The sequence below is a fragment of the Glaesserella sp. genome (genome assembly GCF_041817755.1).
Lineage (GTDB): Bacteria > Pseudomonadota > Gammaproteobacteria > Enterobacterales > Pasteurellaceae > Glaesserella.
Map to the genome: position 1 here is coordinate 1 of NZ_JBGYBX010000044.1, position 56,109 is coordinate 56,109.

The window sequence follows — 56,109 nt, forward strand, 5'->3', positions numbered from 1 at the left end:
GAGCTGGCGAAGGTGCTGATTAAATTTATCGAGGCGGGGATTCAAATTAATCTTCTGACCCATTCGCTAGGTGCCCGGGTGGCGCTTTCCGCCTTAAATGTGTTGGGGGATTTTGACGGTGCGTATGATGAGAAAATAGATAACCTGATAATGTGGGAGCCGGCGGTGGCGGATAATGCGTTTACCGATAAATATACCCGAAGTATGAACCCGATAGCGATGGAGATTTTTCCTTAACAGCATGGATATTCTCCGCTCTGAAATTTTCGCCCCAGTTATCCCTGTTGCGACTTTCGATACCGTTGATGAAGTGATTGCATTGGCAAATGACTGTGAATATGGCTTAACCTCTTCCGTTTACACACAAAATATCAACAAAGCGATGAAAGTCGTTTCTCGCTTAAAATTCGGTGAAACCTATGTAAACCGTGAAAACTTTGAGGCGATGCAAGGCTTCCATGCAGGTTGGCGCAAATCGGGTATTGGCGGAGCGGACGGTAAACACGGTTTAGAAGAGTACCTCCAAACGCATGTGGTTTATCTGCAATTTGATGCATAAAAAGGATAAAAAAATGAGCGCTTCTTGCAGTAAAGGAGCGCTCATTTTATTGCATAACTCAGAATGTTTATCGCTTATTCGCTGAAGCGTTCAATGCGAGCGCCCAATTTTTGGAGTTTGGCTTCGATATTTTCATAACCGCGATCGATGTGATAAATTCGATCGACGATCGTTTCACCGTTAGCGATACAACCGGCTAGCACTAGACTGATTGAAGCCCGCAAATCCGTTGCCATGACCTGTGCACCGGATAAGCGCTCTACGCCATGGCAAATTGCGGTATTTCCTTCAATTTCGGCTTTTGCTCCCATACGAATTAATTCAGGGATATGCATGAAGCGGTTTTCAAAGATCGTTTCGGTAATTTTACTAGTACCTTCCGCAACGGCGTTTAGCAAAGTGAATTGGGCTTGCATATCCGTTGGGAATCCCGGGTGGGGCATGGTACGGATATTCACCGCTTTCGGGCGTAAACCGAGAGAATCCAGCGTGATGGTACTATCGGTAACATCGACCTGCATACCTGCTTCACGTAATTTCTCAATCACAGCATCAAGCGTGTCCGCTTTGGTTCCGCGGCAAACGATTCGTCCGCCCGAGACGGCGGCTGCGACTAAAAACGTGCCAGTTTCGATACGATCGGGTACGATATGATGTTGGCATCCGCGTAAACGCTCGACACCGTCGATGGTGATCGTATCGCTACCGGCACCTGAAATATTGGCACCCATTTTATTTAAAAAGATTGCCGTATCGACGATTTCAGGTTCACGGGCGGCATTTTCGATGATGGTTTTTCCTTTGGCAAGCGTTGCAGCCATCATAACGGATAATGTCGCACCGACGCTGACTTTATCCATCAGAATACGAGCGCCTTGCAGGCGATCCACTACATCCGCTTTGACGTAGCCTTCATCAAGAATGATCCGAGCGCCCATTTTTTCTAAGCCGCTAATATGCATGTCAACGGGTCTCGCGCCGATTGTGCATCCTCCCGGCAGAGAAACTTGCCCTTGATGAAAACGGGCAACTAGTGGTGCAAGCGCCCAAATCGAGGCTCGCATGGTTTTAACCAGTTCGTAAGGGGCGATGTAATGATCAATTTTACTTGCATTGATGTGTACCGTTCCGGATGTGTCACGTTCAACGACGACACCTAATTTACGTAAGATTTTGAAGGTAGTATCGACATCTTTAAGGTTCGGAACATTGGTCAACGTAATCGGTTCTTCTGCAAGAATAGAGGCAAAAAGAATAGGTAATGCGGCATTTTTTGCGCCTGAAATATCAACGGTTCCGTTTAAGGTAAACGGACCGTGAACACGAAATTTTTCCATTTTGATTCCTTATAAAATAATGGAAAATTGAATACGGAAAGCCGGTTACAAGCGGTGAGATCTTCATGATTTTTTGCAAATAACGGCTTTCGGTGCTCAATTTTCAATTTTGAATTAACCCGCCATATTTAACAGACGTTCTCTTTTCCACTGTTCGGTGGTAAATGTTTTAATCGTGAGGGCGTGGATCACATTGGTGGCAAAGAGTTCCGTGAGCGGGGCATAAATCATTTGTTGTTGTTTGACTTTAGACAGTGAAGCAAAGGCATCACTGACGGCGATAACGCCGTAATGCGCATTTTCTCCCTGAACATAAACTTCGGTAAGATTAAGTGCATTTTTGAGCAACTCTTCAATTTGTTTTGGTTCCATATTATTTTTTATTCTCGCGTAAGAAAGTCGCAAACCATTCGGCTAAATCAAACAATTCCGCTAATTTTCGGATTGCTTCGGATACGTTGATTAGATGGTTGCTGTGTGTTTGTTGGTAATGATGAAGTAATTCGGCAAGTAGGGTAAAACCTGCAGAATCTATTCTTTCCAGTTCTTTTAAATCCCAGTAAATTTGTTGTTTGGCTTTTGGTGATAAAAAAGAAGCACGTTGCTTCCATAACGGAAGCAACGTGTCTCGTGTGAGTTCACCAAAAAGTTTTACAATCAGACTTTCATGGTTTTCCTGAATGTGCCATTGTAGTGAATTTTGGATTTGCATAAAGAATTATTTACTTAAAGTGATCGGTTGTTTCGCGGATTGGGATACTTGCGCCGTGAGAGCATCGATACCTTGTTGACGTAAAATTCCGCTCCATTCGTTTTGCTTTGTCGCAACCATACTCACGCCTTCAGCCGCCATATCGTAAGCTTGCCATTCACCGGTTTTGCTGTTTTTACGCCATTTGAAATCTAATTTGAGCGGTTGGGCATTTCCTGTTTGTAAGACGTTGACGCGAATGCTGACAATGGATTTATCCCCGACAGGTTTTTCACTCTCGATTTGGACTTGTTGATCGCTGTATTGCGTTAATACTTGTGCATAAGATTGCTCAATAAATTGCCCGAATGCCGTGAAAAATGCTTCGCGTTGCGCATCGCTGGCAGATGATAAGTTTTTACCTAATACCAATTGCCCGGCATATTTCACATGAATATGCGGCATCAGGTCATTGCGTACGATAGTCCGTAAATAATTCGGATCTTTTTTTATTTTGTTTTGATTTGCTTTGATATCACCAAAAAGTTTATCCGCCGTTTGTTGCATTAATACGTAAGGGCTGGTAGATGCCAATGCGGTGGTTGATAGAAACGTCGTAAATGCAACCATACCGGTGACTAAAATTTTTTTGAGGGTTTTGATCATGATGTTAAAACTCCAACGTTAAAAGCGGGTGATGATCCCACTATACTTAATTTTATGGTAAGCGTTTGCCCACCGTTATTGTTCCGCTTTGGGTTCTGCGGTTTCTTCCGTTTTATCGGATTTTTTATCGCCATATAAGAACTGACCGATTAAATCTTCAAGTACCATGGCTGAATTGGTGTCTGTAAAGGTTGCTCCTTCTTTTAACATATCGGTTTCACCTTCAATCATAAAACCGATGTTTAATGCGATATATTGTTCACCGAGTAAGCCTGCCGTTTTTATGGAGAGCGAACTGGTATCCGGAATTTGGTTAAATTCTTCGTTTATTGCTAATGTTACTCGAGGTGTATAGGTTTTCGCATCCAGTTGGATATCGGATACTCTGCCGACAACCACACCGCCGACCTTAATCGGCGCACGGACTTTTAGTCCTCCGATATTATCGAAAGTTGCATAAAGCGTATAAGTTTTTTCTGAGCTGAATCCCTGAACATTTGCTACCCGTAAACCCAAAAATACGAGAGCCGCTAAACCGAGCAGAACAAACAAGCCTACCCAAAATTCATATTTAATTGATTGACGCATTTTATTTCCTTTTAAATCATCCGCCGAACATAATGGCGGTTAAAATAAAGTCTAATCCTAATACAACAAGTGACGAATGTACGACGGTTCGTGTTGTTGCTTGACTGATTCCTTCCGATGTCGGGATTGCATCATAGCCGTTAAAAAGTGCAATCCAAACGACGGCAAAAGCAAATGCAATACTTTTAATAAAGCCGTTGAATAAATCACCGACGGTAACGGTATTTTGCATCACTGACCAAAAACTGCCGGCATCTACGCCTTTCCAATCTACGCCGACTAAAGAACCGCCCCATATACCGATTGCGGTAAAAATAACGGCAAGTATCGGCATTGCGATAATACCGGCCCAAAAACGTGGTGCAATTACGCGTCTGAGCGGATCAATCGCCATCATTTCAAGACTGGAAAGTTGTTCCGTTGCTTTCATTAAACCGATTTCCGCAGTTAACGCAGAGCCGGCTCGTCCTGCAAATAATAATGCCGTTACCACCGGACCTAATTCCCTTAATAGTGAGAGTGAAACCAGTTGCCCCAAGCTGGTTTCAGCCGAAAAGTCTACGAGTACAACGTAACCTTGTAAGCCGAGAACCATGCCGATAAACAGTCCGGACAACATGATGATTAACAGTGACTGAACGCCCAATACGTGTAACTGTTTTATCAGCAATGGGGTATGTTTGCGGATTTCGGGTTTACCGATTAACGCCCCCCACAACATGAAACTTGAGCGACCTATAGCTTGGATAAATTTTATTACTGATGCGCCGATTGCAGAGATAAAATCATTCATTAAATAGTTCCTCTGTATATTCTTTAGCCGGATAATGAAATCTGACCGGTCCATCAGCTTTACCGGATAAAAATTGAATGACTTGAGGATCTTGACTTGCCATGAGATTTTCCGGTGTTCCCTCCGCAATAATGCGCTTATCTGCAACAATGTAAGCATAGTCGGCAATACTGAGTACTTCCGTAACATCATGAGAAACCACGATAGAAGTCAAATTAAGCGCTTGATTCAGCTTTTTAATAAGATCAACAATGACCCCCATGCTGATAGGATCTTGTCCGGTAAAAGGCTCATCGTACATAATCAAGTCAGGATCTAAGGCAATTGCGCGAGCCAATGCGGCTCGGCGTGCCATTCCGCCGGAAAGTTCTGACGGCATTAATTGTGCTGCACCTCTAAGACCGACAGCCTCAAGTTTCATTAACACCAGCTTTCGAATTAAACTTTCGGGTAAACGAGTATGCTCTCGGATTGGGAAAGCAACATTATCAAACGTAGATAAATCCGTAAATAATGCTCCGGATTGGAACAGCATTCCCATACGTTGACGGATTTCATAAAGCGTTTTATTGGAAGACTTGCAAACATCCTGTCCGTCAAACAAGATCTCTCCTGATTCCGGAATGAGTTGACCGCCGATAAGACGCAATAATGTCGTTTTACCGATACCGGACGGTCCCATGATGGCCGTTATTTTACCTTTCTGTACGCGTAGATTCAGGTTATCGTAAATGATTCGATCTCCCCGTTTAAACGTGAGGTTTTTGACTTCAACCAAGTTTGTTATATCACGCATTAATATCTTCTTTTTTGTCCAAAATGACCGCGAATAATCTATAAATGTTCACACAATGTCAAATTACTTTAATTAATCCGACAAAAAAATAGGCAACGAAAAAGGCATATTGAATGTTTAGTTTCAATATGCCTTTCGGCAATAAGATGCTATTGAGCATAAGTAATAACTTTGATGACTTTTGTCACACCACTGATATGACGCGCAACCTCAGCCGCCGCATTGGCTTGTGTGGTTGAAAGATTCCCCATCAAAAAGACTTCGCCGTTTTCGGTAATAACTTTAACATCCGTCGCTTTCACTTCGGCATTCACCAGTAGTTTAGACTTGATTTTCGTCGTTATCCAGCTGTCTTGACTGATTTGTCCGACACTGATTTTTTCGCCGATTCGGATTTCATTGTAGACGGTTGATACCCCTTCTACACCGGCGGCAACATTTTTAGCCGCTTCTTTCACTGAGTCATTCGGAGCCTGACCGATAAGAAGCACTTTACCGTTGTATGAAACGACATTAATGCGGGCTTCTTCTTTAATTTGAGCATCTTTATTGAGGTTATATGCTACTTTTTCTTCTAATGTTTCATCATCTAATTGGCGTCCTGCGGTACGGGGATCCGTTGCGACTTTTGTTGCAACGGCAGCACCGCCGACAACGGCAGTAGCAAGACAACCCTGCAATGATGCGAAGGTAAATGCAAACAGGCTTGCAAGACTGATACGTTTAATGATTTTTACCATAATGGGCTCCTTTTATTTTAGTGGGAAGCGGGGTTAAACAATAAGTTATCGACTAATTCACATAGTAGGTTAATACAAAATTGATGTCCTTCAATAATACGCAATTCGTTGATCGAGGGCATTTCAATTTCAAGATCGCCTTCTTCAAGTAAACCTTTAGTGTGATCATTCAGACTACTGGTAAACGCAAAAATTTCCAAATTTTCATTATTAGCACAATGAATTGCATTGAGTACGGCTTCTTCATTACCGATAGGAGAAAAGGCGATAAAAAGATCACCTTCTTTTGCAATAACTTGCAATTGTTTTCTATATATTTGCGAGAGTTCTTTATCTTGATTCAAACAGCCTACAAGCATGCCGTCAAATTGTAGCAAATGCGCGAAAAGACTGGGGCGAGCCAAATCATATCGATGTAACAGGTTGCTGACTAATAACTGTGCATTCGCATAAGAGCGGCCGTATCCGCATACGATAATTTTATTTCCGCGTAATAAGCAGGCGACAATGCGATTAGCCGCTTCATTCAAGACGGAGGGTAATAATTCGGCTGCTGCAATTTGAATTTGAATACTTTCGCTAAATCGATCTTGGATCTTTTCTAACATATTAACCTAAAAAATTTTTTATCCATAAAGGCGGATTATTTCCTTCAAAAGCAACGACATCAAAGCGACAATCAGCGGTATCTAAACTTTTATTTAAACGGGCTAACCATAAATTAGCGGCTTTCAGCCATTTTTGTTGCTTTGAATAATTAATGCTTTCCACAGCAGAACCGAAATCGGCGTTTTTTCGTTGACGGACTTCAATAAAGACGACAGTATCGTTGTGCCGCATGATAAGATCAAGTTCTCCGCATTTAAAAGACTGATTTTGAGCAATAAACGTAAGACCTTGTGTTTCTAAAAATACCCTTGCTTTTTGCTCAAAATCAGCGCCTTGGGAACGCTTATTAATTTGCATTGACAATCGAACCGCCGCGGTATTGTAACCATGTCATTTCGCGCTCAATATTACAATTCGGTCCTGCACTGAGAATACCGGTCAAGCCGTGTACTTTATATCCGGGAATTTGGCGGAACTCGTTAAATTTATTGGCGATTGACCAAGCGTCGGAACCCATCGCATACAGACGCATCATGGAGAAATCACTTTCAGCCAAATTTTCGGCTTTTTTGTATTCTGATGATTCAGGATCGGAGAGAAGCGGAATTTCGCTGAATTTGACGCCTTCCATGGTTAAACGGAACTCCGGTCCGTTATTCGGTGAGTTACTGCGTGAAGACGTATAAATCGGGAATTGATTTGCCAGCGGTGAATTATCGATACCTTGTTTCAATTCGAGTAATTGTTCGGCGCTGCCTAGTGCATAAAGTGCACCGCCTTGAGCCATCCCGTTATTTTGTAATGAGGCGGCAACATCTAAAGGTTGGTAATAATAACGGATATCGGCATCTTTATTGGTAAGTTGACGCCAACGTTGGGCGAAAGCATCGGCGGAGCGTTGACCAAAATCCCCTTGCGGTGTCGCGACAACGGCATGTGAAATTCCGTCATGGTAGAAACGATCGGCGGCTGAACGCGCTTCGGCTTCCGGCGATAAACCGTAGTAGCATACTTTCGCCACAGCTCGGACGTTCGGTGTGGAATTCAACGCCAATACATTGATTTGGTTAATTTCTTTGCTTGCCAACATGTCATCCACACGTGATTTCAATAACGGACCGATGATGGTTTGCGCACCGCCCTGTTTGGCTTGGGTAAGCAATGTTTCAATAGGCGCCGAATCGGTATCGTAAGTTTGAACGGCCATAGAATCGGCACCTTTTGCATCATCAAATCCACGTTTGATGATATCACCTAACGCCTTTGCCTCACCGCTAAGCGGTAAAAGAAGAGCGACGCCGTTTAATTGGGTTTGCTGGAAATTCGTGACATTTTGTAATTCTGTCGGTAATAAGCGGGCGGCACTGTGTGTCGGATACTGTCTTTTCCAATTTTCAATAACAAGCGGTAATTGCGTCGGATCCGACATATTTTGATTATATGCCACGACAAGCATTAACCATCCGGCTAACCCCATTTCACCCGGACCGGCAACGGTTTTTTCCAACATTCCTCGGTTGGCATTACGTAGCATTTCCCAAATTTTATCGTTGTTTTCTTGGCGAATGCGGTTATCCGTAATGTAAGTATCCATGAGTGATCTGACTTTAACCGCTTCAATCACGTCTTTTTGGTTCTCGGCAATACGAGCTTGCGTTTGATACGAACGGAAAATTTGCGTTTGGCTCAGCTGTGACGGCGGTAATTGTTTCAATAAATCTCGGGCAAGTTGATTATTTCCCTGTAATGCAGCTAATTGTGCCGTTAATAAGTGATATTCCGGACGTTGAATATCATTGAGTTTGGCAATCTGAATCTCACTGAGGGTATTTTGTGCTTCCACAATTTTATTTTCCTCAATCAGCTGACGAACAGCTAATAAACGGTAGCTCTGTTGTTCTTCTAAATCCGTGCTTTGATCCGCTTTATTAACATAAAATTCAGAGGTTGCGTAAGCTTCATTTTTCAAAGATTCGGTGACTTGATTTTTGAAAAAACCGGAACCGGTACACGCAGAGAGAAACAGTGCCAGTGCGGTAGGTACGAAGACAGTTTTCATTTTTTGGCTAAAAGTGCGGGTTTGTACTAGAATAGTCAACATTTTTATCGCTCCGTAATGGAAAATTAGAAAATTATCATTATTGGTCTAATGAATACTGAACGGGATCTTACTTATCAAATAAGTGAAAATCAAATGAAAAACGGATATAACGTAAATCAGACGGGCGTATTATATATTGTAGCGACCCCCATCGGAAATTTGGCGGATATTACTCAACGGGCATTAGATACCTTTCGGCAGGTCGACTTGATCGCGGCGGAAGATACCCGACACAGCGGCGTGCTGCTCAATCATTATGGGATTAAAAAGCCCTTTTTTGCGCTACACGATCATAACGAACAACAGCGGGCAAGCGTTTTAGTGGAAAAATTACGCCAAGGCATGAATATAGCCTTGATTTCCGATGCCGGTACACCGCTTATCAGCGATCCCGGATTTCACCTTGTCCGAGATTGCAGACAAGCGGGGATAAAAATTGTGCCGCTTCCGGGGGCATGCGCAGCCGTCACGGCATTATGCAGTTCGGGGATAGCCTCCGATCGATTCTGCTTTGAAGGATTTTTACCGGCAAAAACCAAAGCGCGTGGTGATCGGTTGAGTGAATTGGCGAATGAAAGCCGTACACTGATTTTTTACGAATCGACCCATCGTGTCTTAGAGACCTTACAGGATATGCTACGGATTTTCGGCTGCGATCGCTACATTGTGATGGCAAGGGAGTTGACCAAAACATGGGAAACCATTCACGGTGATCAATTAGCGGACTTAATCGCTTGGTTACAACAAGATCATAACCGGATCAAAGGCGAGATTGTATTAGTTGTTGAGGGAAAACCGCAGCAAGACGAAAGCGCGGAATTTTCACCGCAAGCAATCAAATTATTGGCACTGTTAACCGCCGAGTTACCTTTAAAAAAAGCGTGCAGTATTGTTGCGGAATGCTTCGGGTATAAAAAAAATGCGTTATATCAATACGGTTTATCGCATTTTAAAGGTGAATGAGCCTGTTACGATAGGACAAGCGGTTCGTTTTGTCCGATTTTTTGCAAAATTCACCGATGATTATCGGAACTGTTGATAAAAGAGAATTAATGCGTTCTATTTAATTGTTTCTTTCTATTGGAAGAATAAATTTTATCCATTTCCCCTTGGTGGCTTGTCTGCGCTATATTTTCCCCGAAACGTTTATGTAGAGGAGAAATAACATGACTAACTCAATCGGTTTAAGTGCTGCTTCAGCAGAAAAGCTTGCAAAAGAGCTCAATAACTTACTGGCAACCTACCAAGTGTTTTATACAAACGTACGTGGTTATCACTGGAATATTAAAGGCGTCAGTTTCTTTGAATTACATGCGAAATTTGAAGAAATTTACGATGATTTGGTGGTAAAAGTGGATGAAATTGCAGAACGTATTTTAACCTTGGGTCACACGCCGGCAAATGCATTCAGTCAATATTTGAACGTGTCGTTGATTAAAGAACATATCGGCGTAAGTTCGGCACAAGAATGTTTAACCGGGACGCTGGAAGGTTTCAAAACGTTATTGAAACAACAGCGTGAAATTTTAGCCTTGGCGAATGAGGCGGAAGACGAGGGAACGGCGTCACAAATGAGCGATTACATCAAGGAGCAAGAGAAATTAGTTTGGATGTTCTCTGCCGCCGCTACCTGTGGTGTTTGTCAGCAATAATGATAATAACAACAACAACCTTCCCTTAACCGGGATATTTTCCCTCTGTTTGCTTAGCAAACAGAGGGTTTTTTCTATCGAATCACAAGCGGTCGGTTTAAGAAGACTATTTGCAAATTTGTGGTTACACATTCAAATCGGCTTCATCACCACGATCTTGTAACCACTGTTTACGATCTTCCGCCCGTTTTTTCGCCAGCAACATATCCATTAATTCAAAGGTAGAAACGGTTTCGTCATCGCTATTTTCTTCAAGTGTCAGTTGAACTAAACGGCGGGTATTCGGATCCATGGTGGTTTCACGCAATTGACTCGGATTCATCTCACCCAAGCCTTTAAAACGTTGCACGTTCGGCTTGCCCTTTTTCTTGGCAAGACGCGCTAAAATGGCTTCTTTTTCCGATTCATCCAATGCATAATGGACTTCATCTTTACCGATATCGATACGATAAAGCGGTGGCATAGCCACATAAACATGGCCGTTTTTGACCAATGTCGGGAAGTGGCGTAGGAATAACGCACACAATAAGGTTGCAATATGTAAACCGTCCGAATCCGCATCGGCGAGAATACAAACTTTACCGTAACGCAGTTGGCTTAAATCTTCATTATCGGGGTCAATTCCCAACGCCACGGCAATATCGTGGACTTCCGTTGAAGCCAGTACTTGATCGGGAGAGACTTCCCACGTATTCAGAATCTTACCTCTAAGCGGTAAAATCGCTTGGAATTCTTTGTCTCTCGCTTGTTTTGCCGAGCCGCCCGCAGAGTCGCCTTCGACTAAAAACAGCTCAGTTCGCTTTAAATCTTGTGAAATACAATCCGCTAATTTTCCCGGCAGAGCAGGGCCGCTCACCAATTTTTTTCGTACCACTTTCTTTTCGGCACGCAGGCGGTTTTGTGCCGAACTGATAGCCATTTCCGCCAACTGCTGAGCCACTTGTACATTTTGGTTCAACCACAAACTGAAGGCATCTTTGACACTGTTTTCAACATAACTTGCCGCTTGGCGTGACGATAAACGTTCTTTCGTTTGCCCTGCAAATTGCGGTTCTTGCATTTTGAGTGATAACACGTAGCAGCAGCGTCCCCACACATCGTCAGCCGTGAGTTTCACTCCCTTAGGTAACAAATTTTGGAATTCGCAGAATTCGGTCATGGCTTTAAATAAACCTTGGCGCAAACCGTTTACGTGCGTACCGCCCAGTGCGGTCGGAATTAAGTTGACATAGCTTTCATTGACTTGTTCGCCGCCTTCAGTCAGCCAACTTAACGCCCAGCTGACCGTTTCGGTGTCGCCTTTTACTTCTCCGACAAACAACGGATTCGGCAGGTATTCGTATGCATTTAATGCTTCCGTTAAATAATCACGTAAACCGTCTTCGTAGTACCACGTTTCTTGGGTGTTATTGATATGATCGGTAAAATTGATGGTTAATTTCGGGCAAAGCACCGCTTTGGCACGTAGTAGATGGCGTAAACGGCTGACGGAAAATTTCGGCGAATCGAAATATTTCGGGTTCGGATAGAAACGGACGGTGGTTCCCGTTTGGCGTTTCGGGCATGCGCCGATCACTTTCAGGTCTTCGACTTTAACACCGTTGGCAAACGCAATGGTATAAATTTCACCGTTGCGTTTAATGGTGATCTCAACCCTTTCAGAGAGAGCATTCACGACCGAAATCCCGACCCCGTGTAAGCCGCCCGAGAAGGTGTAGTTTTTATTAGAGAACTTACCGCCGGCGTGCAGTTTTGTCAGGATAAGCTCCACCCCCGAAATTTTTTCCGTCGAGTGAATATCCACCGGCATACCGCGCCCGTTATCAATCACCTCAAGGGAATTGTCGCGATGTAAAATGACATCAATTTGATTTGCAAAGCCTGATAGCGCTTCATCGACACTATTGTCAATCACCTCTTGCCCCAAATGATTCGGACGGGTGGTATCGGTGTACATACCGGGACGGAGTTGTACGGGTTCAAGATCTTTGAGAACGGTAATTTCATCGGCACCGTAGCGTTTTTCAGACATGGTCGGCTCTTATGATAGGTTTAATGTAAATAAAAACAGGGGCGAATTTTAACGAATTCAGCCCCTTGACTCAATCAAAATTACAAGCGGTCGGTTCCGTCGATTTTTTTGTAAAAAATCAGTTGAATCGGACCGCTTGTTGATTACAATCGAAACCATTTTTCAACCAATTCGGCGGTTGTTTCTTTATGTTGCCACATGCTTCCCAGTTCAGGTTCGGGGAACTTGCTGCGGTTATAACCGACGAATTCTCGGAAATCAAAAACGGCGTGAGGGTAGTCGTTCAGCATTAAGAACGCTTTATAGCCTTCTTCATCCCAACAAATTTGGAAGCGGCGCGGTTCTTTTAAGGTATGTTGTTCAATGTTGGCGATGTTATACACGAATAGGCTGTCTACCACCGGTTGGGCGGCTTGGTGTAAATCCATGGCATAGAAATAACCGGTTTCGCCGTCATCTTCAAACATCACCACTAAATGTTCATGTTTAATGGAATGCGCACCGTTGCGATAGGGGGTGCCGAGAGTGATATGATCGTTTAGCACTGAGTAGAGCATTGTTCTTTTTCCATTTACAAATTTTTATCAAAATCTTACCGCTTGTAAGCGGCAATGTATTAACAAAAAAGCCACCTCAATTTCTCAAGGTGGCTGTATTTAATCAATCAACGCAAATTATGCTTGACCTTTCACTTCTTTACGACCGTTGAAAGGCGCCGGTGTACCTGCTGCAGCTAATGCTTCTTCGATACGGATTAATTGGTTGTATTTTGCAACACGGTCTGAACGGCTCATTGAACCCGTTTTGATTTGACCTGCTGCTGTACCCACCGCTAAATCAGCAATTGTTGCATCTTCGGTTTCACCGGAACGGTGTGAAATAACCGCTGTGTAACCTGCATCTTTAGCCATTTTGATTGCTGCCAAAGTTTCAGTTAATGAACCGATTTGGTTGAATTTAATTAAGATGGAGTTCGCAATCCCTTTTTCGATACCGTTTTTGAGGATCTTCGTATTGGTTACGAATAAGTCGTCACCGACCAATTGAACTTTGTCACCCAATACTTTAGTTTGGTATGCGAAACCGTCCCAGTCTGATTCGTCTTGACCATCTTCGATAGACACGATCGGGTACTCTTTGCACAAACCTTCCAAGTAGTGTGTGAACTCTTGAGAAGTGAATGTTTTACCTTCGCCTTTCATGTCATATACGTTACGTTCTTTGTCGTAGAACTCGGAAGACGCACAATCCATAGCTAAAGTTACATCTTTACCTAACACGTAACCCGCTTTTTCTACCGCTTCTTTGATACATGCAAGAGCGTCTGCGTTAGACGCTAAGTTCGGTGCGAAACCGCCTTCGTCACCTACCGCAGTATTTAAGCCTTTTGCTTTTAATACTTTAGCAAGGTTGTGGAATACTTCAGCACCGATACGGAGCGCTTCTTTTAAGGTTGATGCACCGACCGGTTGAATCATGAACTCTTGGATATCAACGTTGTTGTCTGCGTGCTCACCACCGTTGATGATGTTCATCATCGGTAATGGCATGGAGTAGACGCCCGGAGTACCGTTAAGCTCTGCAATGTGAGCGTAAAGCGGTAAACCTTTTGATGCCGCAGCCGCTTTTGCGTTTGCTAAAGAAACCGCTAAAATTGCGTTTGCACCGAATTTAGATTTGTTTTCCGTACCATCCAAGTCGATCATAATTTGGTCGATTTCAGCTTGGTTAGATGCATCTTTACCTAAGATTGCATTAGCAATTTCGTTGTTGACTGCAGAAACGGCTTTTAATACACCTTTACCTAAGAAACGTGCTTTGTCGCCATCACGTAATTCTAATGCTTCACGTGAACCTGTTGATGCACCTGACGGCGCAGCTGCTAAACCAACAAAACCACCTTCAAGATGAACTTCCGCTTCTACGGTTGGATTACCACGTGAGTCAATGATTTCACGACCGATTACTTTAACGATTTTTGCCATTGTTAATATCCTCTTAATTGAGAGTTAATGTGAAAAAAACAGCTATATACTAAATGGATTTTGCGGTTTTGTCTTGTAAAAAAGTGATGTGCGTCACAAAAACTTACGGGATATTTGATCGAAACGGGCGTTTTTAGCGCGAGAACGGAGAAGAAAAAGCGGCATAGCAGATATGCCGCTGAATTTGCAAATTTTAGCTTGGATCAGACCGCTTACTTGATACCTTTTCGGATTAATTCCGTATAGCCACCGTGATTGGTTACTTGGGTATAACCTAGCTTTCTCAGCTCGGTTAATGCCACTTCCGCGCGGCGACCCGAACGGCAATATAAATTGATTGGCTCATCTTTATTCGGGCTGATTTTGGCGATCTGTTCGGCAAGTGCGTCGTACGGAATATTCAATGCTCCGTCGATATGACCGGTTTGATATTCTTCCGCACTGCGTACGTCAATCCAAATACCTTTCGCTTTTTGACTTTGGGTCTGGGCGGTAACGGGTTTCGTCGCATAAGTCGGCTGGATAGCCGCTAAACCGCCCAACGCAATGATCAGCGCACTAAATTTGTTCATGGTGTCGCCTTATTTTTGCTCTTCAATGGCTTCCAACGCTCTTAATGCATAGGTATAGGCAGCCCCGGCGTTTAAGGCAATTGCCGTGGCTAATGCACCGGCAATTTCACTTTCCGTTGCACCGGCTTTCGCCGCTTTTTCGGCATGAACACTGATACAACTTTCACAACGTGTTGTGATCGCGACCGCAATCGCAATCAATTCTCGCGTTTTTTCATCCAATGCTTCCGCGGCAGCCGCTTGATCTAAAGCCGCATAAGCTTGCAACATTTTCGGGTGCTTTTTGCCTAATTCGCCAAATGATTTTTTCACGTGGGCCGTATGTTCAGTCCAATTTTGAAATGACATAATAATTTTCTCCGATTAATAGAAGTAAAAAGAGGATGTAAGTCCGATTTAATTTTACTGTTTTCGGGTGGCATCCGTCACGTTTTTTGTTTAAGATGAAACGTAATAATTTCTTTCAAAAAGTAAAACAGAATGTCTTCAAACGAACTTCTTCGCTGTGAAAATATCAGCAAATTTTATCAAGAGGGCGAAAATGCCACTCAGGTGCTTAACAACGTCTCCTTTTCAATGAATGCAGGTGAGCTTGTGGCGATTGTCGGTAGCTCCGGATCCGGCAAAAGTACCTTATTACACACCCTTGGCGGTTTAGATCAACCGAGTGACGGCGAGGTCTTTATCAAAGGACAATCGTTGCAAAAGCTCAGTAGCAATGCCCTTGCAAAATTACGCAATCAACATCTTGGCTTTGTCTATCAATTTCATCACTTAATGGCGGATTTTTCTGCGTTGGAAAATGTGATGATGCCGATGTTAATCGGAAACCAAAATAAAACGGAAGCGAAAGATCGCGCAGAGAAGATGTTACAAGCGGTCGGATTGGCTCATCGAATTACCCATCGCCCTTCAGCGTTATCGGGCGGTGAACGCCAGCGTGTCGCGATTGCTCGTGCGTTGGTGAATAACCCTGCGTTAGTCCTTGCTGATGAACCGACAGGTAATCTCGATCAAAAAACAACCGAAAGTATTTTTGAACTGATTCAAGGTTTAAATCAAGAACAGCAGATTGCTTTCCTGTTAGTGACTCACGATTTGAATTTAGCCCACAAACTGAACCGCCGTTTGATTATGCAAGACGGCGTATTGCGTGAGGGTAACTGATGAATACCCCATTTTTTATCAGTTGGCGTTATCAGCGTGGCAAACAGAAAAATCGCTTGGTGTCGTTGATTTCCCTATTTTCAAGCGTCGGTATTGCGTTAGGCGTTGCGGTGCTGATTATCGGCTTAAGTGCGATGAACGGGTTTGAACGAGAGTTAAACCAACGGGTGTTGTCGGTCGTACCGCATGCCGAGTTGGTGAGTGGTGATGGAGCGAAATCGGGGGTGATTCGACAAGGCGAACGATTGGAAGCGCTTGCCGGGCAAGTACCGAATGTCATCGCCGCTTCGCCTTTCGTCAGTTTCACGGCATTGATTGAGAACGGTGCACAGTTAAAAATTGCGCAGATTAAAGGCGTTGAACCGACCAAATTGGATAAGGTCAGTTCCTTGGGGCAATTCGTTCCGAAAGAACAATGGGAGGCGTTTTACCGGGAAGGCGGATTGATTCTCGGCGCCGGGATTGCCCGTGATTTGGGGGTGGATGTTGGTGATGATGTGACCGTATTGTTACCGCAACCGACGGAAGACGGTTCGTTGTCGCAACCGCTACGCTTTAGTTTAACGATAACGGGAATTTTACGTTTGGACGGTCAGCTTGATCACAGCTATGCATTGCTCCCGCTGGGTAAAGCGCAAGAGCTGCTTGAATTGGAGGCAGGGCAGTTTTCCGGTGTTGAATTGGCGGTGAGAGAGCCGTTTAATGTCCGTCAAATGAGCTATGCCTCATTGGCGGAATTTCCCCAACGTCTGTATCTACAAACATGGATCGATAAGTTCGGTTATATGTATAACGATATTCAGTTGATTCGTACGGTGATGTATATCGCGATGGTGTTAGTGATCGGGGTGGCGTGTTTTAATATTATTTCAACCTTGATCATGGCGGTAAAAGATAAGCAAGGAGACATAGCCATTCAGCGGACATTGGGCGCCAATAACCGTTTTATTCGGCAGATTTTCCTGTGGTACGGTTTACAATCGGGTATGAAAGGTGCGGTATCCGGTATTATTTTAGGCGTGTTGGTTTCGCTGAATTTGACTGCGATAATTAAATGGATAGAGGGATTACTCGGCGCGAAATTATTATCCGACGGCGTTTATTTTATTGATTTTTTACCAAGTGAAATTCATTGGGGCGATATTGTGTTGGTATTAGTGGCAACGATAGCATTAAGCCTGGTAGCAAGCCTTTATCCGGCAATACGGGCATCCAAGCTGGAACCGGCAAAAGTGTTGAGCGGACATTAACTCACATAAAAAAGGCGGGAATATCCCGCTTTTTTATGTAACATATCGGTCGTTAGAACAATTTTCTTGCCGTTTCAAAAATTTCGCTTTTGAACGGACGACGCATAGTGGTAATCGCTTCAATGATATCGTGATGAACCAATTGTTCTTTCTGGATACCGACACAACGGCCTTTGTGACCTTGAAGCAGTAATTCAACGGCATATACGCCCATACGGGAAGCCAAAATACGGTCGAAGGCACAAGGTGCGCCGCCGCGTTGTGTATGACCTAACACCGTGGCACGGGTTTCATGACCGAAACGCTCTTCAATTTCTTTGGCAAGTTCATGCACGTTAGTCATTAATTCCGTAATCGCAATAATGGCGTGACGTTTACCTTTGGCAAAGCCTTCACCGATATTACGCATGAGGGATTCTTTATCCAATCCTTTTTCCGGAACGATAATGTATTCACAGCCGCCCGCTAATGCCGCACTGATGGTTAAATCACCACAGTGACGCCCCATAATTTCAACGATAGAAATACGTTGGTGGGACGTTGAGGTATCACGTAAACGGTCAATGGCTTCCAATGCCGTTTCCAATGCGGTTTGGTAGCCGATGGTATAATCCGTACCGGCAACGTCGTTATCGATTGTACCCGGTAAACCGATACAGGCAATGCCGTGTTCTTCGGTCAGTAATTTGGCTCCCATATATGAACCGTCACCACCGATAACGACTAAGGCATCGATCTCGTATTTTTTCAGTGTTTCAACGGATTTCGCACGTACCGCCGGATCCCTAAATTCCGGAAAGCGGGCCGACCCCAAGAACGTACCGCCGCGGTTAATGGTTTCCGAAACGGAGCGACGATCCAGCTTAATCACTTTGTCGTGATATAAACCGTAATAACCGTCTTGAATACCATACACCTCTAAACCTTCACTTAACGCGGCACGCACAACGCCGCGGATCGCAGCATTCATGCCCGGTGCGTCACCACCGCTGGTTAATATAGCGACTTTTTTGACCATGATAGTTTCCTATATAATTTAAATTTTGAAATAAATCGAAATGCGCTAAAGATTACCCTATAACCACCTTTCGTTCTAGCAAAAAATGCGAGAAATGTACGATTTTTTGATCTCAATCGTTCAAAATATCGCAACTCAAATCGAGCGCCTTGAAGAAATGCGTTAAATCTTGTTGATTGTTGTAATGTGCAAGGGAAATTCTTAATGTGCCGCGTTGATTTAAGTAGCGCAAATACGGTCGGGCACAATGTTCGCCTGTACGTAATGCAATTTTTTGTTCGGTGAGAATGGCGGCGACATCCGCATGGTGTTTGTCATGAAAGACAAAGCTCATCGTCGGTCTGGGACCGCCGCCGATAATTTGCAAATTATCGATGCTTTCCAACCGCTTGTAAGCCGTGTCGGCAAGTTGGTAAAGCGTGCTATTCAGCGCCTCAACATCCCATTGCGCCAACCATGCCAACACCTGCCCGAATCCGATAATACCGGCAATATTCGGCGTGCCTGCCTCCAATCGATAAGGTAATTCCGCCAAGGTCAGCGACATCGGGGTTATCTGTTGAAGCATTTTTCCGCCGAAAAACAATGGCTGTAACTCGGCAAGTGCGGAGAATTTGCCCGTCAGTACGCCAAGACCGGTCGGTCCGTACATTTTATGAGCGGAGAACGCATAAAAATCGGCATCCAATTTTTGTACGTCAACGCACTCACTACAAACCGCTTGGGCGATATCTAAGACGATTTTAGCCGAGGAATGTCGGCGAATAAGCGGAATCAATTGTTCCGCCGGTTGGCGGATGCCCGTGACGTTTGAGATCAAATTGAACGCGACGACTTTGGTTTTTTCGGAAAGCGCGAGCCGTAAAGTCTGCGGATCGATTTGGTATTGTTCATTGAGCGGAAGCACGATAAGTTTCGCTTCTTTGCGTTCGGCGAGTTGCTGCCACGGGATGAAATTGGCGTGATGTTCTGCCACGGAAATGATGATCTCATCACCTTTTTGAATGCGATGTGCCAAACCATGGGCGACCAAATTCAGTGAATGGGTCGTCCCGCCGGTCCAAATGACGGCTTCTCGGGTTTCGACATGAAAGCGTTGAGCCACAAGATCGCGCGCCGATTCGTAGGCTTCGCTTTGGATAAGATCGTATTGGCTACGGTGTACGGAGCCTGCCGAACAGTAAAAATCATGGGTTGCGTTAAGCAGGCAGGTCGGTTTGAGTGTGGTTGCCGCGGAATCTAAATACGTCCACGGGTTTTCGGTTTGAAAAAAAGGAAAATACGAGCGAAACGGAGTCGTGTTCATCATTGTTGCGCCTTACGATAAAGTTTATTACAAGGAATGCCGTCGCGATTGCCGTCGAGTGCTTTCCAACCGCATTGTTGAAAATAACGCTGCGCCAGTTCAAAACTGCCGATACGACGACAACTGAGTTTAACCGTGCAGTCTATGTTTTCAAGCGGTCTGTTTGTCGGCGTATTTTGCAAAATTCGGGACGGATCTGACCGCTTGTTGAGCCGCCATTGGGCGGGATTAATCGGATTATTGTCGTTCCACAAGCCGATTTTTTTCTGTTGAGCCTGCGTCTGAGCGAGCTGATATTCGGGTAGTGTTTGTTGATACGCCCACGCCATGCCTTGTTGCACTAACTGCAAGTTGATGTTTTTACCGTTGAGCGTATAAACCACCGCCAGCAAACGCTGATATTTATCATAGCCGGAAGCTTCCAGCCGCACATCTTGTTTAAACACAAGTTGTGCTAACGTTTGTTTGGCTCGTCTTCCGTAAGCTTGATTGAGCTCGGGGGCGTCGATGTGTTGTAGACGGACATGAATGGGCTTTCGGTTATGTAGGCAGGTAAGCGAATCGCCGTCACTGATACCGATGACTTTACACGCGATTTTTCGTTGAAGATCGAGCGAAAAGGCAGAATGAGACAGAGAAATATATAAAAAAATGGACGTAAAGCAGAGCGTTATTCTTTTCATATCGATTATTTTAGCAGTTAATGCCGATAATAATATCCGTTGTGGGATATAAGTTTTATTTAATCGGAAAAATTAAAGGTTATTGAATTGTTAATTATTTTATCGCTACAATTCCGACCTCTTGTTTTTTTACTTATTTTTAGGAAATGTTATGTCACAACAACATGAGCCGGTTTCTACCTGGCGTTCAAAACTGGCAGCAATGGGACCGGGTATTTTAATGGCGTCTGCTGCCGTCGGCGGTTCCCATATTGTTGCCTCTACCCAAGCCGGAGCCATTTATGGTTGGCAATTAGCCCTTATCATTATTCTTGCAAATTTATTCAAATATCCTTTTTTCCGTTTCGGGGTGCAATATACCTTAGCCTCAAATAAAACGCTATTGGAAGGTTATAAGGAAAAAGGCGGAATTTATCTGTGGGTGTTCTTTGTGTTGAATGTGTTTGCCGCGATGATTAATACTGCTGGCGTGGGGATTGTAACCGCCGCAATTTTAAGTTTTATTTTGCCGAAAAGTTGGGCGTTAACTATACCTCAATTGAGTACGATGGTGATTGCCGTAACTTGGGGAATGTTGTTGTTGGGTAAATACCGTTTCCTCGATAAATTATCAAAATGGATTATGATTGCCTTAACCGTATCAACTGTCACCGCAGTGATTCTTGCCGCACTTAAAGGCAGTACGATGGTACCTGATTTTGTCGAACCGTCGCCATGGAATTTAGCCTCACTGGCTTTCATTGTCGCATTAATGGGTTGGATGCCGGCACCGATTGAAATTTCGGCGATTAACTCTATGTGGGTAGTGGCGAAAAAACGTTTTTCTCAAGTCAGTTATAAAGACGGCTTATTTGATTTTAACGTCGGTTTTATCGGTACGGCGATTTTAGCGATCGTTTTTCTTGCGTTAGGAGCGATTGTGCAATACGGTTCAGGCGAAGTCGTGGAGCAAGCCGGTGTCAAATATATCGCGCAATTGATTAAAATGTATGCATATGCGATTGGCGATTGGTCGCGCTTATTGATTGCCTTTATTGCTTTTATGTGTATGTTTGGTACAACAATTACCGTGATAGACGGCTATTCGCGTGCGAATGCCGAAGCATTGCGTTTGCTTCTAAATAAAAAGGAGAGTTCGCAATTACAATTAAATATTTGGTTAACCGTCACGTCGGTTATCGGTATTTTAATTATTACTCTATTTATGAGTGATGTGGCGAAAATGTTAACGTTTGCCATGATCTGTTCATTTGTGTCAACACCGGTATTTGCATGGCTAAACCTCTCTTTAGTATTAAAAGGTGAGCATCGAGTGAAAGGCGGATTGCTGTGGTTGTCCATTATCGGATTGATTTACTTAAGCGGCTTCACCTTGCTGTTTGTTCTTCATCAATTCGGCTTTCTCAGCTAGGCTGCATAATCATTGGTAAAAAGCCCTATTTTTCAAATAGGGCTTTTTTAATTTGTCTTATACTTTGGTTAAATCCAAGTTTTTCGTTTCTTTTGAGACGAATAACGCAATCAATGTGAGGAGTGCATTAATGGCAAGATAGACACCAACCCCGAATAAACCGTAAGCGGCATTGATTTTAATCGCAAAGGTCGCCGCAATGGTGGCACCGACAATCGAGGCAAAGTTATAGGCTAACGACGCGCCCGAATAACGCACTTCCGTCGGGAAAAGTTCCGGCAATAGCGCAGCCATCGGACCGAAGGTCATGCCCATAAAGACCATGCCGATCACCAAGAAGATAAAGACGGTTAACGGTGTGCCGTTACCTAGGAAAAACGGCATTAACAGACCGAAAATACCGATGCCGATCGTGACAAAAATTAACCATTTACGGCGACCGATTTTATCCGCATAAATTCCTGAAATACTGACAAAGAAACCGAATACGATAGCACTTAACAATAATAAGCCGGTAAATGTATTGGACGGAATGCCTAATCCCATCGGGTGACCAGCCGGTGAAAGCGTCGGGGCGCTTTTGGAATAAATTTGTGCAAATGCGGTCATGATATAGAACAATACATAGGTCGCCGTCATAATGAACGTACCGATAATTAACGGTTTTAAGTGGTTTTTAAACACTTCGCTGACCGGTGCGGCATGTTTTTTGCCTTTTTCTTCCGCTTCTCTGAATACATGGCTTTCGTGTAGGCTAAGACGGACATATAAACCGACGGCAACGAGTACGATGGAAGAGATAAACGGAATACGCCATGCCCATTCGACAAGGGCTTCCGTACCAAAGAAATAACTCACCAAGAAGAATGAGCTGTTTGCTAAGAATAAACCGATCGGTGCACCCAATTGCGGGAAGGTACCGTACCACGCACGTTTACCGTCGGGAGCGTTTTCCGTGGCGACTAAAGCCGCACCGCCCCATTCGCCGCCTAAGCCGATCCCCTGACCGATACGGCATACGCAAAGTAAAATGGTTGCCCAAATACCGATGCTTTCATAGTTTGGCAGTAAACCGATGGTAACCGTTGAGCCGCCCATTAATAACAATGAAGCAACAAGGGTTTTTTTCCGTCCGATTTTATCGCCGAAATGTCCGAATAGTGCCGAGCCGATTGGACGGGCAAAGAAGGCGAGGGCTAAGGTCGAAAGAGAGAGTAATTCATTGGAAACAGGATCGTCGCTGTTAAAGAATTGGGTGTTGAAAACCAACACGGCCGCGGCGGCATAGATATAGTAGTCAAAAAATTCAATTGCCGTACCGACCATGGCGGCGATTGCCACTTTACGTGGGTTATTTCGTAAACTGTGTTTTGTCATTATAAAAAATCCAAAGGTGTACAAAAAGAGCGCGAACATTAGCATTTTCAAGCAGATAAAACAACTGAATAGGTGCGGGACGGTTTTTGTCTTTTATTATAATGTGCTGAAATTTTGTTTATTTTAGTGAATAACTCTAAATATGTGGGGTGTTATGAATTTTTATCTATTGATGTGATAAAAAAGAAATGATAAAAATTTTTATGATAACGGTATTGCGTTGTCCGAATGACAAGCGGTCGGATCCTGTGCAAATTTTGCAATCGGCGTAATTTCCGCTTGTATGAATGTCATTTGTCCGTATAATACGCACCTTCAGTCACATCCGTTTTTAATCCTTGCTTCCAACGCTGGTGACTGGCAACCTTGGAGGCTGTTAACCCGTAAGGATCGACAATGCGTCACTACGAAATCGTTTTTATGGTTCACCCGGACCAAAGCGAACAAGTACCTGGTATGATTGAGCGTTATACCGCTTCCGTTACAGAAGCAGGCGGTCAAGTTCATCGCTTAGAAGATTGGGGTCGTCGTCAATTAGCCTACCCAATCAACAAACTTCACAAAGCACACTATGTGTTAATGAATGTAGAAGCTCCACAAAACGTAATCGATGAGTTAGAAACTAACTTCCGTTACAACGATGCAGTTCTTCGCAGCTTAGTGTTACACACTAAAGCAGCGGTAACAGAAGCATCACCAATGCTTAAAGCAAAAGATGAGCGTAAAGCTCCGGAAGCTTTAGTAGAAGTTGAAGCTGAGGATGCAGACGAGTAATTCGTCTATTGATAACTGTTTAATCTTAAGTGGCACGATTGCGACAACGATTAAACAAAGCCTAAGCCCGATAGGCATTCCGACGTACTCTTTTTATCTGGAACATCGTTCGGCTCAAAAAGAAGTCAATTTAGAACGCCAAGCGTGGTGCAAAATCCAAGTGATTTTGGCAGGCAATCAATTTAGTTTAATAACCCAACAAATGAAGGTCGGTGGGAAAGTTCGAGTAAAAGGGTTTATCCATACTCACAAAGACTACAATGATTTAAATCAGTTAGTCTTACACACCGAACAAATTGAATTTATAGATTAGGAGAAGCCAAAATGGCACGTTATTTCCGTCGTCGTAAGTTCTGCCGTTTCACAGCGGAAAATGTTGTTGAAATCGATTACAAAGATATCGCTACATTAAAGAACTATATTTCAGAAAGCGGCAAAATTGTTCCAAGCCGTATCACAGGTACTCGTGCGAAGTATCAACGTCAATTAGCTCGTGCAATCAAACGCGCTCGCTACCTTGCGTTACTTCCATACACTGACAACCATCAGTAATAAGAGAGGAAGAGTACAATGCAAGTTATTTTATTAGACAAAGTTGCTCAACTTGGTACTGTTGGTGACCAAGTTACCGTTAAAGCAGGTTTTGCTCGTAACTACTTAATCCCACAAGGTAAAGCGGTTATGGCAACGGCGGCAAACATTGCTCACTTTGAAGCACGTCGTGCAGAATTAGAAGCGAAAGCGGCAGAAGCATTATCTGCAGCACAAGCTCGTGCAGCAGCAATCGCTAACTTAGCGGCAATCGTAATCACTTCTAAAGCAGGTGATGACGGTCGTTTATTCGGTTCTGTCGGTGCGCGTGATATCGCTGAAGCCGTATCTGCAGCAGGCGTAGCAGTGACTAAATCTGAAGTGCGTTTACCGGAAGGGGCATTACGTACTATCGGCGAACACGAAGTGAAATTACACTTACACGCCGAAGTCAATGCCGTGGTAGCTATTAACGTCGTTTCTGAATAATTGAGAAATCAATAAAAAAAACCCGGCATAACCGCCGGGTTTTTTGTAAAAAAAGAATCAAAAATATCCGCTTGTTACGGGTATTGTCAGTCAACATCAGGCTTTTTTCTTCAAAATCGCATACAACTCGTCTTTGAGATGCAATTTTTCTTTTTTCAATACTTCAATTTCGGTATGGGTTGCAAGTTCAATCCCCGCTTCCATATTTTTGATTTTTTGATCCAGTTCGTTATGTTGCTCAAATAAACGGGCAAAATGGGCATCTTCGATTTTCAATTTTGTGATTAAGTCACGAAATTCCGGGAACATAGTAGACTCCTTTTCATGGTTGATGTCGTAATAATAGTAGCATTTTTCGTTTTTAACGTTGTAATTTAATCTGTGTTTTTTGAAGCGGATCACAAAATTTCTACCTGAAAAATCCTTGTTTGCAATGACCTTATTTACGCTATAATGCGAGGGCTGTTTACTATCCAATATGGGAAGATGATGCGTTACACCAAACTGATTATATTATCGATTTTATTTTGTTCCCAAACCGTATCGGCAACATGGCAAAAAATTAGCAGTGCCGATTACATTTGGGGGCCGTTTAAAATTTATACGATTTCCCTTTTTTCGGAGACGGGGAAATACGTGCCGGAATTACGCCCTTTGATGCTCACGTTACAATATGAGAAACCGGTTGACGGACGTGATTTTGCCATTTCGCTTGCCCGTTCATGGTCAAGTCTGGGGATTACGTTACCGGAGCAAGATAAGGTTGTCGATCGTTTAAGAAAAATATTACCGGACATCAAAAAAGACGATTCCCTCAGCTATATCGCATTACCGGACAGAGGGTATTTTGTGCTGAATGATATTGTGATTCCGGAAGAATTTAACAAAGATTTTAACGATGCCGTGTTAGCCGTATGGCTTGATCCTCGGGTTGAAATCGGGCGTAAATTATTAGCGGTTAAGCCGGATCAAACCGCGGAAGAAAAGCATTCGCCGGCGATAACACCGCAAAATGCGGATAACAATTCGGCGACAACGGAAATTGATATATCTCAGGCGCCGATTATTGACGGTGTGTTGGAACAACTTAAACCAAAAACGGAAAATCAATCGAAATCAGAAAATAATCAACCGGAAGCTCCACAACAAGCGGTCAGTTCCGAGCAACATATTGCAAAAACGGCAAACAGCGTAGAGCCACCGAAAACGGAGTCTGTAGAACAGAAAGCAACGGTAGAAGAGTCTAAAGCGGAAAATAATGCGAACGCTCCTGCTCAGCCTGCTGAAGAGACACCGCCACAACCTAAACCGGTTGAAGTCAAAAAAACGGAACCACAAAAACCGGTAGAAAAATCGATGGAAAACGAGCAGTCGGAGCCGGAAATTGAAATTCGTCCTCCGGCGGATCCGCTGCCTGAAGCTACACGTCCGGTGTCGTAGTCTGATGAAATATACAATCAAAGATATTGCCCGCTTATGTGATGTGGGCAAATCCACTGTTTCCCGCGTACTGAATCATGATCCGAAGGTCAGTGACGCTACGCGCCGGAAGGTACAAACGGTCGTCGATGCTTTAGGCTTTAAACCGAACCGTAGTGCACGAGCGATGCGCGGTGCAACCGAGCCCGTCGTGGGGATTATTGTGACCCGTTTGAATTCCCCCGCGGAATCACAAACGTTGAGTGCGATATTGCATGAGTTACATCAACAGGAGATCACTCCGCTCATTGTTGAAAGTCAATTTCAACCGGAGCAGGTAAAACGCCATTTTAAACTGTTTCAACAACGGCAAGTTGACGGTATCGTGTTGTTCGGTTTTTCCCAATTACCGGCGACATTGGTTAAAGAATGGAAGGGGGCGTTGGTAGCGGTTGCCCGTCAATATGAAAATACGGCATCGGTATTTTACGATGATGAAAATGCCGTGAAGATATTAATGGCACAATTGTATGCGCAAGGTCATCGACAGATCGCATATTTGGGGGTCTGCGATCGGGATGAAACCACCGGGAAGCTGCGTAATCAAACCTATGTAAGATTTTGCGAGCAATACGGTTTAGAACCGAATTTGGTTAAAGCGGAATTGGGGGCGGAGAGCGGTTATCAGCACATGCCGATCCTGTTTGAAAAACCGGTTTCCGCCGTACTGTGTGCCAGTAGCAGTCTTGCTATCGGTGCCGTGAAATATTTGCATGAAACGGGGCAAAACCGACCGCTTGCATGCGTCGGGGAAAATGAGTTATTGCAATATGTTGTGCCGGAGTTACTCTGTTTGGATTTCGGTTATCCGCAGGCGGGGAAGTGGGCGGTAGAATTGTTATTAGCGCAATTAAGCGGTGATCGGCGTATCGAACAACGTCGCGTGCCTTGCCGATTAGTATAAAACGAAGCCTTGTCGGAACCCGACAAGGCTTTATTGATATCAGAGAAGCGTGAAGATGCCTTCATAAATTAATTTGGCTCCGAATAGCATAAACACGGCACCGGCAAAATTATCCAAATATCGATTATGTTTGGCATAAAAAGTGCGGATATGTTTGTGTGAAAACAATAACGCAATGAAAATAAAATAGACAAGTGCGCTACCGACTAAAATTAATAGTACCAACAAACTATCTTGTAAACGAGACAAGTTTGATACATAACCTGCCAATACGCTACTGAAGAAAACCACGATTTTAGGATTAGACAGATTGATCATTAAGCCTTTTAAGATCTCTTTCCATGCGGATGTCGGCTTGGGCTGCAGGGCGCGTTCATCCAAGACGGCGCTTTTCGTGATTTGTAGCATTTTAAAACCATTGTAAGCGAGGTAGCTTCCGCCCAATATCATCAAAATATATTGGAATAACGGAATATGTTTGTTTAGAAAAGTCAATCCGAATAAGACGATCAATGACCAAAAAGCCACGCCGATGGTAATCCCGATCGTGCCGAGTACGGCATTACGACGGGTATCGCTCATTGCTTTTCGGCTGACATAAAAGAAGTCGGGCCCGGGGCTGACTAATCCGATTAACTGCACGAAGAAAATTGTCCACATCAGAACCACCAATAAATAACGTGAAGCGTTATAAGCGTATAAATTGCCGCTAAAATATCATCAAACATAATGCCTAGCCCACCGTGTAGGTGTTGATCAAAATAACGGATCGGATAAGGTTTCGTGATATCAAAAAAGCGGAAAATAATAAAAGTGAGTAAATAGTTCAGCCAATTGTGTGCGGGTAAAAAGGTAAAAATCAGAAAAACGGCCACGATTTCATCCCACACGATTCTACCGTCGTCATGTACGTTTAAATCTTGGCTTACTGCTTGGCATATATAACAACCGCCGATAAAAGCAACGAACGTCAATAAGAGAAAAAATAGGGGAGAGGTCGTGATAAACGATAAGAGTATCGATATCACCAGTCCGACCAATGATCCCCACGTACCCGGTGCGGGAGTAATTAAACCCGAACCAAAGCCGAAAGCTAAGCAATGTGTCGGTTTTTTTAAGTTGATATTCATAGATTATTTAAAATGGTCAAACCCGATATGATTGGGAAGTGAAACCGTTTTTCCTCGTTTGATTAACGTAATTTGAGATGCGACGTTATCGGTAATCCAACCAATATGGTGGAAGGGTATACCTAACTCGGTCAGCCTTTTTTCCATTTCGGCACATTGTTGTTCGGGGACGGTAAAACAAAGTTCGTAATCTTCGCCGCCGGTTAAGGCAAACTGTTCCGCGTTTTCCAAAGAATAACAGGCTTGTAAGGCTGCAGATAGCGGCAGTTTATCCAAGTCAATTTCCGCCGAACATTGACTGCGTTCGAGAATGTGCCCTAAGTCTGCCAGTAATCCGTCTGAAATATCAATGGCACAGCAGCTGTAATCCAGCAATTGTTGCCCGAGTTCAACTCGTGGTGTCGGATGCAAATGGCGCTTAACCAAATAGCGTCGAGTATCATCTTGTGCTGTGTGATGAAGGAGTATATCCAATCCTGCCGCACTGTCGCCTAAAAAGCCCGAAACATACAACGCATCACCGACCTTGGCTTGGTGGCGGAACAGACCTTTTGATGCGGGTAATACGCCTTGTGCCGTGAGCGTTATCGATAAGTGACCTTTCGTAGTATCTCCACCAATCAGCGCGACTTGGTATTGATCCAAGATCGAAAAAAGACTCCGGCTGAATGCCGAGAGCCAATCGTGATTAACCTCAGGAAGCGTCAGAGCAAGGGAGACCCACGTCGGTTTCGCCCCCATTGCCGCCAAATCGCTTAAGTTAACGGCAACGGCTTTATAGGCTAAATCGGCAGGAGAAATGTCAGGCAGGAAATGGGTACCGGACACTAACGTATCCGTGGTAATAGCCAAGCGTTGATTTGATTCAATCATCGTCACCGCACAGTCATCGCCGATCGATTGCAAAATATCGTGACGATCCGACCGCTTGTTACGGCTGAAATAGCGTTTAATCAAATCAAACTCGCCCATTGCCGCCTCTATTTACGACCGAGAGTCGGTGCTAATTTGTCAAGAACGCCGTTGATGTATTTATGGCTGTCATCCGCTCCGAAGACTTTGGCGACTTCAATACCTTCGTTGATCGCTACTTTGTACGGAACATCCTGTTCAAACTGCAATTCATAAGCGGATAAACGCAAAATTGTCCGTTCAATCGGATCCAGTTCGGATTCTGTGCGATCCAAATGCGGGCGTAATGATGCGTCAACGGCTTCGATGTGTTCGACGGTTCCCCGTAATAATCGGCGGAAATAAGGCATGTCAACGCCTTTCATATCCTGATCGGTAACAAAAGCAAGTTCAACCTGCTCAATACTATTTTGTGAAATATACCAAGAATAAAGCGCCTGCACTGCACATTCTCTGGCTCGGCGGCGTGGAGAAACTTTCATAAAACCTCAATATTTATCTTAAAAAAGGTAGCGGATTTTATCATATTCCCCTTATTTTTGCTTGGATTTATTCGCAGACTGCCCGTTAATCGGTGTTGAGGGAACAAGGTAAGGCGTGACGAAAATAACCAATTCACGCTTGACGATTTTGTCCCGGCTTTGGCTGAATAAATGTTTTAAAAACGGAACGCTGCCTAACACCGGAACTTTATCTTCCCCTTTTGAGAGCAAATGTTGGAAAATACCGCCCAGTACGATGGTCTCCCCGTGTTTGGCAAAGACTTGCGTGTTAATTTCCTGCTTATCAATCGTAATCAACGCATTGTTACCGCTTTGGTTGTTCGGGGAGTTTTGGCTGATGATTAAATCAAGCAGAATTTGATTATGTTTTGACAGATGTGGGGTAACTTCTAAACCGAGGACGGCTTCCCGAAATTCGATGTCGGTGACTTCATCTTTTTTACTGTAAACGGCATAGGGAATTTCAGTGCCTTGTTTAATACTGGCGCTTTTTTTATTGGTTGTCAGTAAACGCGGGCTGGCAATGATTTCGACGCTGTTTTCACGTTCTAATGCCGTCAATTCTAAATCCAGTACACGGCTGTTGATGGTGGCGACTTGTAATGCCATTGACGCGGCGTTGTTTACCGGGAAGTTAACATTCAAGTTGTTGACTTGTAGCCCGTTGCCTTCTAGATTGCCGGCGAATTTATGGTATCCGTCGGTCGGTGAAAATACCCCCCAGCGTACCCCGAGTTCTTGTAAATGTTCGCTGCTGATAGTGACGATACGGGCTTCGATGGCGATCTGTTCGGTCGGTTTATCGAGAGCGTTAATGAGATCGGCAAAGTGTTTCACGCCTTCTTTACTGTCTTTAATGATTAGGCTGTTGCTACGATCGTCAAAGTGAATATAACCGTTTTCCGACAAAATATTACCATGTCCTTTGGTTAGGGATTCAATCACTTCGGAAGCTTTGGCGTAATGTAACGGAATGGTTTTGGTCACTAATTTCGGCGCCGTTGAAACAGGTGTCGTTGGCAGAGATACGTCGACATTCGGTGTGTCCGCCTTTGTACGGGACGGATTGATATAATAAATGTCCGATTCTTTTTTAACCGATAATTGATTGATTTTGGCAATGCTGTCGAGTATTTCGTCAAAATGGCGGTTCTCAAGGCGAAGCGTTTTGATATCTTTGACTTCATCAAATAAGACGACATTCTTTCCGTTTTCTTCGGCAAGGTAGGCAATAATTTCCGCCGTCGGTGCATTTTTTAAGGCGATAGACATCGTATCGGCAGCGGACGGTAAGGTGAATAATACAAGGCAATAAACGAAATAACGCACAATGTCTCCTATAAAGTTAAGATTACAAGATAAGGGGCATGACACTCATCGGTTTTTTGCCAATCAATGTAATGAAGGCTTTTTAAATCCATCTGTCGGAATTGAATCATGGCAGGTGAAATCAGATCCTGCGGTTTAAAGCGATACAACCGCTTATTTTCATCGATAAATAATGCATGAGATTGTTGATTCAGCCGAGTTAGTCCGATCAATGTCAGTTTTTCGAATTCAATCGGCATATTCAATATGTTGACGTCCTGCTCGGCATAACAAGCGGTCTGTTTGGCGCTATTTTTTGCAATGTCGGTTGACATCGAGGGATGTCGGTTTTGGGTCTCCTCGGCGTAAAACGGATTTGAGTAACCCGTAACGGAATAGAAACACAGTATAAAATAAATGATTTTCGGCATAATATCTCCTTTAAGGTAACACGGATAAAGTTGTATTTAATTGAACCAAGCGATCATGCCCGAGTTTAATTAAGCTGATTTCTTTGAATTTAAGGCTATCCAAGCGATTTAATTGATGAATAATATGAAATATCTTTTCGGTTTGTTGGTTTACGGTTAAATAAACAACTTTTCCGTTATCGAAGCCCCACTGAATATGTTCAATATTCGCTTGGTCATGATCCAAGACGGATTTAATTTGTTGATGAAGAGAAGCGAGATTTCCTTCTTTTTTATTGATATTGATTTGATGGTTTTGCAGACTTTTCAGCAATTCGTTTTCTGTTAATAAGCGTTGCTGCAACATTCGGTGTTGTTGGCGGTTTGTCTCATCGGTATTCGATAAATAAAGATAATAGAGGGCCGGGTAAGTAAGAATGCACAGGACACTCAGGCTACAAAGAGATATAAAACGGGTATGTACTATCGTAAATAATTTATACGGTAAATTTAGTGGTTTAATATATTGACGTAATATCATGTTTTTCATGTTATTTTTCCAATGTAATCATCAGCCCGAACTCAATTTGATGCGTTTCGTTGGTTTTCAAATCGTCGATTTTGTACAAATATTGATGAGCCTGGAGGTATTTTTCCAACGATTCCAATTCTGTTTGATGCGTTAATTTTCCGACGAGTTTGAGTTTTAAACCGTCATTAACGGCAAGTTGCGCCATTTCTAAACTCCCTTTGAGGGATAAATGTTGTAAGAAAACGATGAAATCATCGATTTTTTTCGTATCAATGATGTTTTGAACAGACGGCACAAATTGGTGATGTTGAATTTTCAATACCTGTTCTTGAGCGGTTTGAAGCGTTTGCGTCAGTTGGTCAATTTGCGCAACGGTTTGCTTGTTTTTCTGTTCGAGGTAATCGTTATATTGACTGATTACATAGGCTGCAGAGCACGAAAGCGCAATACAGCCGATTAAGCACAAGAGCTTTCGTAAAACGGCATTTGTCCATTGTTGTGCACGGCGCTCGGAGAGATCTATACCTTGCCATTCCATAAACAGGCTCCCAATGCGGAAATAAATAAAAACGGATCCGGAGTATCGTTGCTTAAAGCAAGATCGGTAAAACGGAATATATCGGCAGCGTCTTCATCTTGAGGTGTTTTTTCCGATACGGTGAGTTTGTCCGATTTAAATTGCACGACGTGTTCTCCGATGAGGTAGCGGTGTTGCCGGATGTCTTCAAACGGTTCGGTATAGAGATGATGAAAGCCGCGTAAAAAGCAGTAATATTCGCAATCTAAAATCGTCGGTGAATGTGTGAGAAGCGGTTCGGCATAGTTTTTTCGAAGGGCGTGAATAGCAACCCGTATTACCGGATTTTCAGGTTGCTTTTCAATAATGTAATCAAAGTAAATCTCTTCGATCGGAATCGGCAATTCCTGCGTGAGACATTGTATCACCTGTTGATAAAGCGTTGGTAACGTATAATGGGCGGGAAAAAACAAATATTTTCGCCAAATATATTGGTAAGGAATCGGGCGAACAACTGTAAATTTAGGCAAAAATCTAACCGCTTGTCGAATGAATAAATTATAGTCGTAAGGTTTTTGTTGCCATAAAGAATGAACTTTATCGTCTTTAATATAAACTAAGCAGAATTGATCGGCATTTTCGCTGATACCAATCTGATGTTTGTTTAAGCGGCTTGCGGTCATCGAATGGAAAATATTCATGCTTTTCTCTATTTTATTTCGTGAAAGATTAATGCGTGTATTTGTTCGTTTTTGGCTTATAATTCATTTTATATTTCGTGTTTGGGCTATATTGGCGCCAAATGTACATTTCGTCATTCAATAAAAGAGAATTTTTCGATGAAGATCGTAAAAATTATATTTAGTGCTTTACTTTCTCTCATAATTGTGGGGGGGATTGCAGCAGGGCTGCTTTATGTTCATTTAAAGAGTGATTTGCCGGATGTCGGCTCTCTTAAAACGGTCGAACTACAACAGCCGATGCAGATTTTTACTTCCGACGGTAAGTTAATCGGCGAGGTCGGTGAACAGCGACGTATCCCGGTTAAACTGGCGGACGTACCTCAGACGTTAATTGATGCCGTTATCGCAACGGAAGATACCCGCTTTTATGATCATAAGGGTATTGATCCTAAAGGAATTTTACGAGCAATTTGGCGTTCCAGCCAAGGTGATACGCAAGGTGCGAGTACCATTACGCAGCAATTGGCGCGTAATTTCTTCCTTTCTCCGGAGCGTAAAATTGAGCGTAAGTTAAAAGAAGCGATTTTGGCGGTAGAAATTGAGCAAAGTTTAAGCAAAGATGAGATTTTAGAACTGTATCTGAATAAAATTTATTTAGGCTACCGTTCATACGGTGTTGCGGCGGCGGCAAAAACGTACTTCGGTAAAAAATTAAACGAATTGACGTTGTCGGAAATCGCCATTATTGCCGGCTTACCGAAGGCACCTTCGACGATGAACCCGCTCTATTCGGTAAAACGTGCCGAGAATCGACGTAATGTTGTGTTAGGGCGGATGCTGGAAGTCGGTAAAATCACGAAAGAGCAGTACGAACAGGCAAAAGCCGAACCGGTTAAAGCAAAATATTACGGGGCGTCTTTAGAATTTCGTGCGGATTATGTGACTGAGATGATTCGCCAAGAGATGGTTAAACGTTATGGCGAAGAAGTGGCTTATACCAAAGGTTTCCAAGTGTTTGCAACCGTGTTGTCGGCGGATCAGCAAGAAGCACAAAATGCATTAAGGGATAATTTGATCGATTATGATCGCCGTCATGGTTGGCGGGGAGCTGAAAAATTATGGCAACCGAAAGACAGCGCATGGGATGAAGAGAAAATCATCGATCATTTAAGTAAACTACCTCATTCTGAGCCGTTTATCGGTGCGGTGGTATTAAGTGTCAGTAAAGATAAAGCGGGCATTATTTTACCGAATGGTGATCGTGCGGAATTAAAATTGGCGAGTATGAAATGGGCGCGCAAATTCATTAATGATTCGGCTCAAGGCAGAACGCCGGTTTCAGTCAAAGACGTGATCGATGTCGGTGAACAAATTTGGGTTCGTCAGGATGGAAAAGGAAATTGGGAATTAGGACAAATTCCGGAAGTGAATTCTGCGTTGGTTTCACTCAACAGCGATAATGGCGCAATTGAGGCGATTGTCGGTGGATTCAGTTTTGAGCAAAGCCGTTTTAATCGTGCAACGCAATCGTTAGTTCAAGTCGGCTCTTCGATTAAACCGTTTATTTATGCTGCCGCATTGAATAAAGGTTTGAGTTTGTCCACCACGCTCAGCGATACACCGATTACGATTAACAAACGCGGTCAAAAACCGTGGACTCCGAAAAACTCACCGAATGTGTATGAAGGCTCGCTTCGTTTACGTGTCGGTTTGGGAAAATCGAAAAACGTGATGATGGTTCGTGCGGTTCAGATGGCGGGCGTCGATTATGTGGCGGAATATTTACAACGTTTCGGATTCCAACGTGAACAGTATCAAGCAACGGAAGCGTTAGCGTTAGGTGCAGCGTCCTTTACGCCGCTTGAAATGGCGCGCGGCTATGCCGTGTTTGATAACGGCGGATATTTGATTGAACCTTATATTATCGATCGTATTTTAGACAGCAACGGTAATGAATTGTTTAAAGCTAACCCGCCGATTGCTTGTATGAGTTGTAACGATATTCCGGTCATTTATCCGGAACCGCAATACTTTGATTTTATTAAAGTGGAAGAAAAGAAAGCGTCTGAACAAGCGGCGGAAGACGTTGTGGAAGCCCCGAAAGATGAAGACAACGATACGATTCCTGAATTGGATATCGAAACCAAAAATCGTGAAACGGCCCCAAGTTTGATGGCGGATTCATTGCAAACGACGAAAGAAGTGCGTTATGCGCCGCGTGTGATTAGCGGTGAAATTGCCTTCTTAATGCGTAGTGCCTTAACGACAGCGATCACGGGAGAGAAAGGGCAAAGTTGGAAAGGTACTAGCTGGCGTGTCGCCAATGACATTAAACGTCGCGATATCGGCGGCAAAACCGGTACGACAAATAATGCGAAAGTCACGTGGTATGCCGGATTCGGCGCAAACATCGTGACGACCGTCTATGTCGGTTTTGATGACAATAAACGTGAATTAGGTCGTGGTGAAGCCGGAGCCCAAACGGCATTACCGGCTTGGATTAAATACATGAAGGTTGCCCTGTCGGATAAACCGGAGCGTGAAGAAACGCTTCCGCCGAATATTGTTGAAGCGAAAATTGATCCGGTCAGCGGCTTTTTAGGTGACGGGTTGACGGAATACTTCATTAAAGGAACCGAGCCGACACGACGCTACATTGTAGAAAAAGCGATTCAAGATCCGAATCCGGCATTAAATCAGCGCTTAGGTTTACCTCCGCCGGGTATACTCAAAATAGATGGCGGAGAATTGTTCTAAATATGCAGGATTATTCTTGTTTAGGTTGAAAAGAGGGGCGATTTATTGAGATAATATCGCCCATCTTTATTTTGGGCGATTTGTGGTGTATTTAACGTATAAGTGTTTTATTTTTTTAATCACTTTTGTAAAATTTAACTTAAAACAGACCGCTTGTATCGTACAAGCGGTCTGTTTTTTCCGAAAATTTACTACAAATCGAATGTTGCTAAATGATATTTATATAGAAAAAGAATGGCAGAAAAACGTAATATTTTCTTAATCGGTCCGATGGGTGCTGGCAAAAGCACGATTGGTCGCCAATTGGCTCAAATGTTGAATATGGATTTTTTAGATTCCGACGCAGTGATTGAAGAGCGTGCCGGCGCGGATATTGATTGGATCTTTGATATTGAAGGTGAAGCGGGCTTTCGCAAACGCGAAGAACGGATCATTAATGAATTGACTCAGGCGCAAGGGCTTGTACTTTCAACCGGCGGCGGCTCGATTTTATCTAAGGACAATCGTAATGTGTTATCCGCACGAGGCATTGTGGTGTATTTGGAAACAACAGTGGACAAACAATTCGAACGTACTCAACGTGATAAAAAACGTCCTTTGTTACAAACGGAAGATCCTTATCAGACATTACAAGCATTAGCCAAAGTTCGTAATCCGCTTTATGAAGAGATTGCGGATATCACCATTCAAACCGATGAGCAGAGCGCAAAAGTGGTTGCGACTCAAATCATTGAAATGATGGATAATTTACAGTAATCAAGGAGTCCGAGATGTTGCAGGTCAATGTGGAGTTAAAAGAGCGTCGTTATCCGATTTCTATCGGAGCCGGTTTGTTAAACCGGGCGGAAAGTTATCATCCGTTAAAATCTGGGGATAAGGTAATGATTGTGTCCAATCCAACGATTGCCCCGCACTATCTTGAAACAGTTAAAAATACGTTGTCGGCACTAGGCTGTCAGGTTGATTCGGTATTGATTCCGGACGGTGAAAAATATAAAACGCTGGATTCATTAAATCTCATTTTTACGGCGCTGTTGGAAAAAAATCATAATCGCGATACCACCTTAATTGCATTAGGCGGCGGTGTGATAGGGGATGTGGCGGGGTATGCGGCGGCATCTTATCAACGCGGTATCCGTTTTATTCAAATTCCGACAACATTGCTGGCGCAAGTGGATTCCTCGGTTGGTGGTAAAACGGCGGTTAATCATCTGCTCGGCAAAAATATGATTGGGGCGTTTTATCAGCCGATTTCCGTGATTGTCGACACAGATACCTTAAAAACACTGGATAAGCGCGAAGTGAGTGCCGGATTGGCGGAAGTCATCAAATACGGTGCGATTTTTGACATTCGGTTTTTTGAGTGGTTAGAACAGCATATCGATGATTTGGTCGCTTTGGAGCAAAGTGCGTTGGAATACTGTATTCAACGTTGTTGCCAATTGAAAGCGGATGTGGTAGTGCGTGATGAAACAGAGAAAGGCGATCGTGCTTTACTTAACTTAGGTCATACGTTCGGACATGCCATTGAAGCGCATTTGGGCTATGGCAATTGGTTACATGGTGAAGCGGTAGCCGTCGGAATGTTGGAAGCGGCGGCGCTATCTCATATTTTAGGGGACTTGACCGAGTATGATGTCGCCCGCTTGGAAAAATTAATTGCACGAGCGAATTTACCGACGGTTTCGCCGGACGGCATGCAACCGGAAGAATATCTGCCGTATATGTGGCGTGATAAAAAAGTATTAAGCGGAAAATTGCGCTTAATTTTATTAAAAGCATTGGGTGTGTCTTATGTCACATCTCAAGCGACGGAACAACAAGTTTTAGACGCCATCACGCGTTTCACACAACAATAATTTCATGACAACAAAACAGCGGGCCTTTTTAAAATGGGCGGGCGGAAAGTATCGCCTGACAGATGAAATTTATCGTCATTTGCCAAAAAAGGCTTGTTTGGTTGAGCCTTTCGTCGGAGCCGGCTCCGTCTTTCTAAACACCCGATTCGAACGTTATCTGTTAGCGGATATCAATCCTGATTTGATTAACCTGTTTAATATTATTAAGCAGGATGTTGAAACTTATATTCAGCATACAAAAGCCTTGTTCGAGCAGGAGCAGGCGAATACCGCCGTATTTTATTACGAACGCCGCAAAGAATTTAATCAGTCGACGGATGTTTTTCGCAGGGCGGTACTTTTTCTCTATTTGAATCGGTTTGGTTTTAACGGTCTGTGTCGTTATAACAAAAAAAATGAATATAACGTCCCTTTCGGCGAATATAAAACCCATTATTTTCCTGAAAAAGAATTACGTTTTTTTGCGGAAAAAGCACAACATGCGACATTTATTTGTGCGGATTTTCATCAAACTTTCCGTTATTTAACGGATAATCCTGATGACTACGTTGTTTATTGCGATCCGCCGTATGCGCCGCTTGAACAAGAAAGTAACTTTACCGCTTATGCCGGCGGCGGTTTTAGTTTGGAACAGCAGATCGCCTTGGCAGAATATGCAAGAAAAGCGCAGCAGGCAAATATTCCGGTGCTGATTTCTAATCATGATACGGATTTTACCCGTAAAATCTATCATGGCGCGGACATTAAGCACTTCAAAGTACAACGCCAAATCAGCCAAAGTATCCATTCCCGCGTGAAAGTGAGTGAGCTTTTCGCACTCTTTTTATAATCTCCCACTGTGTAATAGTTTTTGGATTAAAGTAGATTAGCCCTAAATTTTGTCGCTTTAATATACTTAAAACGACAATCTTTCCTTCTGCCCTTAGCGTTTTTTTAACATATTAAGCAAATCAGACCGCTTGTAACGGCAGTTGCCAGTTAATTTCCGTTAAGCCTTGCTGCCGTAAATAATCATTCGCCTTAGAAAAATGGCGGCATCCCAAAAAACCACGGTGTGCCGATAGCGGTGACGGGTGAGGGGCGGTTAATACACAGTGGCGGCGTCGGTCAATAAATTGTCCTTTTTTTTGGGCATGGCTACCCCATAATAAAAAAACAAGATGATCACGCTGTTGGTTTAATTGGTGAATCACTTTATCCGTAAACGTTTCCCAACCGATATTCGCATGAGAATGCGCTTTACCCTGTTCAACGGTCAGCACCGTATTGAGCAACAATACGCCTTGTTTTGCCCATTCAACCAAATAACCGTGCTGCGGAATTTGAAAACCGACATCTTGTGCCAGTTCTTTGTACATATTCAATAGTGACGGTGGCGGTACAACACCCGGCTTGACCGAAAATGATAACCCGTGCGCTTGATTTGGTCCGTGGTAAGGATCTTGTCCTAAAATTACCACTTTTACATCCGAGAATTCCGTCAAAGCAAAGGCACTGAATACTTCATGCGAAGGCGGATAAATCACTTTACCGTTTAAGCGCTCTTGCTGGACAAACTGTAATATTTGTTGAAAATAAGGCTGTGATTTTTCATCACCAATGGCTTCTTTCCATGTATTCATTTTAAAACCCTTGTTAATATATAGTTAATGATAAGAATTTATTGTTAAAAATAGATTGTTATTTATACAACTTTCAACTTTTTTTAGAAAAATACTGAAATTTTTCTCGCTTTTTAATGTGGAGAGGTTAGAATACTCAAAATTTTTTGAAAAAATCAAATTTTTTGATAATCCTTTCCCCAACACACAGGAGCATTAAACATGATTAAAGGTGTACAAATTACCGAATCCGCAAACAAAAATCTATTAAACTCTTTCTGGTTGTTAGATGAAGAAAAAAACGAAGCGCGTTGCTTAGTTGCTAAAGGTGATTTCCAAGAAGACCAAGTCGTTGCAATCAGCGAATTAGGTCAAATCGCATATCGCGAAGTACCGGTAAACGTCGCACCGACCATTAAAGTTGAAGGCGGTCAGCACTTAAACGTAAACGTGTTACGTCGCGAAACATTGGAAGATGCGGTGAAAAACCCTGAAAAATATCCTCAATTAACTATCCGCGTATCCGGTTATGCCGTGCGTTTCAACTCACTTACGCCGGAACAACAACGTGATGTAATCACCCGTACATTCACTGAAAGCTTATAATTTTTCGGTTTTATGATAGGCAAAGGATGCCTTTAGCCCGATTAATATATTGTACGACGTAGTAAAGCTCCCGCAAGGGAGCTTTTTTGTTCTCGTGAAAATATTCTCAGTGAATCATCCGCTTAAATCATATCACATGAATTAACGAGTATGTTTTTGTCGTACCGTTTTTCTTGATGGATTTCTCGCTTACAACCTGCCGTAAACCTGATAAAATCCGTCTAATTTTTTGCAATCAAAAACACATTCTATGGCTTTAATTAACCTTTCTAACGCCTATTTAGGCTTTGGCGATCATCCACTACTTGATCACACCGAATTACACATTGAACAGGGCGAACGTGTCTGTCTTGTCGGACGAAACGGGGCAGGCAAATCGACCCTAATGAAAGTGCTGGCTGGCGAAGTTCAGCTAGACGATGGCAAATTGATTTTTGAAAAAGATATTGTTGTCACTCGTTTAGAACAAGATCCGCCCCGACATATTGAAGATACTGTGTTTGATTATGTCGCAGAAGGGATTGCACATTTAGCCGATCTTTTAAAGCAATATCACCACATTTCGCAACAAATGCTGACAGATTACAGCGATACGCTGATGTCGCAACTTTCGCAAGTTCAGGCTCAACTGGAACACGCTAACGGTTGGCAGTTTGAAAACCGTATTCAAGATACGTTGAAGCTGTTAGAGCTTGACCCAGAAAAACGTTTGTGCGAGCTGTCGGGCGGTTGGGTTCGCCGTGCGGCGTTGGCGCGTGCGTTGGTGGCGGATCCAGATGTGTTACTGTTGGACGAACCGACCAACCATTTAGATGTGGATACGATTGCTTGGTTAGAAAATCTGTTGTTAGAGTTTAAAGGCAGTATTATTTTCATCTCTCACGACCGTGCTTTTATTCGCAAAATGGCAACTCGCATTGTCGATTTAGATCGGGGCAAACTGGTTTCCTATCCTAGTAATTACGATGTTTACCTTGAAACTAAAGCCGAAGATCTGCGTGTAGAAGCCTTACAAAATGAGCTGTTTGATAAAAAATTAGCCCAAGAAGAAGTTTGGATCCGCCAAGGAATTAAAGCTCGTCGCACTCGTAATGAAGGGCGTGTGCGAGCCTTGAAAGCCTTGCGAGAAGAGCGTAAAGCACGCCGAGAAGTACAAGGCACGGTAAAAATTCAGCTCGATCAAACCGCTCGTTCAGGCAAAATTGTGTTTGAAGTGGAAAATGCCAGCTACGAAGTGGCAGGTAAAACCTTGCTGAAAAACTTCAGCACCACGATTTTGCGTGGCGATAAAATTGCTTTTATCGGGGCAAACGGAATTGGCAAAACGACCTTAATTAAACTGTTGCTTGGCGAAATTCAGCCGACAGCAGGGACGGTACGTTGTGGCACTAAGCTAGAAGTCGCGTATTTCGATCAATACCGTGCAGAGCTAGATCCTGAAAAAACGGTAATGGATAACGTGGCGGACGGCAAACAAGATATTGAAGTCAATGGGGTAAAACGCCACGTACTTGGTTATTTGCAAGACTTCCTATTTCCGCCGAAACGGGCGATGACCCCAGTCAAAGCCTTATCGGGCGGTGAACGTAACCGCTTGTTATTAGCTAAATTATTGCTAAAACCAAATAACTTACTGATTTTGGACGAACCTACCAACGACCTTGATGTAGAAACCTTAGAGCTACTGGAAGAGATGTTGGCGGATTATCAAGGCACTTTGATTATAGTCAGCCACGACCGTCAATTTATCGACAATACCGCAACGGAATGCTACATCTTTGAAGGCGAAGGGGTAGTGAATAAATATATCGGCGGCTACCATGATGCGAAGCAACAGCAGGCGAATTATTTTGCAACATTAGAAGCAAACAAGCGGTCAGATTCAGCGAAAAATGTGCAAAAAATGGAAGAGAAAGCACCGCTTGTTGAACCTGAAAAGCCAAGACAAGATATGGCTAAAAAAGTCAAACTTTCTTATAAAGAGCAACGAGAGTTAGAAGCCCTGCCTGAAAAAATGGAACAGCTTGAAGCAGAAATTGAAGCCTTACAAGCCGAAGTGAATAGTGCGGATTTCTTTGCTAAAGATCCGAGCTATACTCAAGCTCAGTTACAAAAATTAGCGGATACGGAAATGGCGTTAGAGCAAGCGTTTGAACGTTGGGAAGCGCTTGAGAATATTAAGAATGGTGTAGTTTAATATTCGTGAATACAGTTATCCAAAATTTTAGGATAACTGCCGATGTTATTATCATTATAATTTATCCGCAATAATTGCTATGGGGTAGATAATGAAACATGAAATTCAAGATAAATTAAAGCATATCAGCCAAGAAGAGCATATTAATTTCCTATTAGCTGTGGAAAGCGGTAGTCGGGCGTGGGGATTTCCTTCTCCAGATAGTGATTACGATGTGCGGGCGGTTTTTATTCGTCCGCAACAAGCTTATTTATCTATTGAAGAACCGAAATCGACGTTTGAATATATTGAAAATCAATGGTTTGATGTTGGCGGATGGGATCTACGCAAGGTATTACAATTATTACGTAAATCCAATGCCGTATTATTAGAATGGTTTAATTCGCCTATTGTTTATCAACAGCAAGAGGTATTTGTCAAAGATATTTCTCCGCTTTTAAATGAATATTTTCAAGTGGCTCCCATAGTGCATCATTATCGTGGTATCGCAAAAAACGCATTATCGCAATTAGATTTAAATCACGAAATAAAATTGAAAAAATGGTTTTATGTATTGCGCCCGTTATTAGCAGCCGATTGGGCAGCAAAGAAAAAAACAATTCCGCCAATGAATATTTTTCAACTTTATCTAGATTTGTCGAATACTTTAAAAGCGGAAATTGACGAATTAATCAATTTAAAAGCAACACAACCTGAGAGCTATTTACATCAATTATCTTCAACATTAATTCGATTTACTCACGATATATATAACGAAATTGATAATTTGCAAATTATTCCTGAAAACAGACCGCTTGCAGTAGAACCTTTGAACGAATTATTTATAAAGACATTAAATAGAATAAGATGAACTTAACGATTCAAGATTTAAAAGATCAAAATCTGATTTTATTTGAAGTGATTTCAGGTAGCCGTGCTTATGGGCTTGATTTACCACATTCAGATACGGATATTCGAGGAGTATTTTATTTGCCGGATAATGCGTTATATGGTTTGAATTATATTCCGCAAGTTAATAATGAAACAAATGATGAAGTTTATTTTGAACTTGGGAGATTTGTTGAATTATTACTACAAAATAATCCTAACGTGTTGGAATTGTTAGCTTCACCAGAGCATTGCATATTATATCGACATCCACTTATGGATTTATTAAAGAGTGATTATTTTATTTCTAAGCAATGTCAGCAAAGTTTTGCAGGATATGCCTTTGGACAAATAAAAAAAGCTCGTGGGTTAAATAAAAAAATTGTTAATCCTATTCCTAAAGAGAAAAAAAGCTTATTAGAATTTTGTTTTGTTCTTGAACAAGATAAATCCATTCCATTAAATAAGTGGTTGGTTGACTCAAATTTAAACCAAAAACAGCTTGGATTAGTTGCGATAGAACATGCTAAAAATCTTTATGCGGTATTTTTAGACCGAGATTGTCAGTTGGGTTATCAAGGCGTGATGAAGAATGAAGAAGATTCGGTTATCCTGAAAAGTCGGGTTGAGAAAGGCTTATCACCGGTGACTTATTTGATCTTTAATCAAGAAGGCTTTAGCAGCTATTGCCGAGATTACCAGTCTTATTGGCAGTGGGTGGAAGAACGAAATGAAGAGCGTTACAACAATAACCAAGCGCATGGTCAACAGTATGATTCAAAAAACGTAATGCATACTTTCCGTTTATTAGAAACGGCAAAAGAGATTGCATTATATGGTGAAATTCGTGTTCACCGACCAAATAGAGAGGCGCTATTGGCAATCCGTCGCGGTGAATTTACTTATGAAGAACTGATTTTGCGATCGGAGCAACTCATGGCGGAAATTGAAGTACTGTTTGCTCAATCCGATTTACCTGAACGTGCAGATCGTGAACAAGCAATACAGGCTCTGGTTGCAATCCGCCGGCAATTATATCGATGAGAATAACATGACAAGAACAGATAACTACGAACAACGTTTTGGCGGAATCGGTCGCCTTTATACGCCTGAAGGATTAGCAAAGCTACGTCAATCGCATGTGTGTGTGATTGGTATCGGCGGTGTTGGCTCTTGGGCGGTGGAAGCTTTGGCGCGTTCAGGCGTGGGGAAACTTACCTTGATTGATATGGATGATATTTGTGTCACTAATATCAACCGTCAAATTCATGCAATGTCAGGCGAAATCGGAAAACTGAAAACCGAAGTAATGCAAGAGCGTATTGCCAAAATCAACCCTGAATGTGAAGTCACGATCATTGATGATTTTCTCACGCAAGATAATTTGAGTGACTATCTGCTGCGTGGTTATGATTATGTGATTGATGCGATTGACAGTGTGAAAGTCAAAGCGGCGTTAATCGCTTTTTGTAAGCGTCATAAAATTAAAATAATTACCACGGGCGGTGCAGGCGGGCAAACGGATCCGACCCAAATTCAGATCACCGATTTAAGCAAGACCATTCAAGATCCGCTGGCTTCAAAAGTGCGCAGCTTGTTACGCAAAGAGTATAACTTCAGCCAAAACCCGAAGCGTAAATTTGGAATTGATTGTGTGTTTTCAACTCAGCCGTTAATTTTTCCGAAAATGAGCGAAGGTTGTGAAGTATCTGCTACGATGAACTGCGCCAATGGTTTTGGGGCGGCAACGATGGTGACGGCAACCTTTGGTTTTTTTGCCGTCAGCCGTGTTATTGAGAAATTACTGCGCTAATTTTGCAAATTTTTACGCAAAACAGACCGCTTGTTTAAAAGCAAACGTTTGCATTTTTACGACAGAAAACTTATACTACACGCCTAGTGCCAAAAGGAACTAGACATGCAGTACCAAACATATTTTACAAAATCGAAAAAGTATTCTCAGTCAAGCCTTGTTCAACCACGAGGTTTGACTCTTTTTTTATTCATTTCAAATCAAGATCCCAATAGTTAGGGATCTTTTTTTTGCCTAAAATTTGCGTAAGAGGATAAATAAACAATGAGTCAGTTAATTCGTACACTAAAAAGCCATATTCGTGATGAGGTCATTAAAAAAGGCGGGTGGGTCAATTCTCATGCACATGCGGATCGTGCATTTACCATGACACCTGAGAAAATTAAAATTTACCAAGAAGCCAATTTGCAACAAAAATGGGATTTAGTGGATGAAGTGAAACGGAATTCGACGGTGGAAGATTATTACCGCCGTTTCAGCCAAGCGATTGAGCTGATGATTTCACAAGGGGTGACTGCATTCGGCACCTTTGTCGATATCGACCAAGTTTGTGAAGACCGTGCGATCTTAGCCGCCCATAAAGCCCGTGAGGTGTATAAAAACGACATTATTTTAAAATTTGCCAATCAAACGCTGAAAGGAGTGATTGAGCCGAATGCACGGAGATGGTTTGATATCGGTTCGGAGATGGTCGATATGATTGGCGGTTTGCCGTATCGTGATGAATTGGACTATGGCAAGGGGCTGGAAGCGATGGATATTTTGATGGAAAAGGCAAAATCCCAAGGCAAAATGTTACATGTCCACGTTGATCAATTTAACAGCCAAAAAGAGAAAGAAACGGAACAGCTTTGCGATAAATCGTTAGAGCACGGTATGCAAGGGCGGGTTGTTGCGATTCACGGCATTTCGATTGGTGCACATCCGAGAGAATACCGCCAAATGCTGTATAAAAAAATGAAAGCGGTGGATATGATGATGATTGCCTGCCCGATGGCGTGGATTGACAGCCCGCGTAAAGATGAAGTATTACCGTTTCATAATGCCTTAACGCCCGCCGATGAAATGATCCCGGAAGGGATTACCGTGGCAATCGGGACGGATAATATTTGTGACTATATGGTTCCTCTCTGTGAAGGCGATATGTGGCAAGAGTTGAGCTTATTGTCTGCAGGCTGCCGTTTTACCAACTTGGAAGAAATGGCAAATATCGCCAGTATTAACGGGCGTAAGGTGTTAGGGTTAACTGCGTAATCCGTGAAAGTAACAAGCGGTGCGATCTGCAAATTATTTTGCAGATCGCACCGCTTGTCGTTGAATAGCACGTAAAATAATATTCAACGTTATTTTGTAAATTAGGCTTTATCACCGATAAGAACGGATTCCAATGCAATTTCAATCATATCATTGAAAGTTAATTGACGTTCTTCTGCCGTGGTTTGTTCGTGAGTGCGAATGTGATCCGAAACGGTACAGATAGTTAATGCTTTGGCACCGAATTCTGCGGCAACGCCGTAAATCCCTGCGGCTTCCATTTCAACCCCTAAAATGCCGTATTTTTCCATCACATCAAACATAGACGGATCCGGTGTGTAGAAAAGATCGGCGGAGAATAAGTTGCCGACACGGACATCTACGCCTTTTTCTTTTGCCGCTTGAACAGCCGCTGCCGTCATATCAAAATCGGCAATTGCCGCAAAGTCGTGATCTTTAAAACGCATACGGTTGACTTTTGAATCCGTACAAGCACCAACACCGATAACGACTTCACGTAATTTCACGTCTTGGCGAACCGCTCCGCAAGAACCGACACGGATGATTTTTTTCACGCCGTATTCAGTGATTAACTCTTTGGCATAAATAGAGCAAGACGGGATACCCATACCGTGTCCCATTACAGAAATACGGCGCCCCTTATAAGTTCCGGTATAACCGAACATATTGCGTACATTCGTTACTTGTTCTGCGTTTTCTAAGAAAGTTTCAGCGATATATTTCGCACGAAGCGGATCGCCCGGCATTAAAACGACATCGGCAAATGCACCGGCAGGTGCGTTAATATGTGGAGTCATGTTATGTTCCTCTTAGTTAGAATGGAGAGATTAATATCCCGTTACGTTTTGATTTACTTGCTCATCCTTTAAGGTTGCAAGCAAATTTGCTAATAAACTGGAGGCGCCAAAGCGGAAATGCGCTTGGTTGATCCAATCTTTTCCTAAAATTTCAGCACTCAAGGCAAGATATTGTTGCGCTTCTTCGGTGGTTTTGACGCCGCCGGCCGCTTTAAAGCCGACTTTATCCGCAACACCTAAATCACGAATCGTTTCAAGCATAATACGTGCAGATTCAAGCGTCGCATTAACAGGCACTTTACCTGTTGAGGTTTTGATAAAATCCGCTCCCGCTTTAATCGAAATTTCACTGGCTTGACGGATTAATTCAGGTGTTTTTAATTCACCCGATTCAATAATGACTTTTAAAGCAACATTAGCTTGAGTACAAACCGCTTTACACTGTTTGACCAATTCGAATCCTACTTTCTCATTGCCGGCGATTAAGGCTCGGTATGGAAAAACTACATCTACTTCATCGGCTCCGTAAGCCACTGCCGCTTTGGTTTCGGCAACGGCAATGTCGATATCATCGTGACCGTGAGGGAAATTGGTTACTGTAGCAATTTTCACTTGTGGCGTACCTTGCGCTTTTAACGCTTTACGTGCAATAGGGACAAAACGTGGGTAAACACACACTGCTGCCGGCGTACCGAATTCGGTTTTACCTTGTTGGCATAACGCAATAACTTTGTCATCTGTGTCATTATCGTTTAATGTAGTTAAATCCATTAAAGATAAGGCTTGTTGTGCGATTTGTTTCAAATTCATGGTTACTCCTTATAAACGCAATCGTTTAACTTGGCTATAAACGACAACACCACAGTTTCCTGTGGTGTTGAGAATGTGTTTTTATCGATTACAATACGGCGCCGCCGATACCGATAAATAAACCTGCAATGGCCGCACTCATTAAGTTGGAGAGTGTACCCGCCGCAACGGCTTTGATTCCCATGCGCGCTACGTCACTACGACGATTCGGTGCCATACCGCCTAAACCGCCGATAAGGATAGCAATAGAACTCAAGTTTGCAAAGCCACAAAGTGCAAAGGTGATGATCGCAATCGTTTTTTCACCTAATACGACCGGCGCACTTTCCGGTTTTAAGTAGTTGGCAAAATCGGCATAAGCAACGAATTCGTTTACGACCAGTTTTTGTCCGATTAACGAACCGGCTACTTGTGCTTCGGCTCCCCAAGGTACGCCGATAATCCAAGCAAGCGGTTGGAAAACATAACCTAATAAAGATTGTAATGTAACGCCTTCGAAGCCGACTAAGCCACCAACCCAACCGATAAAGCCGTTTAACATAGCAATTAATGCAATAAACGCTAATAGCATTGCACCGACATTCATGACAAGTTGTAAACCGGAGAATGCACCGACTGCCGCCGCTTCAATGACATTGGCCGGTTTGTCATCCATATCGTCTTCACTTAACTCATCTTTAAACGATTCTGTTTGCGGGTGTAGAATTTTGGCAAAGAGCAAACCGCCCGGCGCTGCCATAAATGATGCTGCGATTAAGTACGGAAGCGGAACCCCCATACCGGCATAACCAATCATTACCGCGCCGGCGACGGAGGCTAAACCACCACACATAACGGCAAACAATTCAGAGTCCGTCATTGATTTGATATATGGTTTCACCAATAACGGGGCTTCGGTTTGACCGACAAAGATATTTGCCGCCGCAGACATAGATTCTGCTTTTGATGTACCTAATGCTTTTTGTAACGCACCACCAAGGAGCTTGATGACAAGTTGCATAATACCAAGGTAGTAGAGAACGGAAATTAATGCGGAGAAGAAAATAATCGGTGGAAGCACACGCAGAGCAAAGACGAAACCGCCGCCACCGAATACTTCAAACATCTTATCACTGACTAAACCGCCAAATAAGAAACTGATACCGTCATTACCGTAGTTAATCACGGCGCTGACCCCTTTTGATGCGGCAAGCAAAGCATCGCGTCCAGCCGGGATATAGAGAATAATAGCGCCGATACCGATTTGAATTGCTAGCGCACCGAAAACGGTACGATAGTTAATTGCTTTTTTATTGTTGGATAACAAGAACGCAATTAAAAGGAGTACAACAATGCCTAGAAGGCTCATAAATGTATCCATTTTTACAACCTCGAAAAAGTTTAACAGAAAATTGATTGCCAAATAAGAACACCGCAGCAACCATGAAAAAGGGTGTTTATGATACCGCCTTTTTTTGTCAAAATCTTCAAAATTTTATAGTTATATCAGTATTATGGCAGGCAAAGATAAAAAATTTGATCTACCTCTCACTTTTAAGCGGTATTTATTGATTTGTGCATTTAACAGGATTATTCTTTGGAGTAAATCTTCTTTTTTATAATAAATTGTGGAGTCATTATGTCGAGATTAACCAAGGCACAAATTTTAGCGCAGTTACAAAACGGGCTAATCGCCTCCTGCCAGCCCGTGGATAACGGTCCGATGGATTCACCGGAAATCGTGGCGGCAATGGCAAAAGCATCAGTCATAGGAGGGGCGGCAGGATTACGTATTGAAGGCATTGATAATCTAAAAGCGGTACGAGCTGTTGTTGATGTCCCTATCGTTGGTATCGTTAAGCGGGATCTGCCTGACAGCCCGGTACGTATTACACCGTTTTTACAAGATATCGATGATCTCTATCATGCCGGCGCGGATATTATTGCTTTCGATGGTACGGATCGCATTCGCCCGACGACGATTGAAGCCTGTGCAAAGCGCATTCAAGAGCTCGGCGCCATGTCGATGGCCGACTGTTCAAACTATAAAGAAGGTATGTATTGCCAAGCGCTGGGAGTTGATCTGATCGGCAGCACCATGTCAGGCTATACCGGCGGTGAAACGCCTGATGAACCTGATGTACAACTTGTACGTGATTTGGTCGCAAGTGGTTGTCGTGTCATGGCGGAAGGACGGTACAATACGCCGGAGCTGGCGGCTGCGGCAATTGAAAACGGTGCATATGCCGTTACGGTCGGATCGGCATTGACCCGCTTGGAGCATATAGTCAGCTGGTTTGTCAGTGCGATCGATAATTGCAAAAAAGGAGCTTAAAATGACAGCTTGTTTAGCGATTGATGTCGGTGGAACGAAAATTGCGGCTGCGCTGGTCACCTTAAAAGATAAAGATGCACTGGTGGAACAACGCATTCAAATTCACACACCGCAAAACCCGAGTGCAGAGGCTTTGGATAATGCGTTAGCGGAAGTCCTACAGAAATTTTCAGGACAATTCGACAAAGTCTCAGTGGCATCCACGGGGATTATTCAGAACGGTATATTAACCGCACTTAATCCGAAAAATTTAGGCAATCTTGCCTTTTTCCCTTTACAACAAAGTATTGCAAAACATACGGATAAGCCGATTACCTTGCTCAATGACGCACAAGCTGCCGGCTGTGCGGAATTTCTGCGCCAAGAGGATATTGAAAATTTTGCCTTTATTACGGTATCTACCGGTGTCGGCGGCGGCATTATTCTTAACCGCAAATTGTTTACCGGTACAAACGGGGTAGCCGGACATATCGGGCACATGGCAGTAGATTATCATGGTGAAACTTGCGGCTGCGGCCGGGTAGGATGTGTAGAAGCCATTGCTTCGGGACGAGCAATTGCGCGAGATGCGGCAAAATGGGAAAACCCGTGTGAACCGCCGGAAGTGTTCGAACGTTTTAGAGCCGGTGATCCGCAGGCGGGGACGTTGGTGGATAAATCGGCAAAAGCTATTGCCAATTTAATCGCAGATTTAAAAATCGGTTTGGATATTCAACGGATTGCATTGGGTGGAAGTGTCGGTTTGGCAAGTGGTTATTTAGCGCGTGTTGAGCATTTTTTAGCGCAAATGCCATCGATATACAGACCGGAAATTATCCCAGCCTATTATGCACAAGATGCCGGTTTGATCGGTGCTGCCTGGTGGGCGGAAAATCAATATGAATAATAAGCCGTTAAGTTAAACATAAAAATAAGGGCTGGGATGTCAGCCCCTTATTGTTTCTACAAGCGGTCAGTTTCGCCTACTATTTTGCAAATTATAGACCTTTTAACACATTCACCATTTCAATCGCGCCTAACGCACATTCAGAGCCTTTGTTGCCTGCTTTTGTACCTGCACGCTCGATAGCTTGTTCGATATTTTCGGTAGTTAATACACCAAAAATAACCGGAACACCGGTTTGTAAGCTCACTGCACCAATGCCTTTTGCTGCTTCATTGCATACATAATCATAGTGCGTGGTTGAGCCGCGGATTACTGTGCCTAAGCAGATTACTGCGTCATACTTACCGCTTTCCGCCATTTTTTTCGCAACCAACGGAATTTCAAATGCCCCAGGTACCCAAGCGGTATCAATATCGCTTTCGTTTGCACCGTGGCGAACGAGTGTGTCGATCGCACCGCTTAACAGTTTATCGTTGATAAAATCGTTAAATCTCGCACACACAATGCCGAATTTTAACCCTGTTGCCACTAAATTACCTGTGATAATTGCCATTTTTGTTTTTCCTTATTGTTAAATAAATTGATATTCCCCCTCTTTGACAAAGAGGGGGCTAGGGGGAGATTTTTTAAAAGTTAAACATATGCCTCATTTTGACTTGTTTAACTTTAAGGTATTCCAAATCGTGTTTATTCGGCTCAACCATAATCGGCTCTCGTGCCACGATATTTAAGCCAACTTGCTGTAAGCCTTCGATTTTCGCTGGATTATTGGTTAACAAGCGGATCGTTTTCACCCCTAAACTGCGAAACATCTGTGCGCCAATATGGTATTCACGTTCATCTTCACCAAAGCCAAGGGCTAAATTCGCCTCGACGGTATCCATTCCTTTATCTTGCAATTCATAAGCACGCAGTTTGTTGATTAAGCCAATGCCTCGCCCTTCTTGACGTAAATAGAGCAACACGCCTCTGCCTTCTTGCTCAATTTGGCTCATTGCGGCGGCAAATTGCTGACCGCAGTCGCAACGTTGTGAACCAAAGGCATCGCCGGTTAAACATTCAGAGTGAATACGGCATAGCACCTCTTCGCCGTTGCCAATATCCCCTTTCACTAATGCAACGTGTTCTTTACCTGTGATTTTCTCGATGAAACTGTGTGCGGTAAACTCGCCGTATTTGGTCGGCATTTTGACGACGGAAATTTGCTCAATTAAACAATCTTTTGCTCGGCGATATTCTTGTAACTGGGCAATTGTGATAAACGGCATATTGTGTTGAGTGGCAAAGGCTTGTAGTTCAGGCATTTTCATCATTGTGCCGTCATCTGCCATAATCTCACAGCAAAGTCCTGCGTGTTTAAGCCCGGCTAAACGAGCCAGATCCACCGTTGCTTCCGTATGTCCGTTACGCACCAACACGCCACCGTCTTTCGCAAGTAGGGGGAACATATGCCCCGGACGGCGGAAATCACTTGGTTTGGCGTTGTCGTCCACCACTTTAAGCGCCGTAAGCGAACGCTCAAAAGCCGAAATGCCCGTGCCTGTATCAATGTGATCGATAGCAACGGTAAAGGCGGTTTCGTGGTTATCGGTGTTGTAAGAAACCATCTGCGGTAGGTCGAGTTTTTGGGCTATCGCCGTTGAAATCGGCATACAAATCAAACCTTTACCATAAGTTGCCATAAAGTTGATATTTTCAGGAGTGGCAAATTCCGCCGCACAGATAAAATCCCCTTCGTTTTCTCTATCTTCGTCATCGCTGACGATAATAATTTTGCCTTGGCGTAATGCGTCTAAGGCTTGTTCTACGCTTGAAAATTGAAACATTTGCTTTCCTTTTTGATAATTCCCCCTTTGAAAAAGGGGGGCTAGGGGGGATTTAAAACCCCACTCGCTTTAAAAATTCTTCGGTGATATTGCTCTGTGGCTCGCTCTGTTTCGGCGACAGCAATTTTTCCACATATTTTCCGATTACATCATTCTCTAAATTCACGATACTGCCGACCTTTTTCGTGCCTAAATTCGTTTCACTTAACGTATGCGGAATAATCGACACTCGGAAGCTGTTTTCATCACAATCGACCACAGTCAGGCTTATTCCGTCAATCGTAATTGAGCCTTTTTCAATGATGTAACGCATCAGCTTTGCCGTGGTTTTAATCTGATACCAGACCGAATTATTCGCAGGGGTAATGCTGACAATTTCCCCTGTGCCATCAATATGCCCCGACACAATGTGTCCGCCGAAACGTCCGTTTGACGCCATTGCTCGTTCAAGATTAACGGGGCTGTTCGGTTGTAATTCGCCTAATGATGTACGGGCGAGCGTTTCCGACATGACATCTGCGGAAAAATGGTTTGAGCCAAATTCGGTCACGGTTAAACAGACACCATTGACCGCAATGCTGTCGCCTAAGTGCATATCCGTAAAAATTTTGCTTCCCGTAATGGTTAAAACGGCAAATTCCCCTTGTTTGTGGATTTTGGCGACTTTGCCGACTTCTTCAATAATGCCTGTGAACATCAGTTTGCTACCTCAAAATCTAATAAAATATCATCACCCATCATTGTGATAGTTGGCGTTTTTAACTGGACGGCATTTGCCAACACGCCGATTCCATCACCACCGATGGGCGTTTTAGCAGTAACACCACCAACTAATTTAGGAGCGATGTAGCAATGCACACGGTTCACAATCCCTTCGTTTAACGCACTAAAATTTAAACTTGAGCCGCCTTCCAACAATAAGCTGTCAATGCCTTGTTCGCCGAGTTTTTGCAAAAGATCGACTAAATCAACCCGCTTGTCTTTTGCTTTACAAACCAACACTTCCACTCCAAGCGGTTGGAATTGGGCGATTTTTTGCAAATCATCTGAAACTGTTGCAATAATCGTGCGATAGGTTTTGGCGGTTTGGACTAATTGACAATCTAATGGCGTACGCAATCGGCTGTCGCACACAATCCGCACCGGCTGTTTGGCATTCGGCATACGGCTATTGAGCATCGGGTTATCCGCCAGCACCGTATCCACCCCAACCATAATCGCACTGTATTGATGTCGGGTGCATTGCACATTGGCTCTGGCTTGTTCCCCTGTAATCCACTTGGACTCGCCTGTTGCGGTGGCAATTTTACCGTCTGCGGTCATCGCATATTTCATCAACACATAAGGGCGTTTAGTTTGAATATAGTGAAAGAAAATCGGATTTAACGCATCACATTCGGCTTTCATCACATTCTCAATCACCTCAATCCCTGCTTGACGGAGTTGTGCCACGCCTTTACCCGCCACAAGGGGATTTGGATCGCTTGAGCCGATAACGACGGTTTTAATCCCCCGTTCAATCAACAAATCAGAACAGGGCGGTGTACGTCCGTGATGACAGCAAGGCTCAAGGGTAACGTAAGCCGTTGCTCCGCTTAAATCTTCCTGACAATGTAAAATCGCATTACGTTCGGCGTGCCATTCACCGTAGCGTTGGTGATAGCCTTCCGCAACAATGTTGCCGTCCTTAACAATCACACAACCGACCAACGGATTAGGATTTGTCCAGCCACGACCAAGTTCAGCCAGTTCAATGGCTCGAGCCATAAAAATAGAGTGTGTCATTTGTTTTCGTATTTTCAGAAAATAGGGGCAGTGGAATGGGATATTTATTTAGATAAACCGTTCCCCTCTTTAGTAAAGAGGGGTTAGGGGAGATTTGTTAGGCTATATGCAATAAGAGGGAGTAAATAGTCAAAAAATACTAGATAAAAATGTCTTATCCATTATTTTCTTCGTTATCTACTTCTGCCAAATCTTCCCCTGCCCCTCTTTGCTAAAGAGGGGAGTTTTATTGAGGCTAAATAAACAAACGCCTTGAAATCTCACGATCTCAAGGCGTTAAAAGCATAAGAAAAGCACTCGAACAGTGTTCGAGTGTAGATATTCCAGCTCTTCTTCCATCCAGACTATCACTGTCGGTACCGGAATTTCACCGGTTCCTGCGTCGGTTTTCACCTCTGCTCGCGGACTTTACCGCCGATCGGGAATTTCACCCTGCCCTGAAGATTAAAAATTGTTGCGGATTCTGCACCTGTTTGAAGAACGTGTCAAGCAACAATTTTTTAACAAAAGCGCTTGAGAAAAATATCAAACGCTATGATTTTTTTTAACTATTTAAGATTATTTTGCTGATCAAGGAAATCTTGATTGATTTCAATTTTTGCCCGTTCACGTAAATCTTTCAGTAAGTCATTACGTAAGACGATACGATTAGCTTCGGCAAACTGTGCCGCAAACGGCTTAAATGCCTCTAAATTGCCATCGACAATGTTATCTAACGCAATAATGATAACTCGACCGTTTTCAAGAGTCGTTTGATAAACCGGATTATTCGCCGTCGGTTTTGGCATGGCAAATACGGTTTGGGTCAACTGCGGTTGTCGTACTTGTGACTGAGCAAAAACGAGTTCCTGAGGCTGTTCGAACGTTACCGCCGTTTTATTGCCTGCTTGAAGCGCTTTAATTTGCTCTTCAGCCTTGGCTAATAATGTTTTTTCCGATTTTGCGTATTTTACGGCATGTTCTACGGCTGTTTTTGCCTGCTCAAACGTTTGTGTGCTTTGCGCTTGATAATTGCTGACACGAATAAAAAGAGTTTTCGGGTTGGTCGTGTCACCGATATCGATAGCTTCGGAATTTTGTCCGTTTTGTGCCGATTCACCGTTAAATAATACTTTTAGCACTTTCTCATGGTTCAACGCCTCGGGCACGTCATTGCGGGTAAATTGTGCGGTTTTTTGTACATTTATTCCGGCCAGTCGGGCAACGCCTTC

61 protein-coding genes, 3 pseudogenes and 1 riboswitch (1 of these 65 only partly in view) are annotated in these 56,109 nt (G+C 43.3%); of the genes and pseudogenes, 25 read left to right on the forward strand and 39 right to left on the reverse strand.

Annotated features, from left to right (window positions below):
- A pseudogene (locus tag ACEYKX_RS06095) lies at positions 1-234 on the forward strand (alpha/beta hydrolase); the annotation flags it as partial.
- Between the two features lies 1 nt (position 235).
- Positions 236-559 (forward strand): annotated as a pseudogene (locus ACEYKX_RS06100) (aldehyde dehydrogenase family protein); the annotation flags it as partial.
- 74 nt (positions 560-633) lie between these two features.
- On the opposite strand, the gene murA reads toward ACEYKX_RS06100, so the two are convergent.
- The 11 genes from murA to ACEYKX_RS06155 form a co-directional block, all read right to left on the reverse strand.
- A complete protein-coding gene (gene murA / locus ACEYKX_RS06105) occupies positions 634-1,896 on the reverse strand; it encodes a UDP-N-acetylglucosamine 1-carboxyvinyltransferase (protein ID WP_373766166.1) in 1,263 nt (420 codons plus the stop codon).
- 114 nt (positions 1,897-2,010) lie between these two features.
- Positions 2,011-2,268, reverse strand: coding sequence for a BolA family protein (locus ACEYKX_RS06110; RefSeq protein ID WP_373766167.1), 258 nt, complete (start codon positions 2,266-2,268; stop codon positions 2,011-2,013).
- A 1-nt stretch (position 2,269) separates the two neighbouring features.
- Positions 2,270-2,608 carry a lipid asymmetry maintenance protein MlaB gene (locus ACEYKX_RS06115; RefSeq protein WP_373766168.1) on the reverse strand — a complete coding sequence of 113 codons (339 nt, stop codon included), beginning with the start codon at positions 2,606-2,608 and terminating at the stop codon, positions 2,270-2,272.
- A 6-nt stretch (positions 2,609-2,614) separates the two neighbouring features.
- Positions 2,615-3,253, reverse strand: a complete 639-nt coding sequence (gene mlaC / locus ACEYKX_RS06120; RefSeq protein ID WP_373766169.1) for a phospholipid-binding protein MlaC — start codon at positions 3,251-3,253, stop codon at positions 2,615-2,617.
- Between the two features lie 75 nt (positions 3,254-3,328).
- The gene (mlaD, locus tag ACEYKX_RS06125; RefSeq protein ID WP_373766170.1) at positions 3,329-3,841 is read right to left on the reverse strand and encodes an outer membrane lipid asymmetry maintenance protein MlaD; all 513 of its coding nucleotides are present in this window, start codon (positions 3,839-3,841) and stop codon (positions 3,329-3,331) included.
- A gap of 16 nt (positions 3,842-3,857) precedes the next feature.
- Positions 3,858-4,634, reverse strand: coding sequence for a lipid asymmetry maintenance ABC transporter permease subunit MlaE (gene mlaE / locus ACEYKX_RS06130; RefSeq protein WP_373766171.1), 777 nt, complete (start codon positions 4,632-4,634; stop codon positions 3,858-3,860).
- On the reverse strand, positions 4,627-5,430 hold the full coding sequence (gene mlaF / locus ACEYKX_RS06135; protein WP_373766172.1) for a phospholipid ABC transporter ATP-binding protein MlaF: 804 nt from the start codon (positions 5,428-5,430) through the stop codon (positions 4,627-4,629). The genes mlaE and mlaF overlap by 8 nt, the downstream gene beginning before the upstream one ends.
- A 149-nt stretch (positions 5,431-5,579) precedes the next feature.
- Positions 5,580-6,170 carry a division/outer membrane stress-associated lipid-binding lipoprotein gene (gene dolP / locus ACEYKX_RS06140; RefSeq protein ID WP_373766173.1) on the reverse strand — a complete coding sequence of 197 codons (591 nt, stop codon included), beginning with the start codon at positions 6,168-6,170 and terminating at the stop codon, positions 5,580-5,582.
- Positions 6,171-6,187: 17 nt separating this feature from the next.
- Positions 6,188-6,778 (reverse strand): SIS domain-containing protein, encoded by a 591-nt coding sequence (locus ACEYKX_RS06145; RefSeq protein WP_373766174.1) that lies wholly within the window; start codon positions 6,776-6,778, stop codon positions 6,188-6,190.
- A 1-nt stretch (position 6,779) separates the two neighbouring features.
- On the reverse strand, positions 6,780-7,136 hold the full coding sequence (locus ACEYKX_RS06150) for a YraN family protein (RefSeq protein WP_373766236.1): 357 nt from the start codon (positions 7,134-7,136) through the stop codon (positions 6,780-6,782).
- Positions 7,126-8,880 (reverse strand): penicillin-binding protein activator, encoded by a 1,755-nt coding sequence (locus ACEYKX_RS06155; protein WP_373766175.1) that lies wholly within the window; start codon positions 8,878-8,880, stop codon positions 7,126-7,128. The genes ACEYKX_RS06150 and ACEYKX_RS06155 overlap by 11 nt, the downstream gene beginning before the upstream one ends.
- Positions 8,881-8,973: 93 nt before the next feature.
- Here ACEYKX_RS06155 and rsmI point away from each other — a divergent pair, with 93 nt between their 5' ends.
- Together rsmI and ACEYKX_RS06165 are read left to right on the forward strand one after the other, a co-directional pair.
- Positions 8,974-9,843 carry a 16S rRNA (cytidine(1402)-2'-O)-methyltransferase gene (gene rsmI / locus ACEYKX_RS06160; protein WP_373766176.1) on the forward strand — a complete coding sequence of 290 codons (870 nt, stop codon included), beginning with the start codon at positions 8,974-8,976 and terminating at the stop codon, positions 9,841-9,843.
- A gap of 203 nt (positions 9,844-10,046) precedes the next feature.
- On the forward strand, positions 10,047-10,532 hold the full coding sequence (locus tag ACEYKX_RS06165; RefSeq protein WP_373766177.1) for a Dps family protein: 486 nt from the start codon (positions 10,047-10,049) through the stop codon (positions 10,530-10,532).
- 124 nt (positions 10,533-10,656) lie between these two features.
- Here the strand turns inward: ACEYKX_RS06165 and parE are convergent, their stop codons facing one another.
- From parE to ACEYKX_RS06190, 5 genes are all read right to left on the reverse strand, one after another.
- The gene (gene parE, locus ACEYKX_RS06170) at positions 10,657-12,564 is read right to left on the reverse strand and encodes a DNA topoisomerase IV subunit B (protein ID WP_373766178.1); all 1,908 of its coding nucleotides are present in this window, start codon (positions 12,562-12,564) and stop codon (positions 10,657-10,659) included.
- Between the two features lie 143 nt (positions 12,565-12,707).
- Positions 12,708-13,121 carry a DUF2251 domain-containing protein gene (locus tag ACEYKX_RS06175; protein ID WP_373766179.1) on the reverse strand — a complete coding sequence of 138 codons (414 nt, stop codon included), beginning with the start codon at positions 13,119-13,121 and terminating at the stop codon, positions 12,708-12,710.
- A gap of 117 nt (positions 13,122-13,238) precedes the next feature.
- Entirely contained in the window at positions 13,239-14,549 is a 1,311-nt protein-coding gene (eno, locus tag ACEYKX_RS06180; protein ID WP_373766180.1) for a phosphopyruvate hydratase, read from the reverse strand.
- Between the two features lie 212 nt (positions 14,550-14,761).
- Positions 14,762-15,121 (reverse strand): rhodanese-like domain-containing protein, encoded by a 360-nt coding sequence (locus ACEYKX_RS06185; protein WP_373766181.1) that lies wholly within the window; start codon positions 15,119-15,121, stop codon positions 14,762-14,764.
- Positions 15,122-15,130: 9 nt separating this feature from the next.
- Entirely contained in the window at positions 15,131-15,469 is a 339-nt protein-coding gene (locus ACEYKX_RS06190) for a carboxymuconolactone decarboxylase family protein (protein WP_373766182.1), read from the reverse strand.
- 132 nt (positions 15,470-15,601) lie between these two features.
- Between ACEYKX_RS06190 and lolD the strand changes: the two genes are divergently transcribed.
- Positions 15,602-16,288, forward strand: a complete 687-nt coding sequence (gene lolD / locus ACEYKX_RS06195; protein ID WP_373766183.1) for a lipoprotein-releasing ABC transporter ATP-binding protein LolD — start codon at positions 15,602-15,604, stop codon at positions 16,286-16,288.
- Positions 16,288-17,538: a lipoprotein-releasing ABC transporter permease subunit LolE gene (gene lolE / locus ACEYKX_RS06200; protein ID WP_373766184.1), complete on the forward strand. Its 1,251-nt coding sequence runs from the start codon at positions 16,288-16,290 to the stop codon at positions 17,536-17,538. Before lolD ends, lolE begins: the two co-directional genes overlap by 1 nt.
- 52 nt (positions 17,539-17,590) lie before the next feature.
- On the opposite strand, the gene pfkA is transcribed toward lolE, so the two are convergent.
- The 3 genes from pfkA to ACEYKX_RS06215 form a co-directional block, all read right to left on the reverse strand.
- Entirely contained in the window at positions 17,591-18,556 is a 966-nt protein-coding gene (pfkA, locus tag ACEYKX_RS06205) for a 6-phosphofructokinase (protein WP_373766185.1), read from the reverse strand.
- 112 nt (positions 18,557-18,668) lie between these two features.
- Complete coding sequence (locus ACEYKX_RS06210) at positions 18,669-19,862, reverse strand: aminotransferase class V-fold PLP-dependent enzyme (RefSeq protein ID WP_373766237.1); 1,194 nt, start codon at positions 19,860-19,862, stop codon at positions 18,669-18,671.
- Entirely contained in the window at positions 19,862-20,545 is a 684-nt protein-coding gene (locus tag ACEYKX_RS06215) for a thermonuclease family protein (RefSeq protein ID WP_373766186.1), read from the reverse strand. The genes ACEYKX_RS06210 and ACEYKX_RS06215 overlap by 1 nt, the downstream gene beginning before the upstream one ends.
- 151 nt (positions 20,546-20,696) lie before the next feature.
- Between ACEYKX_RS06215 and ACEYKX_RS06220 the strand changes: the two genes are divergently transcribed.
- Complete coding sequence (locus ACEYKX_RS06220) at positions 20,697-21,956, forward strand: NRAMP family divalent metal transporter (protein ID WP_373766187.1); 1,260 nt, start codon at positions 20,697-20,699, stop codon at positions 21,954-21,956.
- Positions 21,957-22,013: 57 nt separating this feature from the next.
- Here the strand turns inward: ACEYKX_RS06220 and ACEYKX_RS06225 are convergent, their stop codons facing one another.
- Entirely contained in the window at positions 22,014-23,333 is a 1,320-nt protein-coding gene (locus tag ACEYKX_RS06225) for an MFS transporter (RefSeq protein ID WP_373766188.1), read from the reverse strand.
- A 396-nt stretch (positions 23,334-23,729) separates the two neighbouring features.
- On the opposite strand from ACEYKX_RS06225, the gene rpsF reads away from it, so the two are divergent.
- From rpsF to rplI, 4 genes and pseudogenes are all read left to right on the forward strand, one after another.
- Positions 23,730-24,107 (forward strand): 30S ribosomal protein S6, encoded by a 378-nt coding sequence (gene rpsF / locus ACEYKX_RS06230; RefSeq protein ID WP_373766189.1) that lies wholly within the window; start codon positions 23,730-23,732, stop codon positions 24,105-24,107.
- Positions 24,094-24,457: pseudogene (gene priB / locus ACEYKX_RS06235) on the forward strand (primosomal replication protein N). The gene rpsF and the pseudogene priB overlap by 14 nt, the downstream one beginning before the upstream one ends.
- Positions 24,432-24,659 (forward strand): 30S ribosomal protein S18, encoded by a 228-nt coding sequence (gene rpsR, locus ACEYKX_RS06240; RefSeq protein WP_005598105.1) that lies wholly within the window; start codon positions 24,432-24,434, stop codon positions 24,657-24,659. Before priB ends, rpsR begins: the two are co-directional and overlap by 26 nt.
- Before the next feature lie 18 nt (positions 24,660-24,677).
- Complete coding sequence (rplI, locus tag ACEYKX_RS06245) at positions 24,678-25,127, forward strand: 50S ribosomal protein L9 (protein WP_373766190.1); 450 nt, start codon at positions 24,678-24,680, stop codon at positions 25,125-25,127.
- A 96-nt stretch (positions 25,128-25,223) separates the two neighbouring features.
- Here the strand turns inward: rplI and ACEYKX_RS06250 are convergent, their stop codons facing one another.
- The gene (locus ACEYKX_RS06250) at positions 25,224-25,436 is read right to left on the reverse strand and encodes a YdcH family protein (RefSeq protein ID WP_373766191.1); all 213 of its coding nucleotides are present in this window, start codon (positions 25,434-25,436) and stop codon (positions 25,224-25,226) included.
- Between the two features lie 177 nt (positions 25,437-25,613).
- Here ACEYKX_RS06250 and ACEYKX_RS06255 point away from each other — a divergent pair, with 177 nt between their 5' ends.
- Both ACEYKX_RS06255 and ACEYKX_RS06260 read left to right on the forward strand, forming a co-directional pair.
- Positions 25,614-26,567, forward strand: a complete 954-nt coding sequence (locus tag ACEYKX_RS06255; protein WP_373766192.1) for a hypothetical protein — start codon at positions 25,614-25,616, stop codon at positions 26,565-26,567.
- A 4-nt stretch (positions 26,568-26,571) separates the two neighbouring features.
- Complete coding sequence (locus tag ACEYKX_RS06260; protein WP_373766193.1) at positions 26,572-27,510, forward strand: substrate-binding domain-containing protein; 939 nt, start codon at positions 26,572-26,574, stop codon at positions 27,508-27,510.
- Between the two features lie 39 nt (positions 27,511-27,549).
- Here the strand turns inward: ACEYKX_RS06260 and ACEYKX_RS06265 are convergent, their stop codons facing one another.
- From ACEYKX_RS06265 to ACEYKX_RS06305, 9 genes are read right to left on the reverse strand one after another with little or no spacing between them, the layout of a single operon-like run.
- On the reverse strand, positions 27,550-28,170 hold the full coding sequence (locus ACEYKX_RS06265) for a LysE family transporter (RefSeq protein WP_373766194.1): 621 nt from the start codon (positions 28,168-28,170) through the stop codon (positions 27,550-27,552).
- Positions 28,170-28,640 (reverse strand): phosphatidylglycerophosphatase A, encoded by a 471-nt coding sequence (locus ACEYKX_RS06270; RefSeq protein WP_373766195.1) that lies wholly within the window; start codon positions 28,638-28,640, stop codon positions 28,170-28,172. The genes ACEYKX_RS06265 and ACEYKX_RS06270 overlap by 1 nt, the downstream gene beginning before the upstream one ends.
- A 3-nt stretch (positions 28,641-28,643) precedes the next feature.
- Positions 28,644-29,612 (reverse strand): thiamine-phosphate kinase, encoded by a 969-nt coding sequence (gene thiL, locus ACEYKX_RS06275; RefSeq protein ID WP_373766196.1) that lies wholly within the window; start codon positions 29,610-29,612, stop codon positions 28,644-28,646.
- A gap of 8 nt (positions 29,613-29,620) precedes the next feature.
- Positions 29,621-30,034, reverse strand: coding sequence for a transcription antitermination factor NusB (gene nusB / locus ACEYKX_RS06280; RefSeq protein WP_373766197.1), 414 nt, complete (start codon positions 30,032-30,034; stop codon positions 29,621-29,623).
- 51 nt (positions 30,035-30,085) lie between these two features.
- Entirely contained in the window at positions 30,086-31,384 is a 1,299-nt protein-coding gene (gene pilQ, locus ACEYKX_RS06285) for a type IV pilus secretin PilQ (RefSeq protein WP_373766198.1), read from the reverse strand.
- An 8-nt stretch (positions 31,385-31,392) separates the two neighbouring features.
- A complete protein-coding gene (locus tag ACEYKX_RS06290) occupies positions 31,393-31,794 on the reverse strand; it encodes a hypothetical protein (RefSeq protein WP_373766199.1) in 402 nt (133 codons plus the stop codon).
- Between the two features lie 10 nt (positions 31,795-31,804).
- The gene (locus tag ACEYKX_RS06295; RefSeq protein ID WP_373766200.1) at positions 31,805-32,323 is read right to left on the reverse strand and encodes a hypothetical protein; all 519 of its coding nucleotides are present in this window, start codon (positions 32,321-32,323) and stop codon (positions 31,805-31,807) included.
- A gap of 1 nt (position 32,324) precedes the next feature.
- Positions 32,325-32,843, reverse strand: coding sequence for a hypothetical protein (locus tag ACEYKX_RS06300; protein ID WP_373766201.1), 519 nt, complete (start codon positions 32,841-32,843; stop codon positions 32,325-32,327).
- Complete coding sequence (locus ACEYKX_RS06305) at positions 32,825-33,523, reverse strand: hypothetical protein (RefSeq protein WP_373766202.1); 699 nt, start codon at positions 33,521-33,523, stop codon at positions 32,825-32,827. Before ACEYKX_RS06305 ends, ACEYKX_RS06300 begins: the two co-directional genes overlap by 19 nt.
- Before the next feature lie 138 nt (positions 33,524-33,661).
- On the opposite strand from ACEYKX_RS06305, the gene ACEYKX_RS06310 reads away from it, so the two are divergent.
- The 4 genes from ACEYKX_RS06310 (at position 33,662) to ACEYKX_RS06325 (ending at position 38,950) form a co-directional block, all read left to right on the forward strand.
- Positions 33,662-36,262, forward strand: coding sequence for a penicillin-binding protein 1A (locus tag ACEYKX_RS06310; RefSeq protein ID WP_373766203.1), 2,601 nt, complete (start codon positions 33,662-33,664; stop codon positions 36,260-36,262).
- Between the two features lie 234 nt (positions 36,263-36,496).
- Positions 36,497-37,018: a shikimate kinase AroK gene (gene aroK, locus ACEYKX_RS06315; protein WP_373766204.1), complete on the forward strand. Its 522-nt coding sequence runs from the start codon at positions 36,497-36,499 to the stop codon at positions 37,016-37,018.
- Positions 37,019-37,032: 14 nt separating this feature from the next.
- Positions 37,033-38,121, forward strand: coding sequence for a 3-dehydroquinate synthase (gene aroB, locus ACEYKX_RS06320; protein WP_373766205.1), 1,089 nt, complete (start codon positions 37,033-37,035; stop codon positions 38,119-38,121).
- Positions 38,122-38,125: 4 nt separating this feature from the next.
- The gene (locus ACEYKX_RS06325; protein ID WP_373766206.1) at positions 38,126-38,950 is read left to right on the forward strand and encodes a Dam family site-specific DNA-(adenine-N6)-methyltransferase; all 825 of its coding nucleotides are present in this window, start codon (positions 38,126-38,128) and stop codon (positions 38,948-38,950) included.
- 121 nt (positions 38,951-39,071) lie between these two features.
- Here ACEYKX_RS06325 and ung read toward each other — a convergent pair whose 3' ends face one another.
- A complete protein-coding gene (ung, locus tag ACEYKX_RS06330; RefSeq protein ID WP_373766207.1) occupies positions 39,072-39,743 on the reverse strand; it encodes a uracil-DNA glycosylase in 672 nt (223 codons plus the stop codon).
- A 201-nt stretch (positions 39,744-39,944) separates the two neighbouring features.
- Here ung and grcA point away from each other — a divergent pair, with 201 nt between their 5' ends.
- The 6 genes from grcA to ACEYKX_RS06360 all read left to right on the forward strand — a co-directional run bounded on the left by grcA (position 39,945) and on the right by ACEYKX_RS06360 (position 46,459).
- Positions 39,945-40,328, forward strand: a complete 384-nt coding sequence (gene grcA, locus ACEYKX_RS06335) for an autonomous glycyl radical cofactor GrcA (protein WP_373766208.1) — start codon at positions 39,945-39,947, stop codon at positions 40,326-40,328.
- A gap of 250 nt (positions 40,329-40,578) precedes the next feature.
- A complete protein-coding gene (locus ACEYKX_RS06340) occupies positions 40,579-42,525 on the forward strand; it encodes an ABC transporter ATP-binding protein (RefSeq protein ID WP_373766209.1) in 1,947 nt (648 codons plus the stop codon).
- Positions 42,526-42,616: 91 nt separating this feature from the next.
- A complete protein-coding gene (locus ACEYKX_RS06345) occupies positions 42,617-43,375 on the forward strand; it encodes a DNA polymerase beta superfamily protein (RefSeq protein WP_373766210.1) in 759 nt (252 codons plus the stop codon).
- Positions 43,372-44,436: a DNA polymerase beta superfamily protein gene (locus ACEYKX_RS06350; protein WP_373766211.1), complete on the forward strand. Its 1,065-nt coding sequence runs from the start codon at positions 43,372-43,374 to the stop codon at positions 44,434-44,436. The genes ACEYKX_RS06345 and ACEYKX_RS06350 overlap by 4 nt, the downstream gene beginning before the upstream one ends.
- A 7-nt stretch (positions 44,437-44,443) precedes the next feature.
- Complete coding sequence (gene tcdA / locus ACEYKX_RS06355) at positions 44,444-45,205, forward strand: tRNA cyclic N6-threonylcarbamoyladenosine(37) synthase TcdA (RefSeq protein WP_373766212.1); 762 nt, start codon at positions 44,444-44,446, stop codon at positions 45,203-45,205.
- 264 nt (positions 45,206-45,469) lie between these two features.
- The gene (locus tag ACEYKX_RS06360) at positions 45,470-46,459 is read left to right on the forward strand and encodes an amidohydrolase family protein (protein ID WP_373766213.1); all 990 of its coding nucleotides are present in this window, start codon (positions 45,470-45,472) and stop codon (positions 46,457-46,459) included.
- A gap of 101 nt (positions 46,460-46,560) precedes the next feature.
- On the opposite strand, the gene deoD is transcribed toward ACEYKX_RS06360, so the two are convergent.
- The 3 genes from deoD to ACEYKX_RS06375 form a co-directional block, all read right to left on the reverse strand.
- On the reverse strand, positions 46,561-47,277 hold the full coding sequence (gene deoD, locus ACEYKX_RS06365) for a purine-nucleoside phosphorylase (RefSeq protein ID WP_373766214.1): 717 nt from the start codon (positions 47,275-47,277) through the stop codon (positions 46,561-46,563).
- Positions 47,278-47,307: 30 nt separating this feature from the next.
- Positions 47,308-48,087 (reverse strand): deoxyribose-phosphate aldolase, encoded by a 780-nt coding sequence (deoC, locus tag ACEYKX_RS06370; RefSeq protein WP_373766215.1) that lies wholly within the window; start codon positions 48,085-48,087, stop codon positions 47,308-47,310.
- Positions 48,088-48,175: 88 nt separating this feature from the next.
- Positions 48,176-49,447, reverse strand: a complete 1,272-nt coding sequence (locus ACEYKX_RS06375) for a NupC/NupG family nucleoside CNT transporter (protein WP_373766216.1) — start codon at positions 49,445-49,447, stop codon at positions 48,176-48,178.
- Positions 49,448-49,705: 258 nt separating this feature from the next.
- On the opposite strand from ACEYKX_RS06375, the gene ACEYKX_RS06380 reads away from it, so the two are divergent.
- Positions 49,706-50,401 (forward strand): N-acetylmannosamine-6-phosphate 2-epimerase, encoded by a 696-nt coding sequence (locus tag ACEYKX_RS06380; RefSeq protein WP_373766217.1) that lies wholly within the window; start codon positions 49,706-49,708, stop codon positions 50,399-50,401.
- Position 50,402: 1 nt separating this feature from the next.
- Complete coding sequence (locus ACEYKX_RS06385; RefSeq protein ID WP_373766218.1) at positions 50,403-51,287, forward strand: N-acetylmannosamine kinase; 885 nt, start codon at positions 50,403-50,405, stop codon at positions 51,285-51,287.
- Positions 51,288-51,378: 91 nt separating this feature from the next.
- On the opposite strand, the gene ribE (ACEYKX_RS06390) is transcribed toward ACEYKX_RS06385, so the two are convergent.
- The 5 genes from ribE (ACEYKX_RS06390) to ACEYKX_RS06410 form a co-directional block, all read right to left on the reverse strand.
- Positions 51,379-51,840, reverse strand: coding sequence for a 6,7-dimethyl-8-ribityllumazine synthase (ribE, locus tag ACEYKX_RS06390; RefSeq protein ID WP_373766219.1), 462 nt, complete (start codon positions 51,838-51,840; stop codon positions 51,379-51,381).
- A 73-nt stretch (positions 51,841-51,913) separates the two neighbouring features.
- Positions 51,914-53,113 carry a bifunctional 3,4-dihydroxy-2-butanone-4-phosphate synthase/GTP cyclohydrolase II gene (locus ACEYKX_RS06395; RefSeq protein WP_373766220.1) on the reverse strand — a complete coding sequence of 400 codons (1,200 nt, stop codon included), beginning with the start codon at positions 53,111-53,113 and terminating at the stop codon, positions 51,914-51,916.
- Between the two features lie 52 nt (positions 53,114-53,165).
- On the reverse strand, positions 53,166-53,810 hold the full coding sequence (ribE, locus tag ACEYKX_RS06400; RefSeq protein ID WP_373766221.1) for a riboflavin synthase: 645 nt from the start codon (positions 53,808-53,810) through the stop codon (positions 53,166-53,168).
- Positions 53,810-54,898 (reverse strand): bifunctional diaminohydroxyphosphoribosylaminopyrimidine deaminase/5-amino-6-(5-phosphoribosylamino)uracil reductase RibD, encoded by a 1,089-nt coding sequence (ribD, locus tag ACEYKX_RS06405; protein WP_373766222.1) that lies wholly within the window; start codon positions 54,896-54,898, stop codon positions 53,810-53,812. The genes ribE (ACEYKX_RS06400) and ribD overlap by 1 nt, the downstream gene beginning before the upstream one ends.
- A 323-nt stretch (positions 54,899-55,221) precedes the next feature.
- A riboswitch (FMN riboswitch) is annotated at positions 55,222-55,347 on the reverse strand.
- 99 nt (positions 55,348-55,446) lie between these two features.
- Positions 55,447-56,109, reverse strand: the 3' end of a protein-coding gene (locus tag ACEYKX_RS06410; RefSeq protein WP_373766223.1) for a SurA N-terminal domain-containing protein. It continues 1,212 nt past the right edge of the window; the window shows 663 of its 1,875 coding nt (coding positions 1,213-1,875); the start codon falls outside the window, past its right edge; the stop codon is at positions 55,447-55,449.

Coding starts and splice junctions, on each gene's coding strand:
- murA (WP_373766166.1), bottom strand. CDS start 1,896: ATGGAAAAATTTCGTGTTCACGGTCCGTTTACCTTAAACGGAACCGTT.
- ACEYKX_RS06110 (WP_373766167.1), bottom strand. CDS start 2,268: ATGGAACCAAAACAAATTGAAGAGTTGCTCAAAAATGCACTTAATCTT.
- ACEYKX_RS06115 (WP_373766168.1), bottom strand. CDS start 2,608: ATGCAAATCCAAAATTCACTACAATGGCACATTCAGGAAAACCATGAA.
- mlaC (WP_373766169.1), bottom strand. CDS start 3,253: ATGATCAAAACCCTCAAAAAAATTTTAGTCACCGGTATGGTTGCATTT.
- mlaD (WP_373766170.1), bottom strand. CDS start 3,841: ATGCGTCAATCAATTAAATATGAATTTTGGGTAGGCTTGTTTGTTCTG.
- mlaE (WP_373766171.1), bottom strand. CDS start 4,634: ATGAATGATTTTATCTCTGCAATCGGCGCATCAGTAATAAAATTTATC.
- mlaF (WP_373766172.1), bottom strand. CDS start 5,430: ATGCGTGATATAACAAACTTGGTTGAAGTCAAAAACCTCACGTTTAAA.
- dolP (WP_373766173.1), bottom strand. CDS start 6,170: ATGGTAAAAATCATTAAACGTATCAGTCTTGCAAGCCTGTTTGCATTT.
- ACEYKX_RS06145 (WP_373766174.1), bottom strand. CDS start 6,778: ATGTTAGAAAAGATCCAAGATCGATTTAGCGAAAGTATTCAAATTCAA.
- ACEYKX_RS06150 (WP_373766236.1), bottom strand. CDS start 7,136: ATGCAAATTAATAAGCGTTCCCAAGGCGCTGATTTTGAGCAAAAAGCA.
- ACEYKX_RS06155 (WP_373766175.1), bottom strand. CDS start 8,880: ATGTTGACTATTCTAGTACAAACCCGCACTTTTAGCCAAAAAATGAAA.
- rsmI (WP_373766176.1), top strand. CDS start 8,974: ATGAAAAACGGATATAACGTAAATCAGACGGGCGTATTATATATTGTA.
- ACEYKX_RS06165 (WP_373766177.1), top strand. CDS start 10,047: ATGACTAACTCAATCGGTTTAAGTGCTGCTTCAGCAGAAAAGCTTGCA.
- parE (WP_373766178.1), bottom strand. CDS start 12,564: ATGTCTGAAAAACGCTACGGTGCCGATGAAATTACCGTTCTCAAAGAT.
- ACEYKX_RS06175 (WP_373766179.1), bottom strand. CDS start 13,121: ATGCTCTACTCAGTGCTAAACGATCATATCACTCTCGGCACCCCCTAT.
- eno (WP_373766180.1), bottom strand. CDS start 14,549: ATGGCAAAAATCGTTAAAGTAATCGGTCGTGAAATCATTGACTCACGT.
- ACEYKX_RS06185 (WP_373766181.1), bottom strand. CDS start 15,121: ATGAACAAATTTAGTGCGCTGATCATTGCGTTGGGCGGTTTAGCGGCT.
- ACEYKX_RS06190 (WP_373766182.1), bottom strand. CDS start 15,469: ATGTCATTTCAAAATTGGACTGAACATACGGCCCACGTGAAAAAATCA.
- lolD (WP_373766183.1), top strand. CDS start 15,602: ATGTCTTCAAACGAACTTCTTCGCTGTGAAAATATCAGCAAATTTTAT.
- lolE (WP_373766184.1), top strand. CDS start 16,288: ATGAATACCCCATTTTTTATCAGTTGGCGTTATCAGCGTGGCAAACAG.
- pfkA (WP_373766185.1), bottom strand. CDS start 18,556: ATGGTCAAAAAAGTCGCTATATTAACCAGCGGTGGTGACGCACCGGGC.
- ACEYKX_RS06210 (WP_373766237.1), bottom strand. CDS start 19,862: ATGAACACGACTCCGTTTCGCTCGTATTTTCCTTTTTTTCAAACCGAA.
- ACEYKX_RS06215 (WP_373766186.1), bottom strand. CDS start 20,545: ATGAAAAGAATAACGCTCTGCTTTACGTCCATTTTTTTATATATTTCT.
- ACEYKX_RS06220 (WP_373766187.1), top strand. CDS start 20,697: ATGTCACAACAACATGAGCCGGTTTCTACCTGGCGTTCAAAACTGGCA.
- ACEYKX_RS06225 (WP_373766188.1), bottom strand. CDS start 23,333: ATGACAAAACACAGTTTACGAAATAACCCACGTAAAGTGGCAATCGCC.
- rpsF (WP_373766189.1), top strand. CDS start 23,730: ATGCGTCACTACGAAATCGTTTTTATGGTTCACCCGGACCAAAGCGAA.
- rpsR (WP_005598105.1), top strand. CDS start 24,432: ATGGCACGTTATTTCCGTCGTCGTAAGTTCTGCCGTTTCACAGCGGAA.
- rplI (WP_373766190.1), top strand. CDS start 24,678: ATGCAAGTTATTTTATTAGACAAAGTTGCTCAACTTGGTACTGTTGGT.
- ACEYKX_RS06250 (WP_373766191.1), bottom strand. CDS start 25,436: ATGTTCCCGGAATTTCGTGACTTAATCACAAAATTGAAAATCGAAGAT.
- ACEYKX_RS06255 (WP_373766192.1), top strand. CDS start 25,614: ATGATGCGTTACACCAAACTGATTATATTATCGATTTTATTTTGTTCC.
- ACEYKX_RS06260 (WP_373766193.1), top strand. CDS start 26,572: ATGAAATATACAATCAAAGATATTGCCCGCTTATGTGATGTGGGCAAA.
- ACEYKX_RS06265 (WP_373766194.1), bottom strand. CDS start 28,170: ATGTGGACAATTTTCTTCGTGCAGTTAATCGGATTAGTCAGCCCCGGG.
- ACEYKX_RS06270 (WP_373766195.1), bottom strand. CDS start 28,640: ATGAATATCAACTTAAAAAAACCGACACATTGCTTAGCTTTCGGCTTT.
- thiL (WP_373766196.1), bottom strand. CDS start 29,612: ATGGGCGAGTTTGATTTGATTAAACGCTATTTCAGCCGTAACAAGCGG.
- nusB (WP_373766197.1), bottom strand. CDS start 30,034: ATGAAAGTTTCTCCACGCCGCCGAGCCAGAGAATGTGCAGTGCAGGCG.
- ACEYKX_RS06290 (WP_373766199.1), bottom strand. CDS start 31,794: ATGCCGAAAATCATTTATTTTATACTGTGTTTCTATTCCGTTACGGGT.
- ACEYKX_RS06295 (WP_373766200.1), bottom strand. CDS start 32,323: ATGAAAAACATGATATTACGTCAATATATTAAACCACTAAATTTACCG.
- ACEYKX_RS06300 (WP_373766201.1), bottom strand. CDS start 32,843: ATGGAATGGCAAGGTATAGATCTCTCCGAGCGCCGTGCACAACAATGG.
- ACEYKX_RS06305 (WP_373766202.1), bottom strand. CDS start 33,523: ATGAATATTTTCCATTCGATGACCGCAAGCCGCTTAAACAAACATCAG.
- ACEYKX_RS06310 (WP_373766203.1), top strand. CDS start 33,662: ATGAAGATCGTAAAAATTATATTTAGTGCTTTACTTTCTCTCATAATT.
- aroK (WP_373766204.1), top strand. CDS start 36,497: ATGGCAGAAAAACGTAATATTTTCTTAATCGGTCCGATGGGTGCTGGC.
- aroB (WP_373766205.1), top strand. CDS start 37,033: ATGTTGCAGGTCAATGTGGAGTTAAAAGAGCGTCGTTATCCGATTTCT.
- ACEYKX_RS06325 (WP_373766206.1), top strand. CDS start 38,126: ATGACAACAAAACAGCGGGCCTTTTTAAAATGGGCGGGCGGAAAGTAT.
- ung (WP_373766207.1), bottom strand. CDS start 39,743: ATGAATACATGGAAAGAAGCCATTGGTGATGAAAAATCACAGCCTTAT.
- grcA (WP_373766208.1), top strand. CDS start 39,945: ATGATTAAAGGTGTACAAATTACCGAATCCGCAAACAAAAATCTATTA.
- ACEYKX_RS06340 (WP_373766209.1), top strand. CDS start 40,579: ATGGCTTTAATTAACCTTTCTAACGCCTATTTAGGCTTTGGCGATCAT.
- ACEYKX_RS06345 (WP_373766210.1), top strand. CDS start 42,617: ATGAAACATGAAATTCAAGATAAATTAAAGCATATCAGCCAAGAAGAG.
- ACEYKX_RS06350 (WP_373766211.1), top strand. CDS start 43,372: ATGAACTTAACGATTCAAGATTTAAAAGATCAAAATCTGATTTTATTT.
- tcdA (WP_373766212.1), top strand. CDS start 44,444: ATGACAAGAACAGATAACTACGAACAACGTTTTGGCGGAATCGGTCGC.
- ACEYKX_RS06360 (WP_373766213.1), top strand. CDS start 45,470: ATGAGTCAGTTAATTCGTACACTAAAAAGCCATATTCGTGATGAGGTC.
- deoD (WP_373766214.1), bottom strand. CDS start 47,277: ATGACTCCACATATTAACGCACCTGCCGGTGCATTTGCCGATGTCGTT.
- deoC (WP_373766215.1), bottom strand. CDS start 48,087: ATGAATTTGAAACAAATCGCACAACAAGCCTTATCTTTAATGGATTTA.
- ACEYKX_RS06375 (WP_373766216.1), bottom strand. CDS start 49,447: ATGGATACATTTATGAGCCTTCTAGGCATTGTTGTACTCCTTTTAATT.
- ACEYKX_RS06380 (WP_373766217.1), top strand. CDS start 49,706: ATGTCGAGATTAACCAAGGCACAAATTTTAGCGCAGTTACAAAACGGG.
- ACEYKX_RS06385 (WP_373766218.1), top strand. CDS start 50,403: ATGACAGCTTGTTTAGCGATTGATGTCGGTGGAACGAAAATTGCGGCT.
- ribE (WP_373766219.1), bottom strand. CDS start 51,840: ATGGCAATTATCACAGGTAATTTAGTGGCAACAGGGTTAAAATTCGGC.
- ACEYKX_RS06395 (WP_373766220.1), bottom strand. CDS start 53,113: ATGTTTCAATTTTCAAGCGTAGAACAAGCCTTAGACGCATTACGCCAA.
- ribE (WP_373766221.1), bottom strand. CDS start 53,810: ATGTTCACAGGCATTATTGAAGAAGTCGGCAAAGTCGCCAAAATCCAC.
- ribD (WP_373766222.1), bottom strand. CDS start 54,898: ATGACACACTCTATTTTTATGGCTCGAGCCATTGAACTGGCTGAACTT.